At 39.9% G+C, this 57,671-nt stretch carries 41 protein-coding genes (1 of these 41 running past the window's edge); 19 read left to right on the top strand and 22 right to left on the bottom strand.

Annotated elements, in window-relative coordinates; translation table 11 throughout:
* The first annotated feature begins 808 nt into the window (after positions 1-808).
* The 4 genes from metA (at position 809) to aceK (ending at position 6,926) form a co-directional block, all read left to right on the top strand.
* A complete protein-coding gene (gene metA, locus PR767_RS10835; RefSeq protein ID WP_272520370.1) occupies positions 809-1,738 on the top strand; it encodes a homoserine O-acetyltransferase MetA in 930 nt (309 codons plus the stop codon).
* Between the two features lie 364 nt (positions 1,739-2,102).
* Positions 2,103-3,701: a malate synthase A gene (aceB, locus tag PR767_RS10840; RefSeq protein ID WP_272520315.1), complete on the top strand. Its 1,599-nt coding sequence runs from the start codon at positions 2,103-2,105 to the stop codon at positions 3,699-3,701.
* A gap of 56 nt (positions 3,702-3,757) precedes the next feature.
* Positions 3,758-5,065 (top strand): isocitrate lyase, encoded by a 1,308-nt coding sequence (gene aceA / locus PR767_RS10845; protein ID WP_115166462.1) that lies wholly within the window; start codon positions 3,758-3,760, stop codon positions 5,063-5,065.
* 127 nt (positions 5,066-5,192) lie between these two features.
* Positions 5,193-6,926 carry a bifunctional isocitrate dehydrogenase kinase/phosphatase gene (gene aceK / locus PR767_RS10850; protein WP_272520316.1) on the top strand — a complete coding sequence of 578 codons (1,734 nt, stop codon included), beginning with the start codon at positions 5,193-5,195 and terminating at the stop codon, positions 6,924-6,926.
* 67 nt (positions 6,927-6,993) lie between these two features.
* On the opposite strand, the gene PR767_RS10855 is transcribed toward aceK, so the two are convergent.
* Both PR767_RS10855 and edd read right to left on the bottom strand, forming a co-directional pair.
* Positions 6,994-7,635 carry a bifunctional 4-hydroxy-2-oxoglutarate aldolase/2-dehydro-3-deoxy-phosphogluconate aldolase gene (locus PR767_RS10855; protein ID WP_272520317.1) on the bottom strand — a complete coding sequence of 214 codons (642 nt, stop codon included), beginning with the start codon at positions 7,633-7,635 and terminating at the stop codon, positions 6,994-6,996.
* Positions 7,636-7,662: 27 nt separating this feature from the next.
* The gene (gene edd, locus PR767_RS10860) at positions 7,663-9,513 is read right to left on the bottom strand and encodes a phosphogluconate dehydratase (protein ID WP_272520318.1); all 1,851 of its coding nucleotides are present in this window, start codon (positions 9,511-9,513) and stop codon (positions 7,663-7,665) included.
* Positions 9,514-9,826: 313 nt separating this feature from the next.
* Here edd and PR767_RS10865 point away from each other — a divergent pair, with 313 nt between their 5' ends.
* From PR767_RS10865 to PR767_RS10875, 3 genes are all read left to right on the top strand, one after another.
* Complete coding sequence (locus PR767_RS10865) at positions 9,827-10,618, top strand: N-acetylmuramoyl-L-alanine amidase-like domain-containing protein (protein WP_004915257.1); 792 nt, start codon at positions 9,827-9,829, stop codon at positions 10,616-10,618.
* Positions 10,619-11,063: 445 nt separating this feature from the next.
* Positions 11,064-11,321 carry a helix-turn-helix domain-containing protein gene (locus tag PR767_RS10870; RefSeq protein WP_004915254.1) on the top strand — a complete coding sequence of 86 codons (258 nt, stop codon included), beginning with the start codon at positions 11,064-11,066 and terminating at the stop codon, positions 11,319-11,321.
* Between the two features lie 536 nt (positions 11,322-11,857).
* Positions 11,858-12,745, top strand: coding sequence for an N-acetylmuramoyl-L-alanine amidase (locus tag PR767_RS10875; protein ID WP_115166465.1), 888 nt, complete (start codon positions 11,858-11,860; stop codon positions 12,743-12,745).
* A gap of 76 nt (positions 12,746-12,821) precedes the next feature.
* On the opposite strand, the gene iclR is transcribed toward PR767_RS10875, so the two are convergent.
* On the bottom strand, positions 12,822-13,652 hold the full coding sequence (gene iclR / locus PR767_RS10880) for a glyoxylate bypass operon transcriptional repressor IclR (RefSeq protein WP_004915246.1): 831 nt from the start codon (positions 13,650-13,652) through the stop codon (positions 12,822-12,824).
* 203 nt (positions 13,653-13,855) lie between these two features.
* On the opposite strand from iclR, the gene metH reads away from it, so the two are divergent.
* The 3 genes from metH (at position 13,856) to PR767_RS10895 (ending at position 19,838) form a co-directional block, all read left to right on the top strand.
* Positions 13,856-17,539, top strand: a complete 3,684-nt coding sequence (gene metH / locus PR767_RS10885; RefSeq protein WP_272520319.1) for a methionine synthase — start codon at positions 13,856-13,858, stop codon at positions 17,537-17,539.
* Between the two features lie 69 nt (positions 17,540-17,608).
* The gene (locus tag PR767_RS10890; RefSeq protein WP_181937095.1) at positions 17,609-18,199 is read left to right on the top strand and encodes a hypothetical protein; all 591 of its coding nucleotides are present in this window, start codon (positions 17,609-17,611) and stop codon (positions 18,197-18,199) included.
* 163 nt (positions 18,200-18,362) lie between these two features.
* Entirely contained in the window at positions 18,363-19,838 is a 1,476-nt protein-coding gene (locus PR767_RS10895) for a tetratricopeptide repeat protein (RefSeq protein WP_109913079.1), read from the top strand.
* A gap of 61 nt (positions 19,839-19,899) precedes the next feature.
* Here PR767_RS10895 and lysC read toward each other — a convergent pair whose 3' ends face one another.
* Complete coding sequence (lysC, locus tag PR767_RS10900) at positions 19,900-21,276, bottom strand: lysine-sensitive aspartokinase 3 (protein WP_272520320.1); 1,377 nt, start codon at positions 21,274-21,276, stop codon at positions 19,900-19,902.
* A gap of 369 nt (positions 21,277-21,645) precedes the next feature.
* On the opposite strand from lysC, the gene pgi reads away from it, so the two are divergent.
* The 3 genes from pgi to ubiA all read left to right on the top strand — a co-directional run bounded on the left by pgi (position 21,646) and on the right by ubiA (position 25,137).
* Positions 21,646-23,292 (top strand): glucose-6-phosphate isomerase, encoded by a 1,647-nt coding sequence (gene pgi / locus PR767_RS10905; RefSeq protein ID WP_117163064.1) that lies wholly within the window; start codon positions 21,646-21,648, stop codon positions 23,290-23,292.
* Positions 23,293-23,627: 335 nt separating this feature from the next.
* A complete protein-coding gene (gene ubiC, locus PR767_RS10910; RefSeq protein WP_109913077.1) occupies positions 23,628-24,131 on the top strand; it encodes a chorismate lyase in 504 nt (167 codons plus the stop codon).
* A gap of 151 nt (positions 24,132-24,282) precedes the next feature.
* Positions 24,283-25,137: a 4-hydroxybenzoate octaprenyltransferase gene (gene ubiA, locus PR767_RS10915; protein ID WP_272520321.1), complete on the top strand. Its 855-nt coding sequence runs from the start codon at positions 24,283-24,285 to the stop codon at positions 25,135-25,137.
* 100 nt (positions 25,138-25,237) lie between these two features.
* Here the strand turns inward: ubiA and PR767_RS10920 are convergent, their stop codons facing one another.
* From PR767_RS10920 to plsB, 5 genes are all read right to left on the bottom strand, one after another.
* Complete coding sequence (locus PR767_RS10920; protein ID WP_272520322.1) at positions 25,238-26,302, bottom strand: hypothetical protein; 1,065 nt, start codon at positions 26,300-26,302, stop codon at positions 25,238-25,240.
* Positions 26,303-26,394: 92 nt separating this feature from the next.
* Complete coding sequence (locus tag PR767_RS10925; protein WP_272520323.1) at positions 26,395-27,165, bottom strand: ZirU family protein; 771 nt, start codon at positions 27,163-27,165, stop codon at positions 26,395-26,397.
* A 50-nt stretch (positions 27,166-27,215) separates the two neighbouring features.
* Complete coding sequence (locus PR767_RS10930) at positions 27,216-29,183, bottom strand: inverse autotransporter beta domain-containing protein (RefSeq protein ID WP_272520324.1); 1,968 nt, start codon at positions 29,181-29,183, stop codon at positions 27,216-27,218.
* Positions 29,184-29,789: 606 nt separating this feature from the next.
* Entirely contained in the window at positions 29,790-29,942 is a 153-nt protein-coding gene (locus tag PR767_RS10935) for a transposase (protein WP_206276771.1), read from the bottom strand.
* A 157-nt stretch (positions 29,943-30,099) separates the two neighbouring features.
* Positions 30,100-32,583, bottom strand: a complete 2,484-nt coding sequence (gene plsB, locus PR767_RS10940) for a glycerol-3-phosphate 1-O-acyltransferase PlsB (RefSeq protein WP_272520325.1) — start codon at positions 32,581-32,583, stop codon at positions 30,100-30,102.
* Between the two features lie 126 nt (positions 32,584-32,709).
* Between plsB and PR767_RS10945 the strand changes: the two genes are divergently transcribed.
* Positions 32,710-33,084, top strand: a complete 375-nt coding sequence (locus PR767_RS10945) for a diacylglycerol kinase (protein ID WP_198641972.1) — start codon at positions 32,710-32,712, stop codon at positions 33,082-33,084.
* 136 nt (positions 33,085-33,220) lie between these two features.
* Entirely contained in the window at positions 33,221-33,838 is a 618-nt protein-coding gene (lexA, locus tag PR767_RS10950) for a transcriptional repressor LexA (protein ID WP_004915217.1), read from the top strand.
* Between the two features lie 166 nt (positions 33,839-34,004).
* On the opposite strand, the gene zur is transcribed toward lexA, so the two are convergent.
* The 7 genes from zur to PR767_RS10985 all read right to left on the bottom strand — a co-directional run bounded on the left by zur (position 34,005) and on the right by PR767_RS10985 (position 41,575).
* Entirely contained in the window at positions 34,005-34,520 is a 516-nt protein-coding gene (gene zur / locus PR767_RS10955; RefSeq protein WP_004915213.1) for a zinc uptake transcriptional repressor Zur, read from the bottom strand.
* 441 nt (positions 34,521-34,961) lie between these two features.
* A complete protein-coding gene (locus PR767_RS10960; protein ID WP_272520326.1) occupies positions 34,962-36,956 on the bottom strand; it encodes a TonB-dependent receptor plug domain-containing protein in 1,995 nt (664 codons plus the stop codon).
* Between the two features lie 132 nt (positions 36,957-37,088).
* Positions 37,089-37,934, bottom strand: coding sequence for a ModD protein (gene modD, locus PR767_RS10965; protein ID WP_272520327.1), 846 nt, complete (start codon positions 37,932-37,934; stop codon positions 37,089-37,091).
* The gene (locus PR767_RS10970) at positions 37,931-38,749 is read right to left on the bottom strand and encodes a class I SAM-dependent methyltransferase (RefSeq protein ID WP_115166476.1); all 819 of its coding nucleotides are present in this window, start codon (positions 38,747-38,749) and stop codon (positions 37,931-37,933) included. The genes modD and PR767_RS10970 overlap by 4 nt, the downstream gene beginning before the upstream one ends.
* Before the next feature lie 11 nt (positions 38,750-38,760).
* Positions 38,761-39,528 carry an ABC transporter ATP-binding protein gene (locus PR767_RS10975; protein WP_272520328.1) on the bottom strand — a complete coding sequence of 256 codons (768 nt, stop codon included), beginning with the start codon at positions 39,526-39,528 and terminating at the stop codon, positions 38,761-38,763.
* Complete coding sequence (locus tag PR767_RS10980) at positions 39,525-40,541, bottom strand: FecCD family ABC transporter permease (protein WP_004915197.1); 1,017 nt, start codon at positions 40,539-40,541, stop codon at positions 39,525-39,527. Before PR767_RS10980 ends, PR767_RS10975 begins: the two co-directional genes overlap by 4 nt.
* Positions 40,538-41,575 carry an ABC transporter substrate-binding protein gene (locus PR767_RS10985; protein WP_272520329.1) on the bottom strand — a complete coding sequence of 346 codons (1,038 nt, stop codon included), beginning with the start codon at positions 41,573-41,575 and terminating at the stop codon, positions 40,538-40,540. Before PR767_RS10985 ends, PR767_RS10980 begins: the two co-directional genes overlap by 4 nt.
* Before the next feature lie 200 nt (positions 41,576-41,775).
* Between PR767_RS10985 and gntR the strand changes: the two genes are divergently transcribed.
* The 3 genes from gntR (at position 41,776) to gntU (ending at position 45,096) form a co-directional block, all read left to right on the top strand.
* The gene (gntR, locus tag PR767_RS10990) at positions 41,776-42,771 is read left to right on the top strand and encodes a gluconate operon transcriptional repressor GntR (protein WP_109913062.1); all 996 of its coding nucleotides are present in this window, start codon (positions 41,776-41,778) and stop codon (positions 42,769-42,771) included.
* 430 nt (positions 42,772-43,201) lie between these two features.
* A complete protein-coding gene (gene gntK, locus PR767_RS10995; protein WP_102140240.1) occupies positions 43,202-43,741 on the top strand; it encodes a gluconokinase in 540 nt (179 codons plus the stop codon).
* Positions 43,741-45,096 (top strand): gluconate transporter, encoded by a 1,356-nt coding sequence (gene gntU / locus PR767_RS11000; protein ID WP_109913061.1) that lies wholly within the window; start codon positions 43,741-43,743, stop codon positions 45,094-45,096. Before gntK ends, gntU begins: the two co-directional genes overlap by 1 nt.
* Positions 45,097-45,182: 86 nt before the next feature.
* Here the strand turns inward: gntU and PR767_RS11005 are convergent, their stop codons facing one another.
* The 6 genes from PR767_RS11005 to PR767_RS11030 are packed head-to-tail and all read right to left on the bottom strand — an operon-like array spanning position 45,183 to position 51,460.
* A complete protein-coding gene (locus PR767_RS11005; protein ID WP_272520330.1) occupies positions 45,183-47,168 on the bottom strand; it encodes an ATP-binding cassette domain-containing protein in 1,986 nt (661 codons plus the stop codon).
* Entirely contained in the window at positions 47,155-47,667 is a 513-nt protein-coding gene (locus PR767_RS11010) for a hypothetical protein (protein ID WP_272520331.1), read from the bottom strand. The genes PR767_RS11005 and PR767_RS11010 overlap by 14 nt, the downstream gene beginning before the upstream one ends.
* 4 nt (positions 47,668-47,671) lie before the next feature.
* Complete coding sequence (locus tag PR767_RS11015) at positions 47,672-48,922, bottom strand: HlyD family efflux transporter periplasmic adaptor subunit (protein ID WP_272520332.1); 1,251 nt, start codon at positions 48,920-48,922, stop codon at positions 47,672-47,674.
* Positions 48,903-50,129: a TolC family protein gene (locus PR767_RS11020; RefSeq protein WP_272520333.1), complete on the bottom strand. Its 1,227-nt coding sequence runs from the start codon at positions 50,127-50,129 to the stop codon at positions 48,903-48,905. The genes PR767_RS11015 and PR767_RS11020 overlap by 20 nt, the downstream gene beginning before the upstream one ends.
* Positions 50,130-50,133: 4 nt before the next feature.
* Positions 50,134-51,054: a hypothetical protein gene (locus tag PR767_RS11025; RefSeq protein WP_238563034.1), complete on the bottom strand. Its 921-nt coding sequence runs from the start codon at positions 51,052-51,054 to the stop codon at positions 50,134-50,136.
* Positions 51,005-51,460 carry a hypothetical protein gene (locus tag PR767_RS11030; protein ID WP_198641979.1) on the bottom strand — a complete coding sequence of 152 codons (456 nt, stop codon included), beginning with the start codon at positions 51,458-51,460 and terminating at the stop codon, positions 51,005-51,007. The genes PR767_RS11025 and PR767_RS11030 overlap by 50 nt, the downstream gene beginning before the upstream one ends.
* 222 nt (positions 51,461-51,682) lie before the next feature.
* Here PR767_RS11030 and PR767_RS11035 point away from each other — a divergent pair, with 222 nt between their 5' ends.
* Positions 51,683-57,671, top strand: the 5' portion of a protein-coding gene (locus PR767_RS11035; protein WP_272520334.1) for an Ig-like domain-containing protein. The gene runs 653 nt beyond the window's last position; 5,989 of the gene's 6,642 nt are visible here — the first part of the coding sequence; it begins with the start codon at positions 51,683-51,685; its stop codon lies off the right edge, out of view.

The following is a 57,671-nucleotide window of genomic DNA, read 5'->3' on the forward strand; positions in this document are numbered from 1 at the left end:
ATCAATTTCATCCCTATTCGCAGGGCCATTAATCATGAATATAACCACCACGATACAAAGTAGTGAGTAACAGCTCACAAGTTGTTTGGTGGGGAGCGGAGTTTTAGTAAAACCCATGGATATCGTGGGTTAGTGATTTACTTATCACCGAAATGAATGGAATTAATTGAGGCAAAGTAGTGAGTAACAGCTCACCTCTATTTGGTTAGAAAAGGAGTATGGGGTGATAAAGAACCTAGATATAAAGCGATGGAGAAATAAGAAGTGTAGTTGTAGTTGGGAAAAATTAAATTGTATCTTCAATGTATTTAGAGGGTGAATGCTAATTAGAGATACAAAGTAGTGAGTAACAGCTCACATATTGTTGATGTGGTGGGGATTTTTAAATTAAATCAAATGGATATGATGATTTTGATGTTTTCCTATTGCCACGATGAATTGGATTGCTTGAGCAAAAGTAGTGAGTAACAACTCCGATTTCATATTTGTAATGGAAATTAAATCATCACCATAACTTGGTCGGTGGTATAGAAGCTAACCTGATAGGCTAATCAAATAACGGTATCTTAGATATAATTTATCGAAAAATTTAAATAGCTTATGGTAAATAAAAATAGTAGTCACTAATACAATATATTGAAAATAAAAAGATTAATGGTTGTATATAATCATTAGAAATAAGCTATAAGTTACAGTGCTTGAAATTATTTCATTTAACCTTGAAACGCTCGACAAGATGAAAAACATTGGTTAGATTATTTAGCATTCTAGAAGTCTAAACGTATAAACAGATAAAAGGGGATGAATGATGCCTATTCGTTTACCAGATGAATTACCGGCAGTTAATTTCTTGAGAGAAGAAAATGTTTTTGTTATGACAACAACAAGAGCAAGTCATCAGGAGATCCGTCCCTTGAAAGTATTAATACTCAATTTGATGCCAAAAAAAATAGAAACTGAAAATCAGTTTCTCCGTTTATTGTCAAACACACCATTACAGGTTGATATTCAACTATTACGAATTGATCAACGAGAATCAAAAAATACTCCAACAAAGCACTTGAATACTTTTTATTGTGATTTTGAAGAGATACAGGATCAAAATTTTGATGGGTTAATTGTAACGGGAGCTCCGTTAGGCCTAGTTGAGTTTAATGACGTATTATACTGGCAGCAAATAGAAAAAGTGATAGCTTGGGCGAAGCAACATGTGACATCAACCCTTTTTGTGTGTTGGGCTGTACAAGCGGCTTTAAAGGTATTGTATGACTTACCAAAATGGACAAGAGAAGAAAAATTATCAGGTATTTATCAGCATGATACGTTAGAGCCGTACGCTTTATTAACTAGAGGGTTTGATGGCTCATTTTATGCGCCTCACTCTCGATACGCTGATTTTCCTGAAGATCTTATCCGACAGCATACTGACTTGGAAATTTTAGCGAGCTCACAGGAGGCTGGTGCTTATTTGTTTGGGTCAAAAGACAAACGCTTAGCATTTGTGACAGGCCATCCTGAATATGATGGAGATACTCTTGCACAAGAATATTGGCGTGATCTAGATGCTGGTATTTCTCCTCAGATCCCATGCAATTATTTCAAAAATGATGATCCCAGCAACCCTCCGATTGTAAGTTGGCGTAGTCATGGGCACTTGTTGTTCTCAAATTGGCTGAATTATTATGTGTACCAGATCACACCTTTTGATCTTACGAATATGGAACCAACGTTAGATTAAAAAAAGAAATATAAATTTAAGAATTACAATAAAATAAGCCTTTTAACTGGTTATACCAGTTTAAATCAAGCTTATATAGTAAAAAGTTGAGCCACAGTTAGTCTGAAAGCAGCTATTTTTAGCTGCTTTTTTTGTTTCCAAAGAAAAATTTTAAAAATACAGTTTTCTATAATTAGTTGATTTAACGACTATTTAACATTTTAATCTAGTTAAAGGAATGGATAATCAATTTATAAGTTTATTAAAAAATCATATTTATCAATACAATAAAGTTCTATTTAAATAAAATGGAAATCGTTTTTGATTTATTTATATTTTGATCTTATGCTTAATTCATAGTCAACGATGAATGAGGGTTTGGTCGATGGAGCAGCAATTATCTATATCGGAATTAACATTCACAAAGAATATTAAACAGCTTGATGATCAAGTGTTAAATATTGATTCTATTGCATTTCTTTCTAGATTGGTTGAAGAGTTTCTTCCTCATAGAGAAAAGCTATTAAAAGATAGAGTGCTCAGACAGCAAAAGATAGATGCAGGTTCTTTACCTGATTTTATTTCGGAATTTGATTCCATAAAAAAATCAGATTGGAAAATACAAGGTATTCCTGAGGATTTACAAGATCGCCGTGTCGAAATTACGGGGCCGGTTGAACGTAAAATGGTTATTAATGCTTTGAATGCCAATGTAAAAGTATTTATGGCAGATTTTGAAGATTCCCTCTCACCTTCATGGGAAAAATTGATCGATGGACAAGTCAATTTAAGGGATGCAGTTCGCGGTGACATTTCTTATACCAATGAAAATGGAAAAGTCTACCAATTAAAATCAAACCCTGCTGTTTTGATTGCGCGTGTTCGTGGTCTTCATTTAGATGAAAAACACGTTTTATCAGGAGATAAACCGATTCCTGGTGGGCTATTTGATTTCGCAATTTACTTTTTTAATAACTACCAAGCGTTATTAGAAAAAGGAAGTGGCCCTTATTTTTACATCCCAAAACTTGAGTCTTGGCAAGAAGCTAAATGGTGGAGCGATGTCTTTAGTATGGCAGAGGATCTAGTGGGTATACCTCGGGGAACGATTAAAGCCACCGTGCTGATTGAAACATTACCCGCAGTGTTCCAAATGGATGAAATCTTGTATCACATGCGTCACCACATCGTGGGGCTGAATTGTGGGCGCTGGGACTACATATTCAGTTATATCAAAACACTGAAAGAGCATGCAGACCGAGTATTACCTGACCGCCAAGTTGTCACAATGACACAATCATTTTTAAGTGCTTATTCGCGCTTATTAATTAAAACGTGCCATCGCCGTGGCGCATTTGCGATGGGAGGAATGTCTGCTTTTATACCGAGCAAAGATCCTCAAGAAAATGAAACTATTTTAGCGAAAGTAAAAGCGGACAAAGAATTAGAAGCGAAAAATGGGCACGATGGCTCTTGGGTTGCACATCCGGGCTTAGCGGATACCGTTATGAATGTGTTTGATCAAGCACTTGGTCGGCACCAAAACCAGCTACATGTATCTCGTGATTTCGATGAAGAAATTACGGCTGACCAGCTATTAGAGCCTTGTGAGGGCGAACGAACCGAGGCGGGGATGCGGGCTAACATTCGTGTTGCAGTGCAATATATTGAATCATGGATTTCAGGGAATGGCTGTGTACCTATCTATGGTTTGATGGAAGATGCTGCGACAGCAGAAATTTCACGTACTTCAATTTGGCAATGGATCCGCCACGGTAAAACATTGTCTACCGGTGAAAAAGTCACTAAGGCATTATTTGAAGAAATGCTGGATGAAGAGTTACAGGTTATCCAAAAAGAACTTGGTGATAAGCGCTTTCAAAGCGGCCGCTTTCGTGAGGCTGCGGAATTAATGAGGCGCATTACAACGCAGGATGAACTTATAGAATTCCTAACTATCCCCGGATACCAATTATTAGATTAAGCATAGTAAATAGAAAATTCGATAAACCCTACATATTCTTATAAAGGAAGTGGATCATGACTACATCGCGCTTAGAACAAATTGCCCAATTAGAAAGTGAATGGAAAAAACCACGTTGGAAAGGTATTACTCGCCCATATACTGCGGAAGAAGTAGTGAAATTACGTGGTTCTGTGAATATCGAACACTCTTTAGCACGCAAAGGTGCAGAACGCTTTTGGGAGCAATTACATGGTGGTTCAAAGAAAGGTTATGTAAATGCACTGGGAGCTTTAACCGGTGGGCAAGCGTTACAACAAGCGAAAGCCGGTATTGAAGCTATTTATTTGTCAGGTTGGCAGGTAGCCGCGGATGCAAATACTTCATCAAGTATGTATCCAGACCAATCACTTTACCCTGTTGATTCAGTACCATCGGTCGTTAAGAAAATTAATAATACTTTCCGTCGTGCAGACCAAATTCAGTGGGCGAATGGTATTGGCCCTGACAACAAAGAGTATATTGATTATTTTTTACCTATTATCGCGGATGCGGAAGCTGGGTTTGGTGGCGTATTAAATGCCTTCGAACTTATGAAAAATATGATAGAGGCAGGGGCTGCGGCTGTCCATTTCGAAGACCAATTAGCCGCGGTTAAGAAGTGTGGTCATATGGGCGGGAAAGTCCTTGTACCTACTCAAGAAGCGATTCAGAAACTGGTAGCTGCTCGTTTAGCGGCGGATGTTTCAGGTGTACCAACTATTTTGATTGCTAGGACTGATGCCGATGCCGCCGATCTTCTAACATCAGACTGCGATGCTTATGATGCGGCTTTTGTTACTGGAGAACGCACCTCTGAAGGTTTTTTCCGTACCAAAGCAGGAATTGAGCAAGCGATTAGCCGCGGGCTAGCTTATGCACCATATGCAGATCTTGTTTGGTGTGAAACGTCAAAACCTGACCTTGAAGCAGCAAGGCAGTTCGCTGAGGCTATTCATGCTAAATTTCCTGGTAAATTATTAGCTTATAACTGCTCTCCATCATTTAATTGGAAAAAGAATTTAGATGACAGCACGATCGCGCGTTTCCAAGATGAACTTTCAGCAATGGGCTATCGCTTCCAATTTATTACGCTAGCAGGTATTCACAGTATGTGGTTCAACATGTTTGATTTAGCCCACTCCTATGCACAAGGTGAAGGCATGAAGCATTATGTTGAAAAAGTTCAAGAATGTGAATTTGCCGCAATGAATAAGGGCTACACCTTCTCTTCGCATCAACAAGAGGTGGGAACAGGTTATTTTGATAAAGTAACAACCGTTATTCAAGGTGGTGCTTCATCAGTGACGGCTTTAACTGGGTCGACTGAAGAAGAGCAATTCTAGTTAGATTATTTTCCTTTTGATCGGTGTTTCTGGTGTCTTTGTTGGTTAGCTATATCTGTTAATTTTTCAGGCACGTTTAGTGCCTGTTTTTTATTCAAAATGAGTCTGTATTCTAATAGGAGTGGTTATGATATTGACGACAGAACAGATAATAGCGCAGACCATTTTACAAGGGTTTGATGCTCAATATGGTCGTTTTCTTGAAATAACCTCAGGTGCACAAGAACGGTTTGAACAAGCAGATTGGCATGCAATTCAGCATGCGATGAAAAGACGAATTCAACTGTATGACCACCATGTTGGCTTAGTTGTCGCTCAGCTACAGTTTATGGGGTTAGTTCAATCTTTAACACCAGATAAACTGGCACAGATAAAAAATATTTATAAAACCTTATTACCGGATTACCCAAGGTTTGAAATAGCGGAAAGCTTTTTTAATTCTGTTTACTGTCGGTTATTTCAGCATCGGGAGCTGACACAAGATAATTTATTTATTTTTACGTCTCAGCCTGCGAGACGCTTTTCTATTGCTCCTAGGCCTCTAGCTCGCGAATACTTTGTTAATAATAATTTAGATGAGTTATTGTTTACTATATTAAGTGGGTTACCGCTAAGGTTAAAATGGCGGAATTTAAATTTAGATATTCATTGTATTATCAATGTATTAAAAACAAAATTTTCCGATATTGAAAGCCAGAAAGTCAGCTTTCATATCGCAAATGAGCTATTTTATCGTAATAAGGCAGCTTGGCTGATTGGTAAAATTTATATTAATGATGAGGTCTATCCATTCTTACTTCCTATTCATCATGATGATTGTCAGCACATTTATATTGATACGTGTTTAACCGAGTTTGATGAAGCCAGTATTGTGTTTGGTTTCGCTCGTTCCTATTTTATGGTGTATGCTCCTTTTCCTGCAGCACTGGTTTTTTGGTTGAGGGAGATCTTACCCAGTAAGTCAATTGCTGAATTATATATGGCAATTGGTTGTCAAAAGCATGGAAAAACAGAGTACTACAGAGAGTATCTCGCCTATATTAATTTTTCACGAGAGCAATTTACGGTTGCACCAGGTGTGAAAGGAATGGTGATGCTGGTTTTTACATCGCCTTCTTTCGATCGGGTTTTTAAAATTATTAAGGACCGATTTGCACCACAAAAACAGGTAACACGAGAACGGGTCTTAGAATGCTATCGTTTGGTTAAAGAGCACGATAGAGTTGGCCGTATGGCGGATACCCAAGAATTTGAAAATTTTGTGATTAGTAAATCCTCCATCAGTGATGAATTAATGGCGGAGTTATTGAAAGAGGCTCCATCTCAAATTGAAGATTTAGGTGATAACATATTGATTCGTCATCTGTATATGGAAAGAAAGATGATCCCATTGAATATTTATATGGATAATGCCTCTGATACACAATTGCATAATGCATTAAATGAATATGGCTGGGCGATTAAGCAATTAGCGGCTGCAAATATTTTTCCTGGAGATATGTTATTTAAAAACTTTGGGGTAACGCGGCATGGGCGTGTTGTTTTTTACGATTATGATGAAATCTGTTATATGACTGAAGTGAATTTTCGTAAAATTCCGGAGCCATTATACCCTGAGCAAGAGTTATCTGGTGAGCCATGGTATAGCATTGGGGAGCAAGATGTTTTCCCCGAAGAGTTTGCTTCTTTTATTTGCCAAAATGAGAAAATTCGTCATTACTTGCAACAATATCACGCAGATTTATTTTCAGCAGATTATTGGCAAAAGTTACAAAATAGGATTTTAGCGGGGCACGTAGAAGATGTTTATGCCTACCGTGAAGAATTACGTTTTTGTCATAACTTCAATGAGGTTGTATAATTATAATAGTATTCATTAAAGGCAGTTAAAAACGACCCAGCAAGGGACTGAGTCGTTTTTCGTGTCATTATTTTTTTGCGCCTTGTACAGCCTCTTGTGCAAGTTGGGTGATTTTTTCGTAATTACCTGAATTCAAAGCCTCTTCAGGAACTAACCAAGAGCCGCCAATGCACAGAACACTATCTAGCTCTAAATAACTAAGGTAATTAGCGAGTGATATTCCACCCGTTGGGCAAAATTTGACTTGTGAGAAAGGGCCGGCAATAGCTTTTAGCGCCTTAACGCCACCGTTGGCTTCCGCTGGGAAAAATTTAAACTCTTTTAAGCCATATTGCATACCAAGCATAAGCTCAGAAACAGTTGAAATACCAGGGATTAAAGGAATATTTCCTTTGGTAGCGGCATTGAGTAATTCATCCGTTAAGCCGGGGCTAATTGCAAATTGTGCTCCCGCTTCAGTGACTTCAGCGAGTTGTTTTGCATTGATAACAGTACCCGCGCCAATAATCGCCTCAGGTACTTCTTTGGCAATGAGGCGAATAGCATCAATAGCACATTCAGTACGTAAAGTGACTTCTAAAACTTTAATGCCACCTTTGACTAGTGCTTTTGCAAGAGGAACCGCTTGTTCTAATTTTTTTATAATAATAACAGGGACGACAGGGCCTTGTTTTAATACGCTTTCAGCGGTTATTTTCCAATTATTCATTTTCTATTCCTATTCAATGAAAATAGATTAAAAATCAATGCTACAAGCGCCTTCTTCGGCACCTGATAAGTGTCTTCTTAACGCACCGAAAAGTTCCCTTCCACACCCACTATGTTCAGCAGTTAAATCAGCTTCAAAGGGTTGGCGCTTATTGAGTTCTTCTTCATCAACCAGTAATTGTAATTCCCCAGTCAATGCATTTACCCTAATAATATCGCCATTTTTTACTTTTGCTAATAGTCCGCAATTGTAAGCTTCAGGTGTGACATGAATTGCGGATGGTACTTTGCCGGATGCACCGGATAAGCGACCATCAGTGACTAGCGCGACCTTGTAGCCTTTATCCATAAGGACACCAAGAGGTGGCATTAGCTTATGAAGCTCAGGCATACCATTTGCAGATGGTCCTTGGAAGCGGACAACGATGATACAATCTTTATTGAGTTCGCCAGCTTCAAAGTGTGCTGCGATCTCATTTTGGTTGTTAAATACGACTGCTGGAGCTTCAATGATTTGATTTTCTTCAGGAACTGCTGATGTTTTCATCACAGCGCGTCCTAAATTCCCTGAGAGTAATTTTGTACCGCCATGAGGTGAGAAAGGACGGTCTATTTCAGCAATAACTTCAGGATTGAATGAGGTTTTAGGGCCTTCTCGCCATTCTATTTGACCATTATTTAGCCATGGTTCCATAGTATAACGTGCCAGCCCAAATCCTGAGACGGTATGAACATCATTATGCAATAAACCTTTTTGCAATAGCTGGTGGATAAGCAAAGCGACGCCACCTGCGGCTTGGAATTGGTTGATATCCGCTTGGCCATTAGGATAGATACGGCAAATAAGTGGAACAATGGCAGAAATATCGGAGAAATCATCCCAATTGATAATGATCCCAGCAGCTCTAGCTATAGCCACAAGATGCATGGTCAAGTTAGTTGAGCCGCCTGTTGCAAGTAATGCGACGATGCCGTTGACAATCACTTTTTCGTTAACCAGTTGACCGATAGGTAAGTACTGACCTGATTGTTCAGTTAAACGTGTAATTTGTCGTGCGGCAGCTTCTGTTAATGCATCTCGTAGTGGAGAATCAGGTGGTACAAATGATGCGCCGGGGAGATGTAATCCCATCACTTCCATCATCATTTGATTTGAGTTGGCAGTACCATAAAAAGTACAAGTGCCGATACCATGATAAGACGCAGCTTCCGCTTCTAATAAGGCGAGTCTATCAACTTTGCCTTCAGCATACAGCTGGCGAATGCGAACCTTTTCTTTATTTGGTAAGCCTGTTGCCATTGGGCCTGCTGGGACAAATATCGCAGGAAGGTGGCCAAATGAAAGTGCGCCAAGCATTAAACCTGGAACAATTTTGTCGCAAATACCTAAATAGAGCGCACCATCAAACATATTATGGGATAAGCCAATGGCAGTTGACATTGCAATGACATCTCGACTTAGCATCGATAGCTCCATCCCATCTTGACCTTGTGTTACACCATCGCACATTGCGGGAACACCTGCAGCGACTTGGCCAATTGAGCCTGCTTCTAATAATGCTTTTTTGAGTTGTTCTGGGTACTTGTCATAGGGGCGATGCGCTGAAAGCATATCATTGTAGGAGTTGATGATAGCAATATCAGAGCGAGTCATGCTTTTAAGAATTTGTTTTTCTTCACTTTGGCATGCTGCAAAGCCATGGGCAAGGTTACCACAAGCGAGTGATGCTCGATGGACGGTCATACTACGAGCCTGCTCTATTTTTTTGAGGTAAGCAGCTCGAGTCTTCACTGAACGAGAGATGATACGTTGAGTGATGCGATCAAGTTCTTTATTGATCACCGAAGGATTTGTCTCTTTAGAGGTGGTCACGCTCATGATAATTGCTCCATAGTGCAGTAAAAAGATGAATCAAACTGCAAGTCAATTTGGGTTGTGCCTATCGTTATTTACTCTAGTACTATAGCATCAATGTTACCGGTAACATTGTTCAATGAAAGCGAAGGCGTTGCAATATAGAAAATGAATATTCGAAGCTATCTGTGATCTGAATCAAATTTGTAATATGGTATGGATAGGGTAGGAAATAGGCAAATAAGCATGCTATAGTGGCTTTTTTGGTTATTTTATCATCAAGATTCAATTAGATAATTGTCGAAGGTTAGGCTGTATTAATGAGAAGAGTGGCAGAATGTTAAGGCTAGCTACAGCTGCATTTATATTGTTGTTGGCAAATTTTGTTAAGGCTGAGGTTGTTTTAGCTTCCGGGTCATATAACATTTTAACTGAAGTTTTTAATAAGCAAACTGAAATGCAATTACACAATGCCTCACAGGCAGAAAAAATTGATGCATTGACTCAATACTTTTTAGCCACACCTTATAATAAACAAACATTGAATATGAGCCCACTCTTAGCCGAAGAATTAGTGATTAATTTGAAAGAGATGGACTGTATGACATTCATAGAGTACATCGAGGCTTTTAAGCGTTCGAAAAACTATGAACAGTTTGTGTTAAATTTAACCAATATTAGGTATATCAACCAAAATATCACCTTTAAACATCGTCGGCATTTTTTTTCTGATTGGGCGCAAGAACCTGAAGCTATTGTGGCAGATATTACCAGTGAAATAAGTTCACATGCTGTTAAGGTAAATAAACAACTTAATTTAAAATATCATGATCAGAGATATATATCGGGATTACCCATCAAGAATAGGTCAATTAACTATATTCCAGCTAAGTATGTGGATGATGATTTATTATTAAGATTAAAAACGGGGGATTACATTGGTATTTATTCAGGAAATAATGGGTTAGATGTGAGCCATGTTGGGGTTGTAATACGTAAAGGGAAGAAAACAATATTTAGAAATGCGTCCTCATTGCGTAGAAATTTTCAGGTCATTGATATTGAACTGAATAATTATTTAAAAGGGAAGGCTGGGATTGTTATTTTTAGACCTAAATCAGATTATTAGCCTGATTTTTTGAATTTATTAATAATAAAATAAATTATTAATCTATTTTTTTGATATAAAAAATGAGTAAATCCAGTTTTTATGTATGTATAAATTTAACATATAAAGTGGAAATTATTTAATAATAAAAAACATATAATTATTTTTATTAGTTACTAATTATTACTAATAACATTTAAAATGTAAAAATATATTAAATTATCGATTTGGTAAAAATAAACATATAGGAATATAATTTTATTAAAAAAAATGAAAAAACTGTTATAAAGCAATAGATTACTTTATAAATATTACTTAGTTCTTTTTCTTTTGTATATAAAAATGATGTTTGCCTATCAATCTTGTGCTTTTTGATTACTCGTAACTATTTTAAATAGTTATGGTTAATTTTATAATGAATAATACTAGCTAAATTATTTTTCTTATTTAAATTTAGGAGATGGTTATGCATATAGCTAAAAAGAAAAATGTTTATGCATTATTAGGTAATCATTTACGTAAGGCTAGAGTGAGTAAGGGATTGTCAGGAAATGAGTTAGGCTCAATTATTCATTTGAGTCAACAGCAGGTATCACGGTATGAATTAGGTATTAATAAATTGAGCTTAGATAAACTAATTGAAATTGTCATTTTTTTAGATATTGATATTAATGAAGTTACTAAAATAATTGCTAAGCAGGTTGAGTATGAAAAAATGAGCTAGCAGTAATTTAAGTAAGGTTATTTTTTATTTCTCTTTATAAAATTTTATGAATTACCTTATTCTTTTTAGAAATCGCTAGTATAAGAAAATATTTTATAACTTATACGTTACAGAGAACTAAACGATTAATTTAGCATAGTCGATGGAAAATCATTTTTATGATAACTACTTAAAATTGAAAATAATTTAAAATCAGCTTCTAGAAATAAAAATAATCAATTTATCTTTATTTTAATGGTCGATGAATTTGTTGGAACTCATAATGATAATTTTTCTAGTACTTGCTTCTGTTTTTGTGATATTTCCTACTTTTTAATGCAAGAGGAACTTTCTACAGAATAATGAAAACTTTTTGTTTCTAATATGAACTAAGAAGGTGTTAACACTATGTATTTGAACAGTTATTTCACCGTTTTGACTATATTCTTATGAATAATAAGCATCATTTTGTCGTTAATGTATGAAAGTTGATAGTATTGATGACTACAGAATGCTTAAATAAAGCTTAATCAACAATAGAGTAAGGTTATGGTTCGATGTTCAAATATATAGGGATATTATTTGCCTTTTTACTATTAGGCTGTTCGGCCTCGAACAAGGGGTACTATCTCGATAACCGTTATCCATCAAAAAATAGTAGTCAACGTATTCAATATGTCATTATTCACTACACCGTTTCTGATGATGTGCGTTCTATAGCCACACTAACACAAGGTCAAGTGAGTTCTCACTATCTCATTCCAAGTGTACCTGAAACTAAAAATGGCCGGCCTGTTGTATTACAACTCGTTCCTGAGTCGTTAAAATCATGGCATGCAGGTGAAAGTTATTGGTTACACCATAATGGTTTGAATGATACTTCTATTGGGATTGAAATCGTCAATGCTGGATTACAAAAAGATGTAAAAGGAAAACGATATTGGGCTCCTTATAATGAAGCACAAATTGTTGCGTTGATCCCTCTCCTCCAAGATATTATGCAGCGTTATAACATTCCTCCAGAAAATATTATTGGTCACAGTGATATCGCACCACTGCGCAAGCAAGATCCAGGCAAGGCATTTCCATGGCAGCGTCTTGCTCAACATGGTATAGGGGCTTGGCCAGATCCTAAAACCGTGACTAAATTTCTGGCGGGGCGTAATGCCAATGAGCCTGCAAACGTGTTACGCATTCAAAAAGCCCTTCATTTTTACGGCTATTCAACAATTCCTCTATCAGGTCAGTTAGATTCACAGACGAAAGAAACATTACGTGCTTTCCAACTGCATTTCCGGCCGAGAGATATTGAAGGACAAGCGGATGCTGAAACAGAGGCTATCGCGTTGGCACTTATTGAAAAGTACCGTGATATGCAAAAATTTAAGTTATTTGAAAAGACCTCGCAGTTGCCTAATGTATCAACAAACCAACAAGGTGATTAGAGGGCAGTAAAAAACTTTGTGAGATTAAGCTAAAGTGAAATACAGGTTGCTTTGTATTTCACTCTTTACTATTGAGTTAGCGGTTTGCACCATATTCATGGCTTATTTCTTTTGCGGCCTTGATAACCATAGCGCCTAATTCAGTAATACGGTCATCAGTGATACGTGATAATGGGCCTGAAATAGAAATAGCTGCAAACGCTTCTTTGTGCTCATCATAAATACAAGCTCCAATACAACGTAACCCTAAAGCATGCTCTTCATCATCATAAGAAAAACCTTGCTTTTTAGCTTGTTGTAAATTCTCTTTTAAGGCGGATGGGTTAGTTAGTGTATAAGGCGTATAAGCATGTAAACCTTTACGGCTTAAAAGTGGAACCAGTTTGTCTTCTGTTAAATTAGCAATGAACGCTTTGCCTGCACCCGAAGCGTGTAATGGCAGTTTTCCACCGATCGGTGCTGACATTCTCATTAGCGCATTGCATTGCACTTGGTCAACAATGACGGCATCGTACTCTGTATGGTCTAGGATAGCTAAATTGACGGTTTCCCCAGATTCATCCATTAAGCGGCGCAGTATCGGGTGAACGAGAGCTAACAAATTACGACTCTCTAAGAAGCTACTACCAATGATAAAAGCATGGGAAGCAATAACCCATAGGCCTAAATCGCCAGTTTGCCGAACAAATCCATGCTGTTCCAACGTCATTAATAGGCGATGTGTTGTTGAGTTGGGTAAGCCAGCTTGCATCGCAAGGTCAGTGAGGGCGATTCCCCCTGTTGATTCGGAAATATATTCCAACAGTGTTAATCCACGACTTAATGATTGAACTTGTCCTGCTGCAGCTGCGCCACTCGCCGGCCCTTTTGCTTTTTTAAGTTTCTTAGTAATTGGTGCCGTTGCCATTAAGTCTCTCCTGACTGTCATTTAGCTTCTATTATGAACTATTTCACTTGAAAATACTCATCGGATCAGTGAAAAGTGTGCTCTTGTGCAACCTTGAAAAACTCTCATCATAACAGCGAATTTTCACGAGAGAAGTTGTGATAGGATGTTAAAAGTAAAAATTTGACTTATTTCTCAGAGTTCCATTTCAGGAGGGCAGTGCAGTGTCCGCAAAAGTTAATCAATTAGAACAAGAATTAAAAAAACGTATATTGGTATTAGATGGTGCAATGGGAACAATGATCCAACAACATAAGTTGTCGGAAGCCCAGTTTCGCGGAGAGCGATTTGCAGATTGGCCGAGTGATTTAAAGGGAAATAATGACCTATTAGTCTTAACTCAGCCAGATATCATTCGAGATATCCATTCTCAATACTTTGAAGCTGGTGCTGATATTGTTGAAACCAATACTTTTAACTCAACATCCATTGCGATGGCTGATTATAAAATGGAATCTCTTTCCGCTGAAATTAATGAAGTTGCTGCACGTCTTGCTCGTGAATGTGCTGATGAGTGGACACGTAAAACGCCAGAGCAACCGCGTTATGTTGCTGGAGTCTTAGGCCCTACAAACCGTACTGCTTCCATTTCTCCGGATGTTAATGATCCCGCTTATCGCAATATCACCTTTGATCAACTCGTTGAAGCTTATCGAGAATCTACCCGATCTTTAGTAAAAGGTGGGGTCGATCTGATCATGATCGAAACCATTTTTGATACATTAAATGCGAAGGCCGCGATCTTTGCGGTAGAAACCGAATTGGAAGCTTTGGGCGTTTCTTTACCGATTATGATCTCGGGGACGATCACGGATGCCTCAGGTCGAACATTATCAGGGCAAACAACAGAAGCATTTTATAACTCATTGCGTCATGCTCAGCCGATATCATTTGGCTTGAATTGCGCATTAGGTCCTAATGAGTTACGCCAGTATATTGCTGAATTATCAAGAATTGCTGAATGTTATGTCAGTGCGCACCCCAATGCAGGGCTACCCAATGCGTTTGGTGAGTATGACCTTGATGCGCAAAATATGGCCGAACAAATTCATGAATGGGCAACCGCAGGGTTCTTAAATATTGTTGGTGGATGTTGTGGAACGACGCCATTACATATCAAAAAAATGGCAGATGCAGTAAAAGGCATCACTCCACGCCAATTACCGTCACTGCCTGTTGAATGCCGTTTATCTGGTTTAGAACCGCTAAATATTGGCAAAAAATCATTATTTGTGAACGTCGGGGAAAGAACCAACGTGACAGGTTCAGCAAAATTTAAGCGGTTGATTAAAGAAGAAAATTACCAAGAAGCCTTAGATGTGGCTCGTCAGCAAGTTGAAAATGGCGCACAAATCATCGACATCAATATGGATGAAGGGATGTTGGACTCCCATGCGGCGATGGTACGTTTCTTGAATCTCATTGCTGGCGAACCAGATATTGCGCGCGTGCCGATTATGATTGACTCCTCAAAGTGGGAGGTCATCGAGGCGGGGCTTAAGTGCATACAAGGTAAGGGGATCGTCAATTCAATCTCAATGAAAGAGGGGGTTGAGGCATTTATTGAGCACGCTAAACTATTGCGCAAATATGGTGCTGCCGTGGTCGTCATGGCATTTGATGAAGTTGGCCAAGCAGATACACGTGAGCGAAAAATTGAAATTTGTCGCCGTGCTTATCAGATCCTGACCGAAGAGGTGGGCTTCCCTCCTGAAGATATTATTTTTGACCCAAATATTTTTGCCGTAGCCACAGGAATTGAAGAGCACAATAACTATGCAGTTGATTTTATTGAGGTCTGTAAGGATATCAAGGCTCAATTACCTCATGCGATGATTTCTGGCGGAGTTTCCAACGTCTCTTTTTCATTTAGAGGGAACGACCCTGTACGCGAAGCGATTCATGCTGTTTTCTTGTACTACGCCATTCGTAATGGAATGGATATGGGGATCGTTAATGCGGGGCAGCTCGCTATCTATGATGACTTACCTTCTGAATTAAAAGACGCGGTTGAAGATGTGATTTTAAATCGTCGTGATGACAGTACGGAACGCTTACTTGAACTGGCAGAAAAATACCGTGGAGCCGGGGCAGGAGAGCAGCAAGTTCAACAAGCGGAATGGCGTAGTTGGGAAGTTGAAAAGCGTCTTGAATATGCACTAGTGAAAGGCATTACCGAATTTATTATTGAAGATACTGAAGAAACTCGCCAACGTGCTTCTAGCCCAATCGAAGTGATTGAAGGTCCCTTGATGAACGGTATGAATGTGGTTGGAGACCTGTTTGGGGAAGGCAAAATGTTCTTACCTCAAGTGGTGAAATCCGCCCGTGTAATGAAACAAGCAGTCGCCTATTTAGAGCCTTATATTCAAGAGCTTAAACAATCAGGTAGCAGCGCAGGAAAAATCTTACTCGCTACGGTAAAAGGCGATGTCCATGATATTGGTAAAAATATTGTTGGCGTTGTTTTACAGTGTAATAACTATGAAATCATTGATTTAGGTGTGATGGTTCCATGTGAAACTATTCTAAAAACAGCGCGTGAAGAAAACGTCGATATTATTGGGTTATCTGGTTTGATTACGCCATCTCTTGATGAAATGGTGCATGTCGCTAAAGAGATGGAAAGACAAGGATTTGCCTTGCCATTACTGATTGGTGGGGCGACGACATCAAAAGCACATACTGCTGTGAAAATTGAGCCAAATTACAGTGGGCCAACAACTTACGTGCAAAATGCTTCCCGAACAGTGGGGGTTGTCTCGGCGTTATTGTCAGCAACACAAAAAGCAGATTTTGTTGCGCGTACGCGCCGTGAATACGACACCGTACGCCAGCAGCATGGTCGAAGAAGGCCAAAAACACCACCGGTGGCACTGGATGTGGCACGTGCGAATGCGGTAAATATTGACTGGCAAAACTATCAACCACCTGTACCAAAATTCCAGGGTATTGAAGAAGTCACAGCATCTATTTCAACGCTGAGAGACTATATTGATTGGACGCCATTTTTTATGACTTGGTCGCTGGCGGGGAAATACCCGCGGATCTTAGAAGATGAAGTGGTTGGTTCTGAAGCACGTAAGCTATTGAAAGATGCCAATAATATGTTAGATAAGCTCGATAAAGAAAGATTACTAACGCCAAAAGGTATTTTTGGCTTATTCCCTGCAAACCGAGTTGGCGATGATGTAGAAATTTATACCGATGAGTCAAGAAGCCATGTACAAGTGATGGGGCTGAATTTACGCCAGCAAACCTTAAAAACTGAGTTTCCAAACTATTGTTTATCTGACTTTGTCGCGCCCAAAAACAGCGGTAAAGCCGATTATATTGGGGCTTTCGCAGTGACAGGTGGCTTAGAAGAAGACGCGCTTGCTGATGAATATGAACAACAGCATGATGATTATAATAAAATTATGGTTAAAGCGCTGGCGGATAGGCTAGCGGAGGCATTTGCTGAATATCTACACCAACAAGTCCGTAGGCAATATTGGGGCTATGCAGCTGATGAAAACTTGAGTAATGAAGAGCTTATTCGTGAAAATTACCAAGGTATCCGCCCTGCACCGGGGTATCCGGCTTGTCCTGAGCACACAGAAAAGGCCAAAATTTGGCAGTTATTGGATGTAGAAACGCAAATTGGCATGAAACTCACCAGTTCCTATGCGATGTGGCCAGGCGCTTCGGTATCAGGCTGGTATTTTAGCCACCCAGAAAGTAAATATTTTGCGGTAGCTCAGCTACAAAAAGACCAAATTGAGGACTACGCAAAACGTAAAGGGATGTCGGTAAGGGAGTTGGAACGTTGGTTAGCACCAAACTTAGCTTATGACCCTGAAGATTAAAACCAGATCAATACATTGATTTTTCATGTATTCGGCACCATCTTATAGGTAATACATTAGAGGGGTCCAATGATGAGCTATGAATTTATTATTGAAGAAGAACTGCCACGCTCGGCGGTTTTTCCTTATCAGATCCAAAACAGTGCTGCGCCTGAAACGTTTATGATGAGTGAAGACGCGGTGAGCGCCATGATGAGTGTTTTACAGATCATGGATAAGCTTGATACCGATGATTCACTGAATGAGCACTGTTTTAATCAAATCTGGTTAAAAAGCGAGCTTACACCGGCAAGAGCAGAAGAAATTTACCTGTTTTTAGAAGAGAATTTAGCGGTAGAACCCGTCCCTTCAGAGGAAGAAATCGCTGCTTTTCATCAAGCCCAAGTTGATGAAAATAAACTGTTATCCCAAGAAAGCCCTAAAGACGGCATGGTACCCGTACATAAATTTTCGACCAATGACGGTTGGCTGGTGACCACGAAAGAGTGTGAGTGGATTGCGGAAGTGTTTTCACCAGAACTGGTGAGCGAAAATCACTTTGTTGTTTCTCAGATCTCTGAACTGTGTAAGATCAGCCACCGCACATTGGAAGCTCTGTTAATTGAGTGGGGTAAATTTAATTTATTTGCCAGTAAACATGGTGGTTACCGCGTTAATTAAGCTCTGGGGTTTATTTCGGAGACAAAAGTTTCAGCAAGAGCCGGCGTCTCCTCCATTTTCTGAATAATTTCCCTATTATTCTACTTTTTCAGCTAACATCCCTTATGAATTATTTATTGGAATGATATGTTAATGAGATAACGCCAATAAATAGGTCATGGTGATGAAATTACGTTCTTTTCTGTTAGTTCTCTATGTTAGCGGTATTTCCCTTGCGCAAGCTGGCAATACCGTTGAAGCACCTTCTGCGAAAGATAAGCCAAATGCGCTACAGGCGCAGCCTAAAAGTACGCCAATTCCTGATGAATTCAAAGCAAAATTGCAACTAGCAAATGCCGGAGATGAAGAAGCGATGGTGGATGTTGGGCTTGCTTATATGGATGGGACTGAGTTTTTAGCTGCCAATGAGCAAGAGGCTTATCGTTGGTTTAAAAAGGTAGCTGACCGAGATAATACAGATGGCGATTACTACCTTGGAATGTTGTTGCACAATCAGGAAAAGTACCAGCAAGCGGAACAATGGTATCGCCGAGGTGCCGAAAAAGGCGATGCTTATTGCCAATATGCGATGGGTTACTTATATGAACATGGTATTGGGGTAGAGCGAAATTTAAAACAAGCGAAAGCATGGTATACAGAGGCCGCAGAGCAAGAACACGCTAACGCACAGTTTGCGATGGGACTGTTTTATCATGATGGGCTAGGTGGTGATACCGATTACCAAAAGGCGAGAGAATGGTATGAAAGAAGTGCGGGAAATAATATTGCTGCCGCTGTGAATAATTTAGCGGTGATGTATGAAAATGGCGAAGGTGTAGAGCCGGACGACGAAATGGCGATTTACTTATATCGCCAAGCCGCCAATATGGGCTCTGCGACAGCACAAGTGAATATGGGTGACTTTTATCAAGAAGGCCATAGTGCAATAGAAAAGAATAGCTACCAAGCGATGTACTGGTATAAACGCGCTGCGCAACAAAATAGTATTGCAGCCCAACTGGCGATTGCGAAAGCCTATGAACAAGGTGATGGCGTTGGAAAAGACCTCGCTGAAGCCTTTATCTGGTATGAACGTGCGGCACAAAACAAATCCCAAGATGCAGGAATGAAAGTGGCTGAATTCTATGAAAAAGGGTTAGGTGGCGTTAAAAAAGACCCTGAAAAGGCCATTGAATGGTATATGTCACTTGCTAACAGTGATGGTAATGCAGCTCAAATTAAGTTAGCGAAGATGTATGTGTCTGGTGAGTTGAAAAATGTGGATGTCAATAAAATTGTGAGTTGGCTGCAACTGGCACAAGAAGATAGCATCGAAGCTCAAAACCAGTTAGCTATCTTTTATTTAACGGGAACGGGTGTAGCGAAAAACTCACAGAAAGCTCGGCAATTGCTGGAAAAAGCGGCATTTAAAAAGAACAGCGATGCACAAAATAACCTTGCGGTGATGTATGCACGAGGCGAGGGGGGCGAAAAAAATATTTTCCGTTCGGTAATGTGGTTTGAGCGAGCAGTAGAACTCGGTAATGAAACAGCAAAAGGAAATTTAGCGCTTTTAACACAGAATAAAGGTGTGACGGGCAAAATGTTGCAATACACCAACAGTGTTGCGCAACCCAGTAAAAATACGGGAAGGGATTAATTTTATAATAGAGAAGGCGATCGTGATGATCGCCTTTTGGTATTTTGATCAAACTTCGACACTATTCAAATAAGTTACTGTGCAAGGTACGAACGATCTCTTCAGCATCATTCCCAGGAACCAATAAACAAATATTGTGGCTACTTGCGCCATAGCTGATCATGCGAATATTGAATGACTCAAGTGCGCCAAAAATTTGCCTTCCTAGGCCATTCACTTGCGACAGCTCATTACCAATGATTGCGACGAGCGCTAAATTCTCTTCTACTTCGACACGACATAATGCGGATAACTCTGTCATCAGCGCATTGGTGAGTAAGCTGCCGTTAGTTCCCGTTGAACCCGTTGTATCTAAGGTTAGTGCAACACTGACTTCTGACGTTGTAATTAAATCCACTGAAATATTGTGGCGCAGTAAAATGGTGAAAATTTCCGCTAAGAAGCCTCGCGCATGCAGCATTTTTAGGCTGTGTAAGGTGAGTAGCGTTTGTTTGCGGCGCAGTGCTAATGCCCTAAATTGTGGTGGATTAGTGGTTTTATCACACACAATGGTACCGCCAGCTTCGGGAGCTTTACTTGAACCAACAAAAACAGGGATTCCGGCACGTACTGCAGGAAGGAGTGTCGCTGGATGCAAAATTTTTGCACCAAAAGTCGCCATTTCAGCGGCTTCATCGAAAGCAATTTCATCAATCCGTTGGGCACTCGGTACGACGCGAGGGTCTGTGGTGTAAATTCCAGGAACATCAGTCCAAATATCGACACGTGATAAATTAAGTACTTCAGCTAACAGAGCGGCAGTGTAGTCACTTCCACCACGGCCAAGCGTTGTCGTGCGGCCTTTTTCATCACGGCCAATAAACCCTTGGGTGATCACAACCGATTCGGCAAGGCGCGGCATGAGTTGTTGTTCTGACAATGTTTTTAGCTGAGCTAGCTCTGGTTCAGCACGACCAAAGCTGTCATTCGTTCTCATCACTTTGCGCACATCAAACCATAGGGAATTAGCATTACGTTGGCGTAGTACTTCAACAAATAGTAAGGTTGACATTAATTCGCCATGGCTGACCATTTCATCCGTTAATGCATCGGAAGTGGCTAAAGCAGCCGAATCAGCTAAATGTGCAATATTATCAAGTAACCGATTGATTTCTTCACGAATAACATCAGCTGTTTGTAGATTATCAATAATTGCGTATTGAATATCTTTCACTTTTTTCAGCAGTTCATTGCGTTTATCCGCATCGCAGCCTTCAGCCAGTTCGATTAATAAATTGGTAATGCCAGCAGAAGCTGAAAGTACCACAACTCGCACATTTGGGTTGGAAAGAACGATATTGGCGCTGTTGTTCATCGCTTCAAAGTTAGCGACGCTGGTGCCGCCAAATTTGGCGATAACATACTGATGGTTGTCTGTTGAAGGCGCTGCGGTATTCATGGTGTCAATCCCTTTGGTTAAACCTAATCTTTATATAGATTTATCGGGTAAATGGGATTGCGTCAATCAAGAATCGAAGTAAATCAGTAATTCTAATGATAGGTAATTTATTATCGGTTTTCTCAATATACTCGTCATACTTCAAGCTGTGTGGGTGTTGACTGCGTTCATTGAATTATTTAGAGCATATACCTGCTATTTTTTAAGTGGTATGCATTGAAAGTGCGTATTTCAATAAAAGGGGTAATTAAGTCTGGAAAAGTGCGGCAGAATTGGGGAATATCAATATAACGCAGAAAACCGATAAGTCTCGTTTTCGTGACGGGGTACAATCTATTTCTATTTAATATTATTTGGAGAGTGTTATCCATGAGAAGTATTAATCCAAGCCAAACGGCTGCATGGCGGGCGCTAGAGCAACATTTTGCGCAAATGAAAAATGTTCATATGCGCGATTTGTTTGCACAGGATAAAGACCGCTTTACTCATTTTTCGGCGACGTTCGATGGTCAAATCTTAGTGGATTTCTCCAAAAATAGAATTACACAAGAAACATTGGAACATTTATTAGCCTTAGCAAAAGAAACAGAGCTAGAAAGCGCTATCAACAGCATGTTCCAAGGTGAGAAAATTAACCGTACTGAAGACCGTGCGGTATTACATACTGCTTTGCGCAACCGCGATAACACCCCTGTTTATGTCGATGGCAAAGATGTCATGCCTGAAGTGAATGCGGTATTGGATAAAATGCAGCAATTTAGTCAGCGCATTATCAGCGGTGATTGGAAAGGGTACACCGGTAAAGCGATTACTGATGTGGTGAACATCGGTATTGGTGGTTCTGACCTTGGTCCATTTATGGTGACAGAAGCACTACGACCATACAAAAACCACCTAAATATGCACTTTGTTTCTAATGTGGATGGCACGCAAATCGCTGAAACGTTGAAAACACTGAATCCAGAAACGACATTGTTCTTAATTGCGTCAAAAACCTTTACAACGCAAGAAACCATGACTAATGCGCATTCTGCTCGTGATTGGTTCTTGGCTGCGGCAAAAGATGAAAGCCAAGTTGCTAAGCATTTTGTGGCGCTTTCAACGAATAGCGAAGAAGTTGCGAAATTTGGTATTGATACCAACAATATGTTTGAATTCTGGGATTGGGTTGGTGGCCGCTATTCATTATGGTCAGCAATTGGTTTATCGATTATTTTATCGGTTGGCTTTGATAATTTCGTTCAATTATTGAGCGGCGCCCATGCGATGGATAAACATTTTACCCAAACGCCATTAGAAAAAAACATCCCGGTGTTGTTGGGTTTGATTGGCATTTGGTACAACAATTTTTTTGAAGCAGAAACTGAAGCGATTCTGCCATACGACCAATACATGCATCGCTTTGCCGCATACTTCCAACAAGGCAATATGGAGTCGAACGGTAAATATATTGGTCGTGATGGAAAACCTGTTACTTATCAAACTGGTCCAATTATTTGGGGGGAGCCAGGAACCAATGGCCAACATGCGTTTTATCAGTTGATCCACCAAGGAACGAAGATGATCCCATGTGATTTTATCGCACCTGCGGTAACTCATAACCCGTTAGGGGATCACCATGAAAAATTGTTATCGAATTTCTTTGCGCAAACCGAAGCACTAGCATTTGGTAAAACTCGTGAAGTGGTCGATGCCGAGTTTGCTGCACAAGGTAAAAATGTAGCAGATATGGAATATGTTGCGCCTTATAAAGTGTTTGAAGGCAACCGTCCAACTAACTCTATTTTATTGAAATCAATTACACCATATTCGTTAGGTGCATTGATTGCCATGTATGAGCACAAAATTTTCACCCAAGGGGCGATTTTAAACATCTTCACGTTTGACCAATGGGGCGTAGAATTAGGTAAACAATTAGCGAGCCGCATTCTGCCTGAATTAGAAAACAGTGAAAAAGTCAGCAGCCATGATAGTTCAACCAATGGTTTGATTAATAGCTATAAAGCTTGGCGATAAATTACTAACGTATTATTTAAATACTTCAATATAAGGTAGGAGCTTCCTGCCTTATATTGTTTAGTCGACATTTTGTTTAATTGAACGATTGTTTAATCGACTATTTTTCAAGCAAATAAATCTAGTTTGTTACGATATTAATGAATTTTATTATTATCGATAACTCGTTAGTATTTAAAAAATTTTTCACTATATTTTTACATTTTGTGTTGAAAATGTGACTTTTTATATAAATTGTTAGCTAACTTTAACCTTGTCGTAAAACAACGTGATATCCTATTGTGTAAGAAATACAGTAAATCATAACCATGTTATTCATGGTGGAATTTTAAGTAATGGATGAAACGCTTTTTACTTCTCAGCCGATTCACTGGCTGGCGGAGAACGATAAAATAGTGCCTGCCAATGTATTAGATTGGCTATTAGAGCTTGGCTCCATGACAAAACGTTTTGAGCAACATAGCCAGCAAGTGACTGTCATTCCATATTTAGAACGCTATGTATCGCAAGAGAAGCTAAGTGCGGATGAAGTGCAGTCTTTACCTGAAAGCCAGCGTTATTGGGTCAGAGAAGTTGTCATGTATGGAGATGGTATCCCTTGGTTACTGGGCCGAACGGTAATCCCTGAAGAAACACTGACTGATGATGATCAGCAGCTGGTGGATATTGGGAGAATGCCGTTAGGGCGTTATTTATTTAGCCGTGACAGCTTAACTCGAGATTATATTCATATTGGTTCTTGCGCAAACCGTTGGGTACGTTGTTCTCGGTTAAGATTATCGGATAAACCCTTATTATTAACCGAAATATTTTTACCTGAATCACCTGCATATCGTTAACTATCCTAAGTATTTTGAATTTTCAGGTTTCTGCAATGACACTATGCCAACAAATATAAATCAGTAAGTTGCAGAGGTTGGTGGTATTAAAATATACCTAATTTGAAGTATGATGGGATTCGAAAAGGAGCACGACAAAGTGGAGGGAAGTATGACGCTCAGTAAATGGCATGCATACAGCCGTTTAATGCGTATTGATAGACCCATTGGTTCACTGTTGCTATTGTGGCCGACATATTGGGCATTATGGATTGCGGCTCAAGGTACGCCAAGTTTACATCTTTTAATTGTATTTACTGCCGGCGTATTTTTTATGCGTGCAGCTGGTTGTGTTATTAATGACTTTGCTGACCGTCATTTTGATGGCCACGTAGAGCGGACTAAACATCGCCCACTCCCGAGTGGTGACGTGACAGAAAAAGAAGCTAAAATTTTGTTTGCAAGTTTAGTGGGTGTGTCCTTCTTGCTGGTTTTAACTTTAAATTCAATGACTATTTGGTTGTCGATTGCAGGTTTGGCCTTAGCATGGGTTTACCCTTTTGTTAAGAGAGTCAGTAACTTACCTCAAGTGGTGTTAGGTGCGGCTTTTGGTTGGTCAATTCCAATGTCTTTCTCTGCTGTTGGTGAAACCTTGCCTGTTGTTTGTTGGTTACTGTTCTTAGTTAATATTATTTGGTCGGTGATCTACGATACTCAGTATGCAATGGTAGACCGCGATGATGATTTAAAAATTGGCGTGAAATCAACCGCTATTTTATTTGGGCAATATGACAAACTGATTATTGGCTTACTGCAACTATTGATGGTTGGCTTGCTGGTGGCTGTGGGATCATTGGCTGCTCTGGGGAGCATTTACTATTTTTCTCTGGCGCTGGTTGTGGGGTTATTTGTTTATCAGCAAAAACTGATGGTCAATAGAGAGCGTGCTCCCTGTTTTAAAGCTTTTATGAATAATAACTATGTTGGTTTTATCTTATTTGTCGGAATTTTTTTGAGTTATTGGTAAACAGGTTGTTGACGATTAACAGGAGCATGCTTTTCAGCTTTTCCTCTCAATGGCTGGAAAAACCCTAACCAAATGGCTAGGGTTTTGAGTGAGCAAATTATTAACGCTGCAGTACTATTTTAGACGATGTCGCTTGGGCAAGTTTGCCGTTTGGAAAATTAACGTGGACCACAAGATAAATAGTTTCCCCGATACTGGAGCTTGCATTATCTCCAAACTTTATAGTGTTTCCGTCGTCAGTAACAATTGAACCAATGTGAGTCTTCTTACCAACCTGATACTTATTTACCGCACTGATATTTCCGTTCCTGTATTCACTGATGATTATTGATATCGGTTTGCCATAACCGAGGTGCGAATAATTTATCACCATATTGTACCCATATCCGGAGCGATTCCCTATTTGGTTGCCGTTATATATTTCTACTAGATGTGATGGTATTGCTTTAGCTACAGTGACCTTATTCGATTGAACTTGCGCACCTGTACTCGGTGTTCCGCTTGATGAGCGAGGGATGACATTGAAATAAATTTCACACCCTATATCTGCATCTTGTATGTGATAAGTTCTGCTTGTTGATATCGCCTGATGATTCTTGTTACGCAAACAGAACCACTCGAAACTGGTTCCACTCTCAGGATCGCTCGGGCTGTCCCCATCATGGTAGCGATAATTTCCGGTCAGTAATCTACCAGGCTCTGGCTGACCATCAATTTTCACATCATGAGCTTCTGGTGCCAGCCCTCTAGTAGTGAGAGTTGATGAAGTGAATATAGCGCCAGTTGCTGGTTCTGTGATTTTAGGGTCGGTTTGTGGCGTGACCTCGACCGACAGTTGTTTTCCATTGCCATCGCCGGGGACGAGTTTATAGCTATTTCGCGTGGCTCCTGAAATATTTTTACCATCGAGTTTCCATTGAAAAAGTGATGTTTCTAATGCATCCTTATCTGCATCCGTTATCTTTGGATCAGCGGTGACCGTGTCATTAACGGCGGGTGTCTTATTATTAAATTGAACATCAGTCACGACAGGTGCATGACCGATAACGGGAAGCGTTTGGGTATTGACTTCGATCACAGAAGCGGATACGCCTCCTACGATGACCAATCCTGCTGCCAACGTTATCAGACGAATAAGGGGGATAATTTTTGTCCTCTCTGCCATTTTATGAATATCCTCTTCTGTTATCGCAGTATGTTATGGATGCTTATTATCAAAAATACCGCAGCGAAATGTTTCGCTGCGGGGGATAGTGATTATTTGTTCGAAACGATAACCTGAATTTTACGTTTCTGCTCTGTGCCCTTAACCGTGTATGTTGCTGTGGTTGCACCTGAAATATCTGTGTATTTGCTCGAATTCACAGAGTCTTGAATCTGCCACTTGTAAGTCAGGTTATTATCACAAGTCCCGTGACAGGTGACATTTGCTTTCAGCGAATCACCAACCAGCGGTCGTGACCCAGCTCCAGTGAGACCCGAAATAGTTACTGATTTCACGATATTGCCATTCACTGTTTGGATATTAGTGCCGCCCAATATTGTCTTACCACTGATATCGATGAAGGTTGCTGCTGCTACGGCTACACTCTCTGACGGCTCCGTCTTATCTGGATCCGTTTTTGCGACGGCCTTAACGGTAATGCTTTTACCTAACAATACCGATGTCAGTTTCAGCATGTCGCTCGTTTGCCCTGCAATAACATTTTTGCCGTCATGCCATTCATAGACGATAGACATTAGTGTATCGTTGTCTTTATCACTGAAGTCAAAACCTGACGCTTTCAACTCATCATTCTCACCTAATACACCGTCATTGTTCTTATCTGTGGCCGTGATGGTACCCGCTTTTAGCTCTGGTGCATGACCAATAACCGCAGTTGTTGCTGGGGAGGTTATCGAGATCGGAGTCTGAGTCGTGGCAGCGAGTGCCGATGTACCAAAAGTCATGCCTAACACGGCTCCCGCAATCAGGACAGATAGGTTGTTTTTGCGGATCATTGGGGTTTGTTGATTTTTGTTGCTCATCTAATTATTACCTTATATTTTAAATTTATTAAGTTGCCCTATAGGCGTATTTATTGTGCGGTCGCTCGCAACCTGCGTTTTTGCGTGTCTGCGGTGACTGTATATGTCATGGCTGTAGCGCCATTAATCGCTTGATACTGTCCTGATCCTTGTATTGTCTCCACTTCCCATTGCCAAGCTGTCGGCAAAATGCAGTTGACTTGGCACTCTGGTGTTGCTGTTAGGACATCCCCAACGACGGGGCGCTTTTTTATAACACTGCCGTTATGAAATATTTGTAATCCTACGGGGGCTGCCATCACTTCTATTTTTGTTGACGCTAGATTGATCCCCTCTACCTTCGGACTAAAAATGAGGGTGCCCGGCAATTTTCCAGTGGTGATGGTGGTGGTATAAACACCCGGTGCCGTTTCTTTCAACGCCTCCAACTTAACGCCACTTTGCGAAGGCGATAGTGATGACCCGCCTTTTTGTGTCGTGAAGGCGAACGGCAACTGAATCGATGAAGCCAATTTAGTCATCGGTGCATTCTGCTCATCCCGCATCGTCAGCGTTAATACCTCCGACTGATCGACATTCAGTACACCTGATCCAACAGTCAAACTTGAGTAGCGGTTAGAAAACCCTGCGTCGACAATCACTTTTATATAGGCCGGTTTTGATGCATTTCCCTTTCCATCCCATGCAATAGCACTTAGGGTATAAGTATTGCTTTTACCCGCCTGCCAAGCAGGTAGGCGAATTTGCCAAGCTGTTAAACTTTTGCCAACAGACTGTACTTTCCCACCGTTGGATGAAAACTCTGTCAGCATTCCCCATTTCACACGTTCAGCACCATATTTCGCTTTTAAGATAGCGCTCAGTGACTGTAGGCTGGCACCTCGACCACGGATTTCCTGCGGCAGTATTAAACTGATCAAATCCTGTTTACGGTATTCGAGTACAATGTTGTTATTGCGCTCAACCAGTGCCATTAGGCTGCCTGAGAGCGAACGCAGGCGAGCAACTGAACTCGATGATATTTGGTCTTTCCAAGGCACACCGAATGAATAGGTCAGTTGTGCCTGAAGTTGCAGATCATCAGTTCCTTGTCCTGTACGCCAGTCACCCCCAAGGGTAATTAATGGAATAGGTGTGTAATTCAACCCTACAGTCATTGTTTTTGGCGACTTACTACGAGAGTCCTTACCTTTCATTGCCACTTCATCACCGAAATATTGTTCATATTTCAGTTTGCCACCAAGTTGTGGATAAGATGGCAACCAAGCACTGGCGGTCATATCAAATCCGTTGGCGGGGCGTTCATCGTAGTCGTCAAAATCCCGTGACTGATGCCAGTTGTTGAGTCGCAGATAACCATTGGTTGAAAAGCGTAGATTATCGGACCACAATTCTCCGCCAATACCGAGTCGGCTGTTCCCACCTGTAATATCAGCGTCATAAAAGGTGTTGACGCCATACATCCATTGCTCATTGAACCGACGAGCGCCCACTCCTAAGTTTAGGGTGGTGCGATCATTAAGGTTCCGACCTCCTAACTGGGTGAACACCAGCCAATCTGGGTTTTGATATACAGGTAACAGCATGTCGGCAGACAGCGTACTTTGTGACAGTTTATCTCCCGGCTGTACACTAATTTGTGCGGTACCATATTGATTTAACCAACTCTCCATGGTTGATGACGCTGTGCTCACCGCCATATCCTTGGCCTGTTTAGTCAGGTACTCCTCTGCACTTTGTGTGTTCATCGCTTGGAAAAAGTTAGGGGCAGTTTGGGCCAACCAGTTCTCAATTTCACTATCTGAGTCGTTTACTTGTACACCTTTCTTCGTCGTTTTATCTGTCGTATTGGCGATGTAAGTGCTTGGTACATCGATTTGATCTCCAGCTGAAAGTTGTTCAAAAGCGCGGGCGAAATTGCGTTTTTGATTTAATGTTTTTAATTCCTCCACCGTCAGATTGTATTGATGAGCCACACTGTGAACGGTCTCTCCTGTCTGCAGGTGGTAAGGCTTCACTTTGATTCCATCTACAAACCCAGTAGCAAAGACTGAACCAGTTGGTATGATGGATACGGACAGTAAAACGGGAATCAATAAGGGCATCTGAGATGATTTGATACTGTAACGGTTAATACCAAAAATCATTTATTTATTCCTTTTATTCCTTCCTTTAAGTCGTTGTTTCCATAATTAGGATATTTCCATTGTGAATAAATGAACTATCAAAGGTGCTAAACACCAATAATAGAGTGAGATAAGCAGATATTGAGTTGCTGTTATAAATTTCAGTTATGTAATCTAATGCCTCATTTTGGTGGTGGATGTTAATACTCGACTCAATGATTGCATTTCGTCTTGCGGTGAAATTTATATATTTAGATTGATAATGTGAACGTACTTGTTTGGACTAAATAAGAAGTCATAGAGAGTGGGATTAATTAAGAAATGATAATTTATTATGAATTGAAATTATTTTTTGATATTTACCATATTTCAAACTGTGTGTTTTTTTTGAATTTATTTGTTATTTATCAATTTTTTATGTTGGGTTTTGGCGGCTTTTCTTTTATTAAAATAATATTGAATACACGTAAAAATCGCCTATCCGTCTAGCTATCAATATTAGGTATTGGCTGTTTTGGTTAGTGTGGCGGAATTCGATACTTTTTCAGTGAGTCCTATATCTAGGAACCAAAAGTAAGCGCCATTGGTTTGGATTTCTTTAACGAAGCGATGCTCAGAGATAATACTAGATAAATAATTCAGCAACATCACCTTGATTAATCGAACTCAGTGGTTTCAAAAAACAATTCATCATTGGTGCGGCACTTCGAATTATTTAGGACATAGATTATTGTTAGCACTAGCTCTATTAAATAAAAGGGGTAATGTGAATAACATTACCCCTTTTACTTATTTAGCTCCAAGATTTCTAGTCTGCATTTGTTTCAGTTTCTGTATTCTTCTCTATCGCAGTGGAAAACTCATCGTCTTGGCTAACACTTTCAATAGTTAAACGGATCTCAGGTGACATCAAGCGAGCCAGAACGGCATACAGTTTCTGTGCATTGGTTACAAAGATATCATTTTCATTATTATCAATGTAGCCTTCCTCCCTTAGGGTATCGACCAATGTGGAGAATACCGCTTTATCAAAGAATTCAGGAGCGTTAATACCGTGTAAAACAGAAAGGCGTTGCGCAAGGATACGACTTTGTTTTTCCAGTGTATTACGGCTAATTTCCGGGCTCGCATTGAGTAATGACAATGTGATTGCATAACGTTGTAAAGTCTCACGAACGCCTGCGGCTAAGAGCTGTAATGGACGAATACGGCGAGGATTTAGCACCACCACATCATCTTCTTTTAAGCAAATTAGCTTTTGGTTATTCAGTTCATCAATTAGTGTATCTACCGTCTCATGTAGCTCATCACTGTTATAACGCATAAACAGTTCTGCTTTTAAGAATGGGTAAATTTGGCCTACTTGATAGTGAATGTCTTGGCGGCTAATGCGTTCATGGTGCAACACAATGCTAGTTATTAGCGATGGTAATACTAATAAATGATGGATATTGTTACGGTAATAGGTCATCAAGACGGCATTTTCGCGAGGAAGAATGATAATATCCCCCATGCTGTCTTTTTCGACTTCAAATTTATCCATTTGCAAAGCATGTTCTAACAATTGCTCGGCCGTTTTATTTGGCGTTGTAGCATCTGCGGTGTATGGCACATTGCGCAATAATTGCAGGTAACAGTCGACTTGTTCAACTAGTTGCTCACGAGTCAGTGAGCGTTGACGAGAAGCCAGTAACGCAGTCGCACACAGGTTAATCGCATTGGCTGCGGCTGCATTATTAATATTGACCATAATGTTATCAGCTAACGAACTGACCGTTGGGTTTAGCCAAGTTGGTCTTTGTGGTTCGATAGGGTCGATAGAGTCGCGCCAATCAGGTACACGCTGGTTGAGATAGTGTGGAAGCGAAATTGGCTGGCCAAAGTTAACATAGCCTTGGCCTAGGTTGCGCAATTTACGTAAGCCGCGAACCATAGAGAAAAAGCCTTCTTTCTCTTTTTCTGCACCGCGCAGTTCTTTGGCGTAAGTACCCACTTCCATCACATGCTCATACCCGATGTAGATAGGAACAATGGTGATAGGGCGTGAGTCACCGCGCAACATCGCTTGTAACGTCATGGAGAGAGTACCCGTCTTAGGCTGTAACAAACGACCGGTACGTGAGCGCCCACCTTCCACAAAGTACTCGATGGAGTAACCTCGGGCAAATAGCTCACTTAAATATTCGCGGAAAACGGTCGAATACAGTTTATTGCCTTTGAACGTTCGGCGAATAAAAAAGGCCCCTAAACGACGGAAAATAGGCCCTGCAGGCCAGAAATTGAGGTTGATCCCCGCGGCAATATGGGGTGGAACTAGCCCTTGATGGTATAGCACATATGAGAGCAGTAAGTAGTCCATATGGCTACGGTGGGATGGCACATAAACGATTTCATGGCCGTCTTGTGCTAGCTGGCGGACTCGTTCAGCGTGCTGAACATTAATGCCTTGATAAAGGCGATTCCAAGTCCAACTAAGAACCCTATCCGTTAAACGTACTGCTTCATAAGAGAAATTGGCTGCGATTTCTTCCATCATCCCAACGGCATTTTGCTGAGCTTTTTTGAGTGGAATTTTTTTACTGCGCGCTTCGTCTTCAACGGCTTTTTCAATTGCTTTTGACGTCAATAACTTATTAAACAGCTCATAACGTGCAGGGAGTTTAGGCCCAACTGCTGCGAGACGTTGGCGCGAATAGTGAATACGTGCGACACGAGCAAGTTTGTTGGCAATAATGGTGTCTGTACCGTGGTCTTGTGCCATTTTCCCAATTGAGACAATCGGAGATAAACGTACGAAGCTGTCACGTCCTAACCATAAAACGGCGAAGAATTTTTGGATGCCATTTAACAGTTTCAGTGGTGGTGCTGGGGTATGGCCTTCACGACCAGGTGAGCGCCCAAACATCACGGATGCCGGTAGCATTTGAATATCTAGATTTGGGTTGTTTTTATGCAAATCTAAATAAGCATGGAATGTTTTTACTGAATCCTTACGTGGATTCGGTGAATAATAGCGAAAAACACGTGGGCCATCATCGATAAAAACGTAGGCCGGAAGCTTCGTTCCATTGATATCATTGTCGACCAGCGGGTCTGGCAGACCAATAGCTAAGCATTGGTGCCGTAGCGTGAGGAGGTCAGACTTCGAATGATAGGGTAATACGTATAGGGTTGGCCTGTTGACATCAAGCTGCAACTCAGTGACGGGATCCGAAGGAATTAGTTTACTTTTTACCAATAATTTAAGTGGTAAATTCAACGTGTTGTAATATATTTTACGCCATAGTGACATAAATGATTATAGCCTCTTGTTAACAATGCTGCGCAATCATACCAGAAATACATGGTTAGATCTGTTACTGACAATTCACTTTGACCGTAAAAATCGATTATTGTTTGTATTTTTTAAGGAATAAATATGGCGAGTCAAGTTAAGGGCTTCACGCGAGTGATTAAAGCTGCGGGGTATTCCCTTAAAGGTTTGAAGGCAGCTTGGGTTAATGAAGCTGCATTTAGGCAGGAATCTGTTGCTGCAATTATCGCGATTTTTATCGCATTTTATTTAGATATCAGCTATATAGATAGAATTTTGTTAGTGAGTTCTGTTGTTCTGGTGGCAATAGTCGAATTACTGAATAGCGCGATAGAAGCCGTAGTTGACCGTATCGGAAGTGAATATCATGAACTTTCAGGGAGAGCTAAAGATATTGGTTCTGCCGCAGTATTTGTGAGTATCGGTTTAGCGTTGTTCATTTGGGTACTCGTATTATGGCAGCGCTATTTCTCTGGTTAAGGTGTGTGGTTACTTAATCAGGTAAAAAGAAAGTAAATCGATAACAAATGCTTAAATTGAGCGATTTAACTGTTCCAAATCTTCATTTACCTGTATATACTCACAGCTTGACTGTATAAACAAACAGGGGAACGGAATGAAAGCACTGACGGCTCGACAACAGCAGGTTTACGATCTAGTGCGTGACCACATTTCGCAGACGGGTATGCCTCCTACACGCGCTGAGATAGCAGCAAGCCTTGGTTTTCGTTCGCCTAATGCGGCAGAAGAACATTTAAAGGCCTTAGCGCGTAAAGGGGTTATTGAAATCGTCTCAGGTGCATCTCGAGGTATTCGTCTGCTTCTTGAAGAAGAAACCGAAGATCAGGGGTTACCTCTGATTGGACGTGTAGCCGCTGGCGAACCATTATTAGCACAGGAACATATTGAGAGCCACTATCAAGTTGACCCTGAGCTGTTTAAACCACATGCAGATTTCTTGTTGCGTGTGAATGGGATGTCCATGAAAGATATTGGTATTATGGATGGCGATTTATTAGCTGTGCATAAAACACAAAATGTACATAACGGGCAAGTAGTGGTTGCACGTATCGAAGATGAAGTCACTGTTAAACGTTTTAAGCAACAGGGTAACCGTGTTGAGTTAATAGCAGAAAACCCAGAATTCGAACCTATTGTTGTTGACTTGCGTCAGCAAAATTTCACTATTGAAGGTTTAGCGGTTGGGGTTATTCGTAACAGTGATTGGTATTAATTTTCGTTAGCAACCAGCTGTAATGGTAGGTTACAGACGGTGAAGACGATTGCAGGCAGATTTCATGGTTTTATTCTGAAGTCTGCCTGTTTTGTTTCCTTTCTTATATTTTTCTCTTCTCTATTTTCTCTTTGCATTTCATCAAACGATCTAGCAGCCCGGCTATTTATTTTTTCTTAGGGGTTACAGGTTGTTCGTGGTTATGATGACAATGTTCATGATCTTGGCAGCTATTCACTTCGTCGCAATTTTTACATAAACCATGGTTTTCCACTACGGTATGCCTTAAGCGGAATTGGTGTTCATCTGCCAAATTAATAATTGCGGCTTCTATCGTTGTGCAATCACTTTCCGTTACACTTCCGCACTGGTCGCAAATTAACATAACAGAGATATGGCTTGGGTTATCAAAATGGTGACAAACAACATAGCTGTTGGTTGATTCGATTTTATGGATAAAACCTTGTTCCATTAAAAACTCAAGGCCACGATAAACGGTAGGTGGCTTAGCCTGAGGTTCAATTTCACGTAGTAAGTCGAGTAAATCATAAGCACTGATCGCACCATGCTGTTGTGCTATTAGGCTCAATACCGTTTCTCTCTGTGGTGTCAACCTGACGCCTCTTGATTGGCAAATATGTTCTGCCATCGCAAGAACTTTTTTTTCACTCATCTTTTCCATTTTACTGACCCCACCCGTTGAAAAATGCAAATGTTTACTGCACACAAGTTTATCACAGTTTCTTGAACTATTGAGAATCAAGAGATGAATGCGGTGCCATCAAAAAATTTTAGCTTTGCTGAGTTTTTTTGACTAATAAATAAAATATAAAAAATGATATTTAATTTTATTTAAAAATAAACAGATAAAATGAAACATATATTAAACAAATTTATTATAAATTCATAACTCATGATGAATAATTAATTGAAAGATTTAGTTTTAATTTGATGTAATTTCAATTAAGACTTATCTTGCCTTTAATTTACAACCTTCTTTTCTCGCCCTCTAAAGCTTACTTTATGGGGTTTATGTTTATTATTTTTGCAGGAGCACAGATTAATCTTATTTTATTTATATAATATTAGGCAATGATTAAAGTCATTGCCTAATATATTTAGATTAGTATTTATATTCAATACCTAACCAATAATTACGACCCTCTTCGATATACCCATTAGTATATTCATATGATTTATCGAATAAGTTATTAACTGATGTATTAACAGATATTCCTTGTCCAAAGTCATAATCTAAACGTAGGTCAGTTTTGGCATATCCACGCACTTTGCTATCTGCATCGACATAATTAAAGGCCCAGCTTCTTGCTTCTTCGGTTACAGTGATGCTGAATGGCTCATAAGGGGTAAATTTCACCCAAGCGAAGGCTTTGTGGATAGGTAATTCAGCAACATGTTTAACGCTGTAGTGTTTTGGATCAGCATGAATGTAGCCGTAACTTAAACCCGCTTCCAACCAATCGGTAATTTGCCCGTTAGTCCCTAAATCAATGCCAAAGTAGTCAACTTTGCCGCTGTTACGATTTTCGAGTATATAACCTCCATCCTGATTAGTACCGACACGATGCGCCATAATGGCATCAGTTACATGGTTATAATAGAGACTTGAAGTATATGACCAAGTGGGTGAGATATGTCCCTTGTAAGTCAAATCATAGGTAAGAGCACGCTCAGTATTGATATGTGGGTTAATGACGAATGTGTCGTCACTTTTCATTTTTTCTTTGGTATAACGCTCTTTTTGCGTTGGGAAACGGCTTCTTTCTGATATAGAAAATTGAACGGTATCTTTATTTTCTAAATGATAGCGAGCCATGACTTCCCAGTTGAACGCATGTTGGCTATTGCCATCGTATTTTTCAAAATCACCAGATTTGTAATCATAGCGCTTACCATCAGCACTTTTGCGCCAGTCATAGCCAATACCACCAATAATATCTAAGTTATCCATGGCAACCCATTGATATTCGGTAGCAATAGAATAGGTATTATCTTTATAGCGGTCGAATGGGACATCTCTTTTGGCGCGTGCACGGTGGACATCTTCTTTCCAGTGTGCAGCAAATGACAGCATATCTAATTCACGCACGGTGAAGTCAACACGCATGTCAGCACCGTTACTGTAATCATCGTAACGGCTGTAGTTATAAAGGCCTTTTTCGTAATCTTTGACAGATTTATACTGATGAAGCGTATTTTTGAACGTATCGTGGTATAGGCGACTCTGTAAGGCGATATCGTCGGTGACTTGGGTTGTACCGTTGAAATAAATGCTTTCTTTATCATAAGCAGGCCACTGCCAAATTTGTTGTTTTTTATTCGTTACGCTAGGTGGACTATTTTTATCACCCTCTTGTTTTAAATAAGTCACGACGTATTCATCTGCTTCTCGTGGTGTCCAGCCTACTTTCACCATCATACGTTTGTCATCAGTTGCTGAATTCGGGCGACGGCCATTATTACCCGCTAATGGGTTATTATTTTCTGAGCCCGGTATTCCCATAAAGCGCTGCTTATATTGACTGCCACTGACTTGAATAAAGCCGAGATCGTTACGCCCCCCTAAACGTGCGCTGATATTGTGGGCGTTATCTGCACCGCGAGCAAAACCTTGGTTTAAGCTAATATTGGCTTCAAAGGGTTTTTGAGGCGTGGCGGTGGTTAAGTTGATAGCCCCGCCCATCAGGTTCGGGCCTTGTAATAGAGAGGTATAGCCGGTAGATAGCTCTACGCTGGCTAGCTCGCTAGTCATAAAGCGGCCAAGGTCTAGCGTACCGTCATAAGGCACGTAAGTTGGAATACCATCAAAGAAAATAGGTACTTGGCGGCTATCAAAACCACGTACATTGACTTGAGTTTCATTGCGGTTTCCTGATTTTTGAATAGAAACTCCTGGCATGGTACTCAGCGCCTGTGCGACGCTTGTTTTATTCAGCTGCTTCATTTGGTTTTCTGTGATGATGTTAGCATCAGCGGCAAGCGGGGTGCTCCAAACGGACATCACATCGGTATTTTTTTCAGTGTTAGGTGAGGCTGAGTAGCCCTGTGTCGTGAATAAAGCCATCCCAATCCAATAGGTAATTTGTTTTATTTTCATTATGTTTTTCCAGTTTTGTAAATAACGATATATTATTTTTTATATAACGATATGCGTCATTAACCATAAGTGGATGCAGCCTACGGGGTAGGCTGTTTTTACGAACGATTTTTCTGACGCTAACTTCTTAGCTTACTGCTTAAAGATCTTCACTTTTATATCTCGGGGTGCTGCGTAGTAAGGCGCTGATGTAACTAAGAGTGATACACCAGTTTGCGCGAATGCTTCTATTGTTTTTAAATTAATTCCACCTGCAATCGATAGCTGGCAAGGCCGGTTTTGCTGCTTGGTGAGTTCTTGTAGTTGCTGAATTTGTTCAATGGGCAGTTTATCGAGTTGTACAATATCGGCTTGCGCATTGATTGCAAGAATGGCCTGTTCGTAATCATCAGCCTCGACAATAATCATTTTTTCTGGGGCTGCTTGGCGCAGTGTTTTTATATGGTTTGCCCAATCATCTGGATTTTCAAGGCATTGACGATGGTTGGTGAACAGTAAAATGCTTTCTGCGCTACCCGCTCGATGAATAATAGCGCCCCCTGCCAAAATCGCAGTTAAGGCAAGAGGCTTGGTATGAGGAATAGTTTTTCGAGTACACGCAAGCTGCCCATCCGGTTGATATTGGCGCAAAATACTGACCATTTGCTGAGTGTAGTGGCTGACACCACTACACCATTCAAGCACGTTTTGCACCGCTTTCCAGCCTTGATGCAAGGCTTCAATCGGCCCAGTGGCAGAAATTAAAACACTTTGCGGCTCAACAAGTTGGCCATCTTGAAAGTGGCAATCACAAGAGATCCCCAGCTTCTCTAGCATGCGTTTGGCGATAATCAGCCCACTGATACAACCTCCGAATTTGGATGTAAAGGTTATTACACCCATTTGAGACTGCAAGCCGAGTGCCCGTGTGGTGAGGTCACCGTATTGAATGTCATCTAGCAGTAGTTGGTCGATTAATGTATCGGGTAGGTAAATCATAATGTCAGTTCCGATTCATCAACCACATCCCAAGATACCATCGCCCAATCTCTGGATGGATAAGGAATTGTTTTACCTAAAGCCGTTTGTTCATCATAGTACTTACGTAAGATAGCGGTTTCTTCTGGTGTGATATTTTTAAGAGACCAATTGACGCTGTCAGCGAAAGTGTCAAAGCTATCAAACCCACCTTTCTTAGGACTTTTGATAAAATCAACGCGCGCATTAATGCCCATTTGATGCAAAATATTCACGGCGTAAATGTAGGTTGGCAAACGAATAACTTCGCGGCCTATCTTGCGAATAATGTGTTCATCAATAAATGTTGGGTTGATGGTATGAGTGGTGTAAACCCGTAATTTTGTTTGGCGATTGAGCTTGAGTAAAGCGGCTTTTAAATCATCAACGAGTGTTGAACGCGATGCCACTGAAATATCCACTTTTGGCAATGAACTCCAATCATCTTCCCATGCGAGTACTTCAAAGCGTGCATGGTGAATAGCGAGTTCTTTTGCGCGCAGTTCAGCCATCTCAAGCATGCCACGACTATAATCAATACCAATAACATCTTTGAATTCATTCGCAAGACACAGGCTGATGGAGCCAGGGCCGCAGCCCACATCAAGCAGTGTTTCAGCACCTGTTAAATCCATTAATTTGCGAAACTGGACTAAATATGGGTCATTGGGGTTAGCGCAAGTTTGCGCCATTTGTTGTGCTTTTTTATCCCAATGTTCCGGTTCTTTACGGCTTCGTTGAGCTTGTTGCATATGTTGCTGGTACATTTTTGCAAAATCGATTTGATTGATTAACATGGCTTCTGACCTTAACTAGAAAACGCTGATGGAAACTGAAAGTGAGATTGAATGCTATGTTTATCCACATTATAGAGGGCTGCTAAGTTAGTAAGTGTTAACATACATTTAGATAACCCTTGCCTTGCTTTGTGGTGCTTATCGAGCAAAATAACATTATCAGCGATAGCAGCGGCATGCTGTGGATGGTGAGTTGACATCAAAATTGTCATACCGTGAGATTTTAATTTTTCTATTTGCTCAAGTAGGCGAATTTGATTACCAAAATCAAGGCTAGCGGCAGGTTCATCCATAATTAGAAGTAATGGTTTTTGTATTAAAGCCCTTGCTATCAATACTAATTGTTTTTCTCCTCCACTAAGCGTGCTGTATAGGCGTGATGCTAAATGTGAGATATTCAGATGCTTGAGTTGTTGATAGGCTAAATTTTTTTCTGTTTCTTTAGGAACCGAAAATAATGAAATATGCGGTGTTAAGCCCATCATAACCATATCAAGTACCGTGAAGGTAAAGGGGGTATCATGAGCTTGAGGAACATAGGCGACAGTTTTGGCGATTTCGCGGGGTTTAAGGTTCTTAATCTCTTGCCCATTGAGCCAGACCTTACCTTTAATTGCCGGTAATAGTCCCAGTAAAGTTTTCATTAACGTGGTTTTACCGCAGCCATTGGCGCCTAATAAGCAGCTAATCTCACCTTTAGGTAACGAAAGATTAATACCGTCAATGATTGATATGCCATGATAACCAATAGCGACCTCTTGCAAAGACAAAATACTCATTTCACCCGCCTTGTCTGTAACAAAATAGCCAAAAAGAAGGGGGCGCCAATTGCGGAGGTTAAAATGCCTATGGGTAATTCAATTGCCGCAATAGTCCGTGCTAAGGTATCTGTAATGAGTAATAAAATAGCACCAATTGCCAGTGATGCAGGGAGTTGATAGCGAAAGTTAGCGCCCACTATCATTCGAGTGATATGAGGCACAATCAAGCCTATCCAGCCAATAATTCCCGCAATAGAAACCGCACTTGCCGTGAGTAAAGTGGCACAAACAATGAAGATAGCACGAGTTAAACTGACATTGATCCCAAGGCTTTTGGCTTCTTCATCCGATAAACTGAGTAAATTCATTCGCCAGCGTAATAATAATAACGGAATAATACCGATAACCATCATCGGTAACACGGAGACTAGGTCAGCTTGGGTAATCGATGACAATCCACCTAACAACCAAAATGTGATGGAAGGCAGTTGAGTGTAGGGATCGGCAAGAATTTTCATTAAGGAGATGGCAGAACCACATAGTGCACTGATGGCAACACCGACCAGTACCAAGGATAAAATAGGATCATGCTGCCGCGCTAATCGAGCAATAAAACAGACTAAGGAGACGGTGATTAGCCCACCAATAAATGCGCTCAGTTGAATGTAAAATAAGGATTGGCCAAAGAAAATACCGATAACAGCACCCACGCCAGCACCGGCGGAAACGCCTAAAATATCAGGGGAAACTAATGGGTTACGGAACATACCTTGGTAAGCCGCTCCTGCAATAGCCAGACCTCCACCAATGACAATAGCGGCTAACGTGCGAGGAAATCGTATTTGCCAGAAAATGGTTTCATGGCGCGGGTTGCTCAACTCGTTATGAGAAGATAACTGGCTGACAAATAGATGATAAAGCTCATTGAATGTAAGTGAGTACTTACCACTTATTAAGGCGATAATAAAACTTATTAATAAAATGATGATTAATAAAAAGGATCTTCTCCCTTGTCTCAGTACATCATTCATGATTTTTCCATGAGCAAATCAACTTGCTGTGCCGTTAATGATGAATGGTAGAAATGAGTAAAAAACTCAGCGATATCATGCTTAATATTCGCAGCAATATTTTTATCAAAATGGCTTTGTAGGCGTCTCATTCCCAATAGGCGGTTAACCCCTGGAGGCCCATCTAACCAACCAAATGGCATGCCACTAAATAGTAATAATTGGTTGTTGGCAATGGCATCAAGGCCTCTCCATAATGCGAAATTTGTCATTAATTCAATGGATTCGTCATATTGAGTTATAATGATGTCAGGGTTCCATTGATATAATTGCTCCATAGAAACCGTAGTCAGACCATGGAAATTAGGAATATCAACCACATTACGTAACCCGAGCATTTCAATCGCTTCAGTATGAATTGAGCCTTTAGCGCCAGTTTCTAAACCTTTTGCTCCTCTTGCAAGGTAAAAACTCAGCGATTTTTGTTGGTTTTGATTGGCAAATAAAGTGGCATCATTAATATAGCGTTGAGCGAGTTGGCTCAATGTTTGAGCCTGCGGGATAACGCCTAATATTTCACCTAGTTGTGTAAGTTGTTGAGGTGAATCTTTTAACCCGCCGGCGATTAATAAATAAGGTACATGAGTTTGTTTGGCGACCTTTTCCGCTTGTGAGAGATAAGTTTCGTCAATGTTTCCAGTATCAATGATCAAATCTGGGCTATAAGACAGCAGCTGCTCAAGAGAAAGGGTGCTCCCACGGCCTGCTAAGCGGCCATAAACAGGCAGCTCAAGCCATTGTGGTGCAAAAAGGCCGGTTTGCCCTTTTTTCAGCGAAATAGAGGCGAAACCCACCATCTTTTCAGGAGCTAATGCGAACATCAGTAAGTCGGAAGGAGGACCTGAACTGATGACTCGGTGAATATTTTCTGGTGCTGGGAGTTTTCCAAATATGGCCGCTTCGACGGCTAGGCGAGTTTGTGCAAAGCTCGGCAAGCTGTAAAAAATAGCCAGTGCTGCACTGGATTTAAGGAACTGCCTACGATTGATTGCCATAATCTAATTTTATTGCTTCGTTATGATAATAATTATATAACGCGAAAATTAGCGGAGTCATGATAGAGAGTCAACTATAAAAGTTGCCGTGCTCAGAAAATTCGATGTTTATGTGATGTAAATCAGTAACAAAGATTGCTATCCATTAATAGATAGCAGAACATAGTTATCGTTAACGAATTGGATATCGCTTTGAACTTATGAAGAAAAAAAGACCTTCTCTGCAGGATGTTGCCGACCAAGTTGGCGTCACAAAAATGACGGTGAGCCGTTTTTTACGAAACCCAGAGCAGGTTTCAGAAGCTTTGCGCGATAAAATTGCTCAGGCGGTGGAGGCTTCCGGGTATATTCCAAATAAGGCGCCCGATATTTTATCGAATTCAACCAGCCATGCCATTGGGGTATTGCTCCCATCTTTAACTAACCAAGTTTTTGCCGAAGTCATCCGTGGAATTGAAGCAGTGACGGACCGTCATGGTTACCAAACCATGCTCGCTCACTATGGTTATTTAGCAGAAAAAGAAGAAGAGCGGCTGACCTCGCTACTTTCTTATAATATTGATGGTGTGATTTTAGCCGAACGAACACATACTGAACGCACGTTACGTATGCTGAAAACTGCGGGGATCCCCGTTGTTGAGATTATGGATAGCGTTTCACCTTGCCTAGATATCGCAGTGGGTATCGATAACTTTGAAGCTTCCCGCCAAATGACCCAAGCGATGATTGAGCGTGGCTGCCGTAAAGTTGTGTATTTAGGGGCAAGGCATGATGAGCGTACTTTTATTCGTTTAAAGGGTTATGAGCAGGCCATGCTCGATGCAAATCTTGAGCCTCGTAATGTGATGACACAAGCGAGCTCGTCATATTCGCTAGGTGCCCAACTACTGCACGATTGCCGCGCTAAATACCCAGATACCGACGGTTTATTTTGTACCAATGATGACTTGGCGATAGGGGCGATTTTTGAGTGTCAACGTCTAGGGATTCAAATCCCACAAGACCTTGCTATTTCAGGTTTTCATGGCCATGACGTAGGGCAAGTGATGACGCCAAAACTGGCAAGTATTTTGACGCCAAGGGACCAAATGGGGCGCAAGGCGGCGGAAGTTTTGTTGGCGAGAATGTCTGGTAAGAAGCTTGTCGAGACGCATTTTGATGTGGGGTTTAGTCTCCTCACTGGCGAAAGTATCTAATTTTATCCGTCATACTTCGCGCCGTAGCGTCGTTGCCCGCACTTGCTAACTCTAGTCACATACTTGTGTATGCTCCCAGAGGTTAGCTCGATTGGCGTCTAGCTACAACACGAATTATTTAGGATAAAGAGCAAGCTATAATGCGAGTTATTAATTCAAATTATTTCGGGTAGCTTTATCCGTCATACTTCGCGCCGTAGTGTGAATTATTTACGATAGCTTTATTTGTTGAACTTCAAATTATTAAAAACTCATATCTTGGCACCCTCTATATTATTGCGATAACTATCACAGTTCTGCTTTTTTCTTGGCCAATTTTATTGCTAAATAAATCCTCACTGATGATAATGTTACCCGTAACTTGTTACCGGTAACAAATGCCGGTTTTTAACTAAAGCCAGGACAATAGTGAATATCTGAGGAGTTTCCTATGAATGATACCCAAAAACAAAACTATACATTTGTACTAATGGGGGTATCGGGTAGTGGTAAGTCTGCTGTTGCCACAGGTGTCGCACAGCAACTGCAAGCTGCCTTCCTTGATGGTGACTTTCTTCACCCTAAATCAAATATTTTAAAAATGGCATCGGGTCATGCATTAAATGATGATGACCGTAAACCTTGGCTAGTTGCATTGAACAATGCCATTTTTGCAATGCAAAGAACAAATAAGGTATCTCTGGTGGTGAGCTCCGCATTGAAAAAAAGCTATCGAGATATCTTAAGAGAGGGGAACCACAACCTCTATTTTATTTACCTAAAAGGTGATGCGGTTGTTATTGAAGAAAGATTGAAAGCACGTAAAGGGCATTTCTTTAAACCTGAAATGCTGAAATCGCAATTTGATGCCTTGCAAGAACCTGGTGCGGATGAACCTGATGTGCAGGTTGTTGATATTCGCCCATCCTTAGAAAACGTGATTGAAAATACGTGTTCTACTATTCGTAAGATTGTCGCTGGAGATAACTAATGAATACCCCAGAAACATTAAGCACGTTAACGCTCGTGCTGACGGCGGTTGGCTCGGTCGTTTTACTGCTCTTTTTAGTGATGTATGCTCGTTTACACGCATTTGTCGCGCTCATGATCGTTTCTATTGGTGCGGGTTTGTTTTCAGGTATGCCAGTACAACAGATCACTGAAACCATGCAAAAAGGCATGGCGGGAACCTTAGGATTCCTTGCTATCGTAGTCGCTCTCGGAGCAATGTTCGGTAAAATTCTGCATGAAACAGGTGCTTTAGATCAGATTGCGAATAAGCTACTGAATCTGTTTGGTGAAAAAAATGCGCATTATGCAGTGGGTGTCGCAGGGTTGATTTGTGCACTACCACTCTTCTTTGATGTGGCGATTGTTTTGTTAATCGGTGTGGTGTTTGCGGTAGCGAACCGCACTGGCCATAACGTTGTTCGCCTTGCTATCCCATTATTTGCAGGGGTTGCCGCTGCGGCTGCGTTCTTATTACCGGGGCCAACACCAATGTTGGTTGCATCACAAATGGGTGCAGACTATGGCTGGATGATTTTAATTGGGCTATGTGCTGCTATCCCAGGCATGATTTTAGCAGGACCTTTATTTGGTAAATTTATCAGTAACTTTGTTCATATTGATATTCCTGCAGATTATCAAGCACCAAATACAGAACATGGCAAAATGCCAAGCTTTGGATTTAGCTTGTGTTTAGTGCTTTTCCCATTGGTATTAGTGGGTTTAAAAACCATCGGTACACATTTAGTTGAAAAAGGAACCACGCTTGAGCATTGGTTAGAGTTTATCGGTCATCCTTTCACCGCATTACTGCTAGCGTGTTTACTGGCGATTTATGGCCTAGGTTTCCGTTATGGTATGGATAAAGAAAAGGTCATGGCAGTTTGTTCTGCAGCGATTCAACCAGCTGGGATCATTTTATTGGTGACGGGTGCTGGTGGTGTATTTAAACAAATTTTAGTGGATTCAGGTGTCGGCCCTGCGCTAGGTGATTCTTTAATTGGTGCTGGTTTACCGATTGCGGTTGCTTGCTTTGTATTAGCAGGAGCAGTACGTGTTATTCAAGGCTCTGCAACGGTTGCATGTTTAACCGCAGTAGGCTTAGTACTCCCAGTTATCAGTGAGCTAGGTTACTCAGGAGCACAGCTGGCGGCTTTAGCGATTTGTATCTCTGGCGGTTCATTGATCTTAAGCCATGTGAATGACTCCGGTTTTTGGCTATATGGAAAATTTACTGGTGCGACAGAAGCACAAACGTTAAAAACATGGACGGTAATGGAAACTATTCTTGGCACGACAGGGGCAATTGTTGGTATGGTGTTCTTTATGTTCTTGTAATACGGTTCATAAAAACACACCAAAGTTAAATTCATTGAATGAAAACTTAAGCAAAGCGCCCACAATTAAGTGGGCGTTTTGCTTTATTAGCTCAAGCTAATTTTAGGAATAACAATTTCATTGTGATGCTGTGGGGAGTTAATGCGTTTAGCGTGACCCGATGATAATTCAATATGTGCTGTAAAAAATGAGGCTAACCCTAAGTCGTGAGTAGAAAAGAAAATAATTGATTTGTTTAATTTAAACTCTTGTTTCATTAATTGTAAGAATGAGAGTGCATCAGAGGTTGCCATAAATGATGTTGATTCATCTAAAAATAGCATGTCAGGTTGTTTTAATAGAGCAAGGACGAGCTGTAACTTTTGTTTTTCCCCGGTAGAGGCGGCGATGTCAGTGACGAGTGTATCGTCTAATGTTTCTTTACTTATCAGTAAATTCGGGCAACATAATTTGGTTAGTCGAACAATGATACTGTTATCGAATACACCGTAGAAATTAAAATTGTCACGAATGCTGCCATGAATGAATGCTGAAATACCATTATGGTAGGCAATTTTTTCGGTTAAAAAGGATTGGGAAATTTCATCGATACCAATACCATTGATTGTAATATCCCCTGATGAGTATTCTGAAGTCCCACATAAGGCTTTCATTAATGATGTCTTTCCTACTCCTGAAGCACCTGTTATACCGATAACATCACCGGGTTTGGCTTCAATATTGAGCTGGTTAATAATCGTTTTGCCATGAATATTAACGCTAAGATTTTTTGCACTAAAATGTGTTATTGAATCTGTTGTTATGCCATCTACTTTAAAATGAATAAGTGGATTGTTTTTTAACTGAGCAATACTGGATTTGATATGAAATAGATGTGTTTTTACTATAAATAAGCGATTAATCGCACTTGTAATTGCACCAGAAAGTCGACCATTAATGATCATTACGGCGATAATAGAAGCTAAGCTTAAGCTTCCGTCACCGATAGCCAAATAGCTAGCTATGTACATTACTATCATGGATAAAAACGTATTTACTTTGATAATTTCCATCCAATGGTGATTGGCCTCGTTTAGTTTTAATTTTATTTTTTCATCTTCATTGGTTTTTATGCTGATGTACTGCTTAAAATAGTCATCTCTGGCAAAACAAAGCTCATGTTTTTTTTGTTCTAACGAGTAGTACATGGCTGATTTTTCATAGTTTAAGGTGTTAGCTCTTAGCATATTTTTGTAGGATAGAAAGCGGATGTGCAGACATAAAAAGATAAACCCAGCGTAATAGCTCAATAGCAATAATGAATAAAGACCTAACATGCCAACAATACAAAATGAAAATAAAATAGCTAACCCAATATCATAAATAATTTGTGGCTTAATTTCCCATACCTGTAAGATTGATGCTTCTGCTGTTCTTACCTTAATTGAGGCACTTTTACAGCTAGATTGTTTTAATAAGTTAACAAAATAACGATTAAAAATACTGATATTAAGCTTTATTTTTTTTATATTTTGTTCATGAATAATATGTTTGATGAAAAACTCTAAGCCAATGACGACAATAAAAATAAAACTGATATACAATAAAGAGCTTACAGATTCGCTATAAACTAACCGAGAATTAAAGAGATTTGAATATAATGGAAGTAGTAGCGCAAATACAATTAAAGGTAACGAAAATAAACTAGACTTTGGTGTTAGTTTGATTAGTGATTGGTATATACTATCTTCATTAAGTGTTTTTTCATTAGATGAAAATGAAAATAAATTTTTACTTTCAATGAGTTGCGGTGTTATGGTTAGATCGGTTGTTAAATTGGTCAGCTGACCACTTTGATTTTTGATAATAATATATTTTCCATCTGTTATCTCCATAATAAAGAGTAACGGTAGTTTTTTTTCACTGAAATCAATGATGGGAATATATTGATAAGTGAAAAAATCATTATCAATAAATTCGTTTATATTATTTAGTATATATTTATTGTCATAAGAGAGTGCTGGAGGACTAAATGGCTCTCCTAATATCTTAAAATATTGATTAATGATGTCGTGGAAACTACTTTCTTTCATTTTCTTCACTCTTCAGGAAGCAAGCATTAACCCCTTGATTATCTTCAATAGGTTTTAACGCTTTAATGTGTACATTAGGTGTGTTTTTTTTAATCAATACTGTGTTATAGATGGTGTAGGTCATTGCGGCGTCAAAAGATATGTTATTTCCATAACTGCAATAAACATCAATAGATTTAACTTTTTTATTAACAATTAATTTCAAGGTATCGTGGCTAAACATTAATGATTTCACTATGTTATTGCCATTGCCATTGCCATTGCCATTGCCATTGCCATTGCCATTGCCATTGCCGTTGCCATCGCCATCTGCATCGCTACTATCGTTATTTATAGATGAGGAAGTTTCAGTATTGTTGTCATCAATTCCGATAAATGCAGTTTTACCTTTATTTTGTTCAGCTGCCATTGTACTCGATAACACATTGGCTAAGAGTACGGCCATGAGTAATGTCATGGTTGCAACGGCAGCAGATAATGCAGAAATAAAACCTAACATAGGGTCACCAAACGTTAAATGTCATGTTATCGCTAACTAATGCGGTTAAATAATGAAATACTGAAATCTCTTTACTTGAGATATAGAGCATCACCGGTAAGCCGTCATGCTCTGGAAGAAGCTCGGTATTTTGTTCAGGTGTAATTTGTACTGAATAATAGCGTTCTTGGTTGGTTCGTTCTCTGTCAGTGAAGGAGTCAGCGCTAATTTTTGTGACCTTTCCGCTAATGATTTTTTTAAATCCGGGGGAATTTACCACAATTTTTGCTGGCAGTTTCGGTGCGATAAAAGGGCGATATTTTGCTAATATTTTGCCTTCAATGACTCGTGTATCCTGTTGTTTTTTAATTACCATCACTAAATTAGAAGCTTCAACATAAGAACCTTTTTCTAAATCTTTTTCGATGCTTAGTACCACACCATTCGCTGGCGATAACACACTATTCGCTCTTATTTTATTGCGCAGTAAATCCATCTGCCCACTGTTTTCTAATTTCTCTTTTTTCAAACGATGAAGGAGAGTTTCATTTTCTTGGATCTCACCGATAAGCCGCGCGGTATATTTTTTTTCTAGCAGTGAGATTTCTCGTAATAGCCCTTGAGCATTTAATTCACCTGATGTCATCAGTGCTTGAGTACGGCTAAGTTCAGCATTATTATTGAGTTTTTCAATTTCAGGAGCTCTTGCATTTTTTAATAATGAGTCCTTTTTTTTCAGAATGTTAATCTGCTTTTCTAGTTCACTAGATTCTTTAATTTGTGAGATATATTTATCCCGCAAATTGCTTATTTCCATGTGTAAGAGAATGTGGCCATAGAGCTCTCTATAGGCGCTTAATGTTTTACTCTGTAACCCTTTCGCAAAGAAAAAATATTCAGACTCTGTTTTTATACTTCCATCAAGGATCTTATTTAACAATTTTTTATTTTCTTCTAACTCATTAATACGTTCATTAGCAAATGTAACGAGGTTGGTTAATGTTTTTTCTTGATGAAAGACATCTAAATTCGTATAGGAAAATAAAATTTGCTCTTTCTCGACCTTATCACCAGTTTTTATCGCGAATTGGTTAATAAACCCAGACGCTGGGCTGACTATTTCTAGTCGGTTGGAGACACCTGAGATAACTCCCTCTCCTGGAGAGGATATTTCGATTTTAGCTAATAAAATATACCCAATAAATAAGGATGTGATACCGAGAAGTATTTTCACCTTTTTAGGTAATTGATTTAGTTTATTTAGATAACGTTTCAATTTCAGTTAACTTCCCTGTTAATTGGATATATTCCATTTTGTTTTTCATATCAGCAATCATTAACTCAGCGATGCGTCTTTCCATTGTTAACATATCAAAAAGTGTATTCACCATTTCATAGAAAGAGGACTGTGATATCTCATATTCCCTTTGTTGGCTATTAATTATTGAACGCATAGTCTTACGTTGTGCATGCAGCCCTGTAAGTTCAGTCGAATTTGAGTTAGCAATTAGTTTTAAATTTTTAATTTTAGCGGTTGATTCTTTATATTTATAATCTGCTTTTCCTTTTGTTGCTTCATACAGTTTTAGTTGAGATTTTTCGCTCAGTATTTTATCAAGGTCAAAAATATTTAATTTAACTTCCATTCCCATGTAAGATTCGTTACGGCTTCTAACTTGATCAATAAATCGTTCTTCAGCAATAACATTAACATTCAAGAATGGGTTTTGTTGATAAGCATTTTCTTTCATTGCCTCAGCTTGCATGCGCAGCAAGTTATATTCATTATTTTGTTGTGCATTTTCACTATCAATAACGGTTGCTTGTAATTTTTTTAATAGATTTTTGGGTACTTGTACACCTTTCGAAGGAAAGGTAATCCCCGATAAAAGCTCAATATTTGATTTATATTGTTCAATCTCTTTTTCTATATTCTGTAGTTCTGTTTCAATCCGTTGCATCAACAAAGAGGCTTGCTCAACATCACTGTATTTTGCTATGCCACTTTTATAACGGTGAGTAATGAGCTTGAAAATATTTTTAGCATTATTATTTAAATCAGCTGTTGTTTTTGTTAGCTCATTGAGGTAATAAATACCAATTAAATTATTTGTTGTTGAGGTGTAAAGTTCTTCTTTTTCTTTGTTTAGTGAAAGTGCGGAAATTTTTAATTTCAAGTGTTTCTCATTAAACCGGTGACTTAACGCAGTGTCATAGATTAATGAACTGGCAGTAATATGACTACTGGTACTTCCATCATGGCTTTTTGTTTTTCCTGATGCTGATATTTTAGGTAGATAATAATAATCTGTCTGTTTTGCTCTAAGGTTTTCAGCCTCTAATTCTAACGCTTTTATTTGAACTGGATTAGAATTTTCTAATACTCGGTTAATAAAGGTTTGAAAGTTTTCTGTGCCTTGATTGGCAAAACTATAACTTGTTGATAGTAAAGTTAATAATAAACCTAATGTGATAGGGCGCATATACTTAATCCATTGATAATAAGGTTAAAAGTTTCTTTCTGCTCTCAATGGTGTTTTCTTTTAGCCATTGCGTAGTTTGGTCGATTTTTAATATTTCTTCTGATATTTTCTCATTTTCATTTCTTTTGTTTATTTTTTCTTCTAATAAGTAAACCGCTAATTTTCTTTTCCAGTCGTCATCAGCGTCTTTTATTGACTGTAAAACGGCTAAGTGGTCTTGTACAGTGTTGGATAAAGTTAGGAGGTGTGACGAAATATCGGTCACAAGTTCATTACTTTCAGTCACAGAAATCATTTTTTGCGCTATAGTAATATTCACTTTCTGTAATTTGTTTAGGGTTTCTTGAATGTGATTAAGTTCTTCTGAGTAATTTACAGATGTCTGTTGTGCAGTTTTTTTATTTTCTTTTTGGTAAAAGAAATGAAAGAAATTCAAACTAACTAATAGCAAAACTGAAATAGAAACACCAAGAATGGACGTTAAGAATGCAAAAGACATTGAATTCAGTGCCATTGAGATAGATGAAATCATAGCATTCATTTTTTCTGAGATATCACCTTCTCCCCCAAGCGATGCTGAGATAGCAGTGATCATCCCTGTTAGGCCAATAAATGTTCCAATTAACCCTAATGATACCGTGACAGATGCAGATAATTTAGTTTGGTTTGAAAGCAATGTATAGTTGCTTTGTTTACTTTTATTAAAAAATCGATGAAATAAGAAGATAATTAAAGGGTAAATATAAATCCCAATCATCGTGTAGCTTATTTCAGGAGCAAGTAATAGACATTGCTGAACCATTTCACGTACTGATTGTAATAAAAAACAAGCGAGAAACGTTGCAGCATAAAAAAATAATCCAAGATAGTACATGTTATTTGTAATCCCAATAAATACATGAATTCCAACCTGGGCAATGTTCACTTGTTCCTTGTTTTAGAACAACCTCTTTATTTATTCCCAGATTTTTAATTAGTGATGCCATATAAAGAAGGTTATAGATGTTTTTTTCTTTACTGTGGCTGACTTTATCATTGATATAACCATTGATAATGATTTTTTTACTTTTGTTTTTAATTATTTCTTGTTTTATTAAAGGAATTTCACTTTTTGATAAATGAATGCCGCCTTTAAAATAAATTCGTTTATTTGGTATGTCTATTTTTGTTTTTTCAAAGTTTAGTTCTCCATAGTGAATATAAGTTTCTGCGGTTTTCATTCCGCTAAAAATAAATACCATAGAAACTAGAATAATTATGCATAATGTTCCACTTAGCCCATCAACCATTGGGGCGAGTTCTTCATCAGAGCTATCGTCATCGTTTTCCATATCTGATTCTTTCATTTTAGAAACAACGTTATTAATTCATGCTCATATTATAGTCGCTATTGCAATGAACTCACTTGAATTTGAGCTCAAAAAGAAAGGATGTCAGGCCAAATTATATTAGAAGGCGTTTTATTTTTAATTAAATGGATATAATTGTTTTTATTAACGCCAGCATGTGAGTATTCGCTGATGACCTCATTTATTAATATAATGATATAGAACATGAAAGATAAAACTATCACAGATAAATTAAAAAATATAGAAATCCAAAAGTTTAAAGTTCAAGGACTTGATTTAATTATCACTAAGCCAGATGGCTCTATTGAGAACATTAAAAATGGGTTGTCAGAAGTTATTTTAGGCAATATGACATTATCGACTGAGCAGGGGGCGATTCTTTCACAAGATGAAATTCTATCCTCAATAACCTTAAATGTGGGCGCCGATGCCGTTTATATCAAAGAGCAATTAACGAGTGATATCGTCGAATATGCAGATAATCAAGCCTCAAAAAATAAGAGTAAACAAATAGATGATGACGAGCAGCAAGATGATAAACAAAATTTCAGTAAAAAATTGGCAGAATTAAATCAAAAAAATCAACAATTAGAAAAGACACTTCAGACCTTGTCTTCAGAGAAAGATGAAAAAGAAGTGTTATTAAGCTCATCATTGACAAAGCTCGCTGAAGCGAAAAAACAGCTAAATCAAAAAAGCAAAGTAGAAAAAGTACCAGTAGAAGACAGCGACTTAACCTTCTCTCCACCATCTGCACCTGTCGCTATGCCAACAAGTTCCTCATCATCATCCACTCAGTCTGCCAATAAACCATCTGCAACGCCCCAAATAGCTAAACCGATGGCACAGGTTTTTATTCAGGGAAAATTAAGCGAAGAGTCCGACTCAGGTAAAAAGGGCGATAACATTACGAATATTAATACACCAACATTTATGGGTGTCGTTTCTCTCGATAGTCAGGCTTATCTAACGATTAATGATCATAAGTACCCTATAACCGCGGATAAAGACGGGAAATGGTCATTAAAAATCACAGAACCGTTAGAAGATAAAATATATGAATACTCATTAGTTGCTTCTTCCGGTGATGGCAAGCCTGTCACCGTGAGTGGTCAATTTGAAGTGGACACGCAGTTTGATGACCTCTCTGTTAACCTTGATGGGCATTCAAATATTGAAACGACAGGAGAAAGGCTGACGAATAAGCAAGTTCCTACTTTTGCAGGAAAAGCTGAAGTAGGGAGCTCTGTAACGCTAACGATTTCAGGGCAAACATTATCGACAATTGCTGATGATAAAGGGGTGTGGCGAATTACAGTCGAGAAGCCACTAGTTGATGGTGTATTAGCTTATCAAGTTACTGCAGTAGATACAGCGGGTAATCAAAAAACCATCACTGAGAGCGTTACCATCAAAACATCAAAACCCGATGCTAGTGTACTGCTTGATAACTCAGCGGTTTTCTTGACCAATAAAGTCAAGCCAACGCTTACGGGGAAAACAGACCCCAATTCTAATATTATCGTTAAGGTGGCTGGAAAAGAGTACCTCACCAAAGCCAATGAGCAAGGCGATTGGTCACTCACCATCACTGATAACCTAGCAGATGGCTCACATGTATTAAACGTTACGGTAACAGACAATGTAGGGAATCAGGGCATATTTATCCAGAGTCTATTGGTAGATACTACCCCACCCGCCGCACAAGCGGCACTGACCGAAAGCAGTGACTCGGGGCTCAAAGGCGATCATATCACCCAACAACAAGCGGTGACCTTGGCAGGGAGCACCAAACCACAATCGACGGTCGTGCTCCAATTTTCGGGGCAAGAGTACAGCACCATTGCAGACAAAAACGGGCAGTGGCAAATAACGTTGCCTGCGGTGGATAAAGACGGCAAGTATGATTATCAAGTGAGTGTGACCGATACCATTGGAAATGTTGGTACATCCAACGGGCATTTTACCGTAGATACGCAGGTGGATAGCCTATCGGTACAGCTAGATACGCAGTCGGATAGCGGTAATATTGGCGATAACATCACCAACGAGACCCGTCCGCACTTTTCAGGCAAAGCGGAAGCCGGGAGCCGTATCGTGTTGACGATTGACGGGCAGCTGTTAAATACGACGGCGGATAGCCATGGTGAATGGTCGGTAGTGGCGCAAAACATACTCGCTGACGGCGTTTATGATTATGAAGTGAAAGCCACGGACGTGGCGGGCAATAGCGCGGTGGTTACAGCGTCTGTGCAGATAAAAACCACCTTGCACCCGACGACGTTACAGCTTAATAACCAGTCGGATTTTATCACTAGTCAATTGACGCCAACGTTGTCTGGGCGGAGTGAGGCAAATGCCAAAATCAGCATCGCGATTGATGGAAAAACATATTCTACGCAAGCAGACAGTCAAGGGAATTGGTTGGTGTTGATCACCTCACCACTCACGTTAGGAAGTCATTCACTCAAGGTGCAGGTTACTGATATTGCGGGTAATAGTGAGAAAATCAGTGAAATACTGCATATCGATACCACCTCACCCGCCGCACAAGCGACACTGACCGAAAGCAGTGACTCGGGGCTCAAAGGCGACCATATCACCCAACAACAAGCGGTGACCTTGGCAGGGAGCACCAAACCGCAATCGACGGTTGTGCTCCAATTTTCGGGGCAAGAGTACAGCACCATTGCAGACAAAGACGGGCAGTGGCAAATAACGTTGCCTGCGGTGGATAAAGACGGCAAGTATGATTATCAAGTGAGTGTGACCGATACCATTGGAAATGTTGGCACATCCAGCGGTCAGTTCATTGTCGATAGCAATATTACACTGACCGCACACTTAGATCCTGCAAGCCAAGAAAATTCAAATGCTTCAGTGACTTATTTAAAAAGACCACAAATTAGTGGCGAAGCTGACCCCGAAAGTAAAATTACGGCTGAATTCAAAGGTCAAATTAAAACAGTTTATGCCGATAGCCAAGGAAAATGGTCTCTGATTTTTGATGTCGATGCGGATGTCGGTATGGATAATCACTACAAGCTCACTGCAGAGGATGCGGCGGGCAACCAAGATACAATCAGTCAGAGCTTCACGTATCAACCCCCATCAGTGGGGGGTGGGGAAGCCGAATTTCCGATTCTTGTCGCCGCATTAGACGCTGCGAGTGATAGTGGAAAGAAAGGTGATTATATCACCAATATTACAGCCCCTAAGTTTACAGGGTTCGCTACAGCGGGGGCTAAAGTGACACTGATCATCGGGAATGAACGCTTTTCTGTATTCGCTGATAACGTGACTGGAAACTGGGAAATTCAACTCAAAGAGCTTACAGAAGGAAATAACCAGTATCTTGTGACGGCGGAGCACCCGACAAATGGGCAAACAAAGGATATTTCTGGAAATATCTTCATTGATACGATATCCCCCGTATTAACCGTTGAACTCAGTACAGAAACAGACACCGGAACTAAAGGAAACTTTATTACGGCACATCGTAAGCCTGTATTTACTGGAAAAAGTGAACCGGGTAGTGAAATTGCGCTGGAATTAAATAATGAGTTAGTTTCAACAGTTGTTGATAACAATGGTTTCTGGAGTTTAGCTTTACCCAATGAATTACCGAAAGATTTTATTGGTGATTATAAAATTACTGTGATGGATGCGGCAGGTAATCAATACGAAAAAATAGATACACTGACGATAAATGCTAATCCACCAAAGATAACGAATGCGACTTTGGCTTCACCGTGGGCCCGAGGAAAATTTCATGGTGATAAATCGACCAATGACTTAGAGGCAACATTTACAGGAAAGGTAACCCCAGGTTCAAGTTTAAAATTTAAATTTAGATTGAGTAAGAAAGATGAGCATGTTTTTTCCATCACCAATATTGATAACGAGGGAAATTGGTCTTTTAGTTTGCCTCCCGGTTTTCTTAAAACGGATCGCCGTTACGATCTTGACCGACTGATACTCGTTGCAACTTCAGCCTCTGGAATAGTCACAGAGCAATCAATTGAAGAAAAAGGTATTCAAATCAAGGACAGTGTTTTAAATGTGACATTTCAAGTGGCCGCAGAGTCGAGCAGTACCGGAGAAATAAATAGCTCACTAAGTTCAAGCCGCTCGCCAAAGCTACAAGGAAAGATTTCTGGGGCGTCGGATCGTGATGAACTCAGTGGAGCGATACTGATAGGTGGTAAAACGTATTCAGTTAATTTGACCAATGGCCGAAAAAACTGGGATTTCAAGGTTCCAGCTGATATTCAGCTCCCGCTAGGAGAGGTTCCTTATACTCTCACATTTAAAGATGTTTATGGCTCAGTAAGGAAATTTTCTTCTTCTGTATTGATCAGTGATTTTAAGTTTTACCTTGACCCTGATACGGATTCCGGCCAAATCGGTAACCACTATACCAATCATAAAAAACCCGTTTATAAAGGTAAAATAACAGCCGGTGGCACAATCTCAGCCAAAGTAAATGGTGATAGTTATCCTATTCAAGCAAATGAGAAGGGAGAGTGGTGTTTTGAAGTGCCTATTAAAGGGGATGGCGCCTATCATATTATCTTTATCCAAGATGATGGTACCGTTTCAGTTGGACAAACAACACTCAATATTCTTACTGAGGAACCAATATTTAGTGATTTTCAGATTAGTGGCACACAGGTTCACTCGGGGACGCTAGTTGCTAATGTAATTAACCCTGAATTAGTTTTCACTTATCATGGAAATATGGATTATTACCTGATAAATGTGAATGGGAAAACGACTCGGCATAGTAAGCTACAAACTAAATATAATGGTTCTAAAACGGTGTTTGCTAATGAGCTAGTGTTACCTGACGGTGAGCATGTGGCAAAAATAACCGCATTTGATATCGCGGGTAATAAAACTGAGCATGAAGTGATTATTAAAGTGCTCAATGACGAGCTCGGAAAGACCGCACCAAGTATCGAATTTGGTGTGAATGATAAACAGTTAATTTCTGAAAAAGACGGCAAATTACTTTTCAATCAAAATGATTTAACACTCACGGGTACGACAAGTGCCGCAAGTCTGGTGAGCATCAAGGATGCAACTGGAAAAATACTGGGTACTATAAAGGCAAATAACCAAGGAAGTTGGCAAATAAAATTACCAAACGATATTGTTCCTGTCGGTATTAAGAATGGAGAAAGTATTGAATTATCGGTTAGCGCAAAGGATTTAGTTAACCGTGAAACGCAGTTTGAGTTTGATTTAGTCTATGACATTTCCCCTCCTGAATTAACCGCAGTCTTAGACGATCCACTAACAAGTGATGGTGTTATTCATGTTAACCAACCCGCATTTAGTGGAACAACTAAAGCTAACGCGCAAGTTCGCTTGAAGATCAATGGAAATATTTATCATACGACCGCGGATCACGATGGTAACTGGCAAATTAAGCTATCGGATAAGGAAGCACTTGCTGAGGGGGCTTACTCTTATGAAATCGAAGCACATGACATTCTTGGCCAAATTAGCATGCAACCCATCTCGGGCGATTTTACGGTAAAAACTATCGCTTTGGCGACGGGAGAGTTAACACCAGACTCAGATTCAGGGATTCAGGGTGATAACTACACAAATATCAATAAGCCTATATTCACTGGAATAACTGAACCGAATGCGATAATTCGATTAGTTTTTGATAATAAAGTGGCCTCAGCTTTTGAAACCATTGCTAATGAAAAAGGGGAGTGGTCAATTCACGTTAATACTGAATTAAGTGAAGGTATTCATGATTATGTGATTTTTGCGATTGATGATATTCAAAGTCTTAAAGGCCAAGTTTCAGGGCAATTGGTTATTGATACATTAGCCCCCGATTTACTTATTGGTGGGGTTTTTGACCCCACAGATTCTACAACTAAACAAGATATTGTAATGAATACTCCAACACCTACGTTTGCAGGGATTGCAGAACCAGGAACCTATCTACAATTAACGGTTGGCCAACAGGTTTATAAAGATATTAAGGTGAACGAATGGGGGGAGTGGGCGTTTACTTTACCTAATTCACTTACAGATGACGAATATAATTATCAAATTGAGATAATAGATATTGCGGGTAACTTAGGAACGCAACCTTTAATAGGAAAAGTAACAATAGATACAATGCCACCTGATATTGCGGAGTTTGGTTTAGATGTTAGTACGAATT

This window comes from Providencia sp. PROV223, assembly GCF_028479245.1.
Lineage (GTDB): Bacteria > Pseudomonadota > Gammaproteobacteria > Enterobacterales > Enterobacteriaceae > Providencia > Providencia rettgeri.

Excerpts from the sequence above, each read along its gene's own strand:
- metA (WP_272520370.1), top strand. The coding sequence starts at position 809 with ATGCCTATTCGTTTACCAGATGAATTACCGGCAGTTAATTTCTTGAGA.
- aceB (WP_272520315.1), top strand. The coding sequence starts at position 2,103 with ATGGAGCAGCAATTATCTATATCGGAATTAACATTCACAAAGAATATT.
- aceA (WP_115166462.1), top strand. The coding sequence starts at position 3,758 with ATGACTACATCGCGCTTAGAACAAATTGCCCAATTAGAAAGTGAATGG.
- aceK (WP_272520316.1), top strand. The coding sequence starts at position 5,193 with ATGATATTGACGACAGAACAGATAATAGCGCAGACCATTTTACAAGGG.
- PR767_RS10855 (WP_272520317.1), bottom strand. The coding sequence starts at position 7,635 with ATGAATAATTGGAAAATAACCGCTGAAAGCGTATTAAAACAAGGCCCT.
- edd (WP_272520318.1), bottom strand. The coding sequence starts at position 9,513 with ATGAGCGTGACCACCTCTAAAGAGACAAATCCTTCGGTGATCAATAAA.
- PR767_RS10865 (WP_004915257.1), top strand. The coding sequence starts at position 9,827 with ATGTTAAGGCTAGCTACAGCTGCATTTATATTGTTGTTGGCAAATTTT.
- PR767_RS10870 (WP_004915254.1), top strand. The coding sequence starts at position 11,064 with ATGCATATAGCTAAAAAGAAAAATGTTTATGCATTATTAGGTAATCAT.
- PR767_RS10875 (WP_115166465.1), top strand. The coding sequence starts at position 11,858 with ATGTTCAAATATATAGGGATATTATTTGCCTTTTTACTATTAGGCTGT.
- iclR (WP_004915246.1), bottom strand. The coding sequence starts at position 13,652 with ATGGCAACGGCACCAATTACTAAGAAACTTAAAAAAGCAAAAGGGCCG.
- PR767_RS10890 (WP_181937095.1), top strand. The coding sequence starts at position 17,609 with ATGATGAGCTATGAATTTATTATTGAAGAAGAACTGCCACGCTCGGCG.
- PR767_RS10895 (WP_109913079.1), top strand. The coding sequence starts at position 18,363 with ATGAAATTACGTTCTTTTCTGTTAGTTCTCTATGTTAGCGGTATTTCC.
- lysC (WP_272520320.1), bottom strand. The coding sequence starts at position 21,276 with ATGAATACCGCAGCGCCTTCAACAGACAACCATCAGTATGTTATCGCC.
- pgi (WP_117163064.1), top strand. The coding sequence starts at position 21,646 with ATGAGAAGTATTAATCCAAGCCAAACGGCTGCATGGCGGGCGCTAGAG.
- ubiC (WP_109913077.1), top strand. The coding sequence starts at position 23,628 with ATGGATGAAACGCTTTTTACTTCTCAGCCGATTCACTGGCTGGCGGAG.
- ubiA (WP_272520321.1), top strand. The coding sequence starts at position 24,283 with ATGACGCTCAGTAAATGGCATGCATACAGCCGTTTAATGCGTATTGAT.
- PR767_RS10920 (WP_272520322.1), bottom strand. The coding sequence starts at position 26,302 with ATGGCAGAGAGGACAAAAATTATCCCCCTTATTCGTCTGATAACGTTG.
- PR767_RS10925 (WP_272520323.1), bottom strand. The coding sequence starts at position 27,165 with ATGAGCAACAAAAATCAACAAACCCCAATGATCCGCAAAAACAACCTA.
- plsB (WP_272520325.1), bottom strand. The coding sequence starts at position 32,583 with ATGTCACTATGGCGTAAAATATATTACAACACGTTGAATTTACCACTT.
- PR767_RS10945 (WP_198641972.1), top strand. The coding sequence starts at position 32,710 with ATGGCGAGTCAAGTTAAGGGCTTCACGCGAGTGATTAAAGCTGCGGGG.
- lexA (WP_004915217.1), top strand. The coding sequence starts at position 33,221 with ATGAAAGCACTGACGGCTCGACAACAGCAGGTTTACGATCTAGTGCGT.
- zur (WP_004915213.1), bottom strand. The coding sequence starts at position 34,520 with ATGGAAAAGATGAGTGAAAAAAAAGTTCTTGCGATGGCAGAACATATT.
- PR767_RS10960 (WP_272520326.1), bottom strand. The coding sequence starts at position 36,956 with ATGAAAATAAAACAAATTACCTATTGGATTGGGATGGCTTTATTCACG.
- modD (WP_272520327.1), bottom strand. The coding sequence starts at position 37,934 with ATGATTTACCTACCCGATACATTAATCGACCAACTACTGCTAGATGAC.
- PR767_RS10970 (WP_115166476.1), bottom strand. The coding sequence starts at position 38,749 with ATGTTAATCAATCAAATCGATTTTGCAAAAATGTACCAGCAACATATG.
- PR767_RS10975 (WP_272520328.1), bottom strand. The coding sequence starts at position 39,528 with ATGAGTATTTTGTCTTTGCAAGAGGTCGCTATTGGTTATCATGGCATA.
- PR767_RS10980 (WP_004915197.1), bottom strand. The coding sequence starts at position 40,541 with ATGAATGATGTACTGAGACAAGGGAGAAGATCCTTTTTATTAATCATC.
- PR767_RS10985 (WP_272520329.1), bottom strand. The coding sequence starts at position 41,575 with ATGGCAATCAATCGTAGGCAGTTCCTTAAATCCAGTGCAGCACTGGCT.
- gntR (WP_109913062.1), top strand. The coding sequence starts at position 41,776 with ATGAAGAAAAAAAGACCTTCTCTGCAGGATGTTGCCGACCAAGTTGGC.
- gntK (WP_102140240.1), top strand. The coding sequence starts at position 43,202 with ATGAATGATACCCAAAAACAAAACTATACATTTGTACTAATGGGGGTA.
- gntU (WP_109913061.1), top strand. The coding sequence starts at position 43,741 with ATGAATACCCCAGAAACATTAAGCACGTTAACGCTCGTGCTGACGGCG.
- PR767_RS11005 (WP_272520330.1), bottom strand. The coding sequence starts at position 47,168 with ATGAAAGAAAGTAGTTTCCACGACATCATTAATCAATATTTTAAGATA.
- PR767_RS11010 (WP_272520331.1), bottom strand. The coding sequence starts at position 47,667 with ATGTTAGGTTTTATTTCTGCATTATCTGCTGCCGTTGCAACCATGACA.
- PR767_RS11020 (WP_272520333.1), bottom strand. The coding sequence starts at position 50,129 with ATGCGCCCTATCACATTAGGTTTATTATTAACTTTACTATCAACAAGT.
- PR767_RS11030 (WP_198641979.1), bottom strand. The coding sequence starts at position 51,460 with ATGGAAAACGATGACGATAGCTCTGATGAAGAACTCGCCCCAATGGTT.